The 57671-nt window shown below is 25.1% G+C and carries 56 protein-coding genes, 1 riboswitch and 1 other annotated feature (2 of these 58 running past the window's edge); of the genes, 8 read left to right on the top strand and 48 right to left on the bottom strand.

Annotated elements, in window-relative coordinates; all coding sequences use genetic code 11:
* The 3 genes from lexA to yidA all read right to left on the bottom strand — a co-directional run.
* On the bottom strand, positions 1-87 hold the start of the coding sequence (gene lexA / locus BUA19_RS01505; RefSeq protein ID WP_242939219.1) for a transcriptional repressor LexA. 537 nt of this gene lie to the left of the window's left edge; 87 of the gene's 624 nt are visible here — the first part of the coding sequence; the start codon lies at positions 85-87; its stop codon lies beyond the left edge, outside the window.
* 103 nt (positions 88-190) lie between these two features.
* Positions 191-1324, bottom strand: a complete 1134-nt coding sequence (locus tag BUA19_RS01500; RefSeq protein WP_072723106.1) for a tyrosine-type recombinase/integrase — start codon at positions 1322-1324, stop codon at positions 191-193.
* Between the two features lie 444 nt (positions 1325-1768).
* Positions 1769-2578: a sugar-phosphatase gene (gene yidA, locus BUA19_RS01495; protein ID WP_072723105.1), complete on the bottom strand. Its 810-nt coding sequence runs from the start codon at positions 2576-2578 to the stop codon at positions 1769-1771.
* Positions 2579-3184: 606 nt separating this feature from the next.
* Here yidA and BUA19_RS01485 point away from each other — a divergent pair.
* A complete protein-coding gene (locus BUA19_RS01485) occupies positions 3185-3457 on the top strand; it encodes a hypothetical protein (RefSeq protein WP_072723103.1) in 273 nt (90 codons plus the stop codon).
* Positions 3458-3727: 270 nt separating this feature from the next.
* Complete coding sequence (brnQ, locus tag BUA19_RS01480; protein WP_072723102.1) at positions 3728-5014, top strand: branched-chain amino acid transport system II carrier protein; 1287 nt, start codon at positions 3728-3730, stop codon at positions 5012-5014.
* A gap of 438 nt (positions 5015-5452) precedes the next feature.
* Here the strand turns inward: brnQ and asnA are convergent, their stop codons facing one another.
* The 4 genes from asnA to BUA19_RS01455 all read right to left on the bottom strand — a co-directional run bounded on the left by asnA (position 5453) and on the right by BUA19_RS01455 (position 8894).
* Positions 5453-6463, bottom strand: coding sequence for an aspartate--ammonia ligase (gene asnA / locus BUA19_RS01470; RefSeq protein WP_072723100.1), 1011 nt, complete (start codon positions 6461-6463; stop codon positions 5453-5455).
* Positions 6464-6563: 100 nt separating this feature from the next.
* Positions 6564-6815: a binding site (T-box leader), on the bottom strand.
* A 109-nt stretch (positions 6816-6924) separates the two neighbouring features.
* A complete protein-coding gene (locus BUA19_RS01465) occupies positions 6925-7392 on the bottom strand; it encodes a hypothetical protein (RefSeq protein ID WP_072723099.1) in 468 nt (155 codons plus the stop codon).
* Positions 7380-7718: a YtrH family sporulation protein gene (locus BUA19_RS01460; protein ID WP_072723098.1), complete on the bottom strand. Its 339-nt coding sequence runs from the start codon at positions 7716-7718 to the stop codon at positions 7380-7382. Before BUA19_RS01460 ends, BUA19_RS01465 begins: the two co-directional genes overlap by 13 nt.
* Before the next feature lie 99 nt (positions 7719-7817).
* Entirely contained in the window at positions 7818-8894 is a 1077-nt protein-coding gene (locus tag BUA19_RS01455; RefSeq protein WP_072723097.1) for a LysM peptidoglycan-binding domain-containing protein, read from the bottom strand.
* A gap of 158 nt (positions 8895-9052) precedes the next feature.
* Between BUA19_RS01455 and BUA19_RS01450 the strand changes: the two genes are divergently transcribed.
* Complete coding sequence (locus BUA19_RS01450) at positions 9053-10477, top strand: spore germination protein (protein ID WP_072723096.1); 1425 nt, start codon at positions 9053-9055, stop codon at positions 10475-10477.
* Between the two features lie 19 nt (positions 10478-10496).
* Here the strand turns inward: BUA19_RS01450 and purB are convergent, their stop codons facing one another.
* From purB to BUA19_RS01435, 3 genes are all read right to left on the bottom strand, one after another.
* The gene (gene purB / locus BUA19_RS01445) at positions 10497-11933 is read right to left on the bottom strand and encodes an adenylosuccinate lyase (RefSeq protein ID WP_072723095.1); all 1437 of its coding nucleotides are present in this window, start codon (positions 11931-11933) and stop codon (positions 10497-10499) included.
* 81 nt (positions 11934-12014) lie between these two features.
* Entirely contained in the window at positions 12015-12950 is a 936-nt protein-coding gene (locus BUA19_RS01440) for a dipeptidase (protein WP_072723094.1), read from the bottom strand.
* A gap of 12 nt (positions 12951-12962) precedes the next feature.
* Positions 12963-13883 (bottom strand): tyrosine-type recombinase/integrase, encoded by a 921-nt coding sequence (locus BUA19_RS01435; protein WP_072723093.1) that lies wholly within the window; start codon positions 13881-13883, stop codon positions 12963-12965.
* Positions 13884-14057: 174 nt separating this feature from the next.
* Here BUA19_RS01435 and BUA19_RS01430 point away from each other — a divergent pair, with 174 nt between their 5' ends.
* Entirely contained in the window at positions 14058-14870 is an 813-nt protein-coding gene (locus BUA19_RS01430; protein WP_072723092.1) for an undecaprenyl-diphosphate phosphatase, read from the top strand.
* 47 nt (positions 14871-14917) lie between these two features.
* Here the strand turns inward: BUA19_RS01430 and BUA19_RS01425 are convergent, their stop codons facing one another.
* The 6 genes from BUA19_RS01425 to BUA19_RS11615 all read right to left on the bottom strand — a co-directional run bounded on the left by BUA19_RS01425 (position 14918) and on the right by BUA19_RS11615 (position 21375).
* The gene (locus tag BUA19_RS01425) at positions 14918-16717 is read right to left on the bottom strand and encodes a UvrD-helicase domain-containing protein (protein ID WP_072723091.1); all 1800 of its coding nucleotides are present in this window, start codon (positions 16715-16717) and stop codon (positions 14918-14920) included.
* 87 nt (positions 16718-16804) lie between these two features.
* Positions 16805-17095, bottom strand: coding sequence for a hypothetical protein (locus BUA19_RS01420; protein WP_072723090.1), 291 nt, complete (start codon positions 17093-17095; stop codon positions 16805-16807).
* 114 nt (positions 17096-17209) lie between these two features.
* Positions 17210-18025 (bottom strand): pyrroline-5-carboxylate reductase, encoded by an 816-nt coding sequence (gene proC, locus BUA19_RS01415; RefSeq protein WP_072723089.1) that lies wholly within the window; start codon positions 18023-18025, stop codon positions 17210-17212.
* A gap of 20 nt (positions 18026-18045) precedes the next feature.
* Positions 18046-19518 (bottom strand): sodium/proline symporter PutP, encoded by a 1473-nt coding sequence (gene putP / locus BUA19_RS01410; protein ID WP_072723088.1) that lies wholly within the window; start codon positions 19516-19518, stop codon positions 18046-18048.
* Between the two features lie 156 nt (positions 19519-19674).
* On the bottom strand, positions 19675-21003 hold the full coding sequence (locus BUA19_RS01405; protein WP_072723087.1) for an NCS2 family permease: 1329 nt from the start codon (positions 21001-21003) through the stop codon (positions 19675-19677).
* Between the two features lie 198 nt (positions 21004-21201).
* Positions 21202-21375, bottom strand: a complete 174-nt coding sequence (locus BUA19_RS11615) for a hypothetical protein (RefSeq protein WP_178137412.1) — start codon at positions 21373-21375, stop codon at positions 21202-21204.
* Between the two features lie 195 nt (positions 21376-21570).
* On the opposite strand from BUA19_RS11615, the gene BUA19_RS01400 reads away from it, so the two are divergent.
* Both BUA19_RS01400 and BUA19_RS11610 read left to right on the top strand, forming a co-directional pair.
* Positions 21571-21783, top strand: coding sequence for a KTSC domain-containing protein (locus BUA19_RS01400; protein ID WP_072723086.1), 213 nt, complete (start codon positions 21571-21573; stop codon positions 21781-21783).
* An 81-nt stretch (positions 21784-21864) separates the two neighbouring features.
* Positions 21865-22029, top strand: coding sequence for a hypothetical protein (locus BUA19_RS11610; protein WP_178137411.1), 165 nt, complete (start codon positions 21865-21867; stop codon positions 22027-22029).
* A gap of 11 nt (positions 22030-22040) precedes the next feature.
* Here BUA19_RS11610 and BUA19_RS01395 read toward each other — a convergent pair whose 3' ends face one another.
* The 9 genes from BUA19_RS01395 to BUA19_RS01355 form a co-directional block, all read right to left on the bottom strand.
* Positions 22041-22283, bottom strand: a complete 243-nt coding sequence (locus BUA19_RS01395; RefSeq protein ID WP_072723085.1) for a hypothetical protein — start codon at positions 22281-22283, stop codon at positions 22041-22043.
* A 66-nt stretch (positions 22284-22349) separates the two neighbouring features.
* Complete coding sequence (locus tag BUA19_RS01390; RefSeq protein WP_072723084.1) at positions 22350-23618, bottom strand: CCA tRNA nucleotidyltransferase; 1269 nt, start codon at positions 23616-23618, stop codon at positions 22350-22352.
* Positions 23619-23623: 5 nt separating this feature from the next.
* A complete protein-coding gene (locus BUA19_RS01385) occupies positions 23624-25930 on the bottom strand; it encodes a DNA topoisomerase (RefSeq protein WP_072723083.1) in 2307 nt (768 codons plus the stop codon).
* A 109-nt stretch (positions 25931-26039) separates the two neighbouring features.
* On the bottom strand, positions 26040-26888 hold the full coding sequence (locus BUA19_RS01380) for a putative glycoside hydrolase (protein WP_072723082.1): 849 nt from the start codon (positions 26886-26888) through the stop codon (positions 26040-26042).
* A gap of 1 nt (position 26889) precedes the next feature.
* Positions 26890-28350 (bottom strand): exopolysaccharide Pel transporter PelG, encoded by a 1461-nt coding sequence (gene pelG, locus BUA19_RS01375; protein WP_072723081.1) that lies wholly within the window; start codon positions 28348-28350, stop codon positions 26890-26892.
* A gap of 4 nt (positions 28351-28354) precedes the next feature.
* Positions 28355-29767, bottom strand: coding sequence for a GT4 family glycosyltransferase PelF (pelF, locus tag BUA19_RS01370; protein ID WP_072723080.1), 1413 nt, complete (start codon positions 29765-29767; stop codon positions 28355-28357).
* Positions 29768-29781: 14 nt separating this feature from the next.
* Positions 29782-30729 carry a tetratricopeptide repeat protein gene (locus BUA19_RS01365; RefSeq protein ID WP_072723079.1) on the bottom strand — a complete coding sequence of 316 codons (948 nt, stop codon included), beginning with the start codon at positions 30727-30729 and terminating at the stop codon, positions 29782-29784.
* Between the two features lie 9 nt (positions 30730-30738).
* Entirely contained in the window at positions 30739-32568 is a 1830-nt protein-coding gene (locus BUA19_RS01360; protein ID WP_072723078.1) for a DUF2194 domain-containing protein, read from the bottom strand.
* Positions 32558-33778 carry a GAF domain-containing protein gene (locus BUA19_RS01355; RefSeq protein ID WP_072723077.1) on the bottom strand — a complete coding sequence of 407 codons (1221 nt, stop codon included), beginning with the start codon at positions 33776-33778 and terminating at the stop codon, positions 32558-32560. The genes BUA19_RS01360 and BUA19_RS01355 overlap by 11 nt, the downstream gene beginning before the upstream one ends.
* A 233-nt stretch (positions 33779-34011) precedes the next feature.
* Here BUA19_RS01355 and BUA19_RS01350 point away from each other — a divergent pair, with 233 nt between their 5' ends.
* Positions 34012-34176: an aspartyl-phosphate phosphatase Spo0E family protein gene (locus BUA19_RS01350; RefSeq protein WP_084601877.1), complete on the top strand. Its 165-nt coding sequence runs from the start codon at positions 34012-34014 to the stop codon at positions 34174-34176.
* Positions 34177-34205: 29 nt separating this feature from the next.
* Here BUA19_RS01350 and BUA19_RS01345 read toward each other — a convergent pair whose 3' ends face one another.
* The 10 genes from BUA19_RS01345 to BUA19_RS01300 all read right to left on the bottom strand — a co-directional run bounded on the left by BUA19_RS01345 (position 34206) and on the right by BUA19_RS01300 (position 41748).
* On the bottom strand, positions 34206-34499 hold the full coding sequence (locus BUA19_RS01345; RefSeq protein ID WP_072723076.1) for a hypothetical protein: 294 nt from the start codon (positions 34497-34499) through the stop codon (positions 34206-34208).
* Between the two features lie 44 nt (positions 34500-34543).
* Positions 34544-35002: a hypothetical protein gene (locus tag BUA19_RS01340; RefSeq protein WP_072723075.1), complete on the bottom strand. Its 459-nt coding sequence runs from the start codon at positions 35000-35002 to the stop codon at positions 34544-34546.
* A gap of 20 nt (positions 35003-35022) precedes the next feature.
* The gene (gene recJ, locus BUA19_RS01335; protein WP_072723074.1) at positions 35023-36705 is read right to left on the bottom strand and encodes a single-stranded-DNA-specific exonuclease RecJ; all 1683 of its coding nucleotides are present in this window, start codon (positions 36703-36705) and stop codon (positions 35023-35025) included.
* A gap of 123 nt (positions 36706-36828) precedes the next feature.
* The gene (locus BUA19_RS01330; protein ID WP_072723073.1) at positions 36829-37680 is read right to left on the bottom strand and encodes an NAD(P)/FAD-dependent oxidoreductase; all 852 of its coding nucleotides are present in this window, start codon (positions 37678-37680) and stop codon (positions 36829-36831) included.
* A gap of 14 nt (positions 37681-37694) precedes the next feature.
* Positions 37695-38012, bottom strand: a complete 318-nt coding sequence (gene trxA / locus BUA19_RS01325; protein WP_072723072.1) for a thioredoxin — start codon at positions 38010-38012, stop codon at positions 37695-37697.
* Between the two features lie 116 nt (positions 38013-38128).
* Positions 38129-38743 carry a thiamine phosphate synthase gene (gene thiE / locus BUA19_RS01320; RefSeq protein ID WP_072723071.1) on the bottom strand — a complete coding sequence of 205 codons (615 nt, stop codon included), beginning with the start codon at positions 38741-38743 and terminating at the stop codon, positions 38129-38131.
* A 38-nt stretch (positions 38744-38781) separates the two neighbouring features.
* Positions 38782-39579, bottom strand: a complete 798-nt coding sequence (gene thiD / locus BUA19_RS01315) for a bifunctional hydroxymethylpyrimidine kinase/phosphomethylpyrimidine kinase (RefSeq protein ID WP_072723070.1) — start codon at positions 39577-39579, stop codon at positions 38782-38784.
* 81 nt (positions 39580-39660) lie between these two features.
* Positions 39661-39764, bottom strand: a riboswitch (TPP riboswitch).
* 41 nt (positions 39765-39805) lie between these two features.
* Positions 39806-40510 (bottom strand): permease, encoded by a 705-nt coding sequence (locus BUA19_RS01310; protein WP_072723069.1) that lies wholly within the window; start codon positions 40508-40510, stop codon positions 39806-39808.
* Positions 40510-40986 (bottom strand): permease, encoded by a 477-nt coding sequence (locus tag BUA19_RS01305; RefSeq protein ID WP_072723068.1) that lies wholly within the window; start codon positions 40984-40986, stop codon positions 40510-40512. Before BUA19_RS01305 ends, BUA19_RS01310 begins: the two co-directional genes overlap by 1 nt.
* 90 nt (positions 40987-41076) lie before the next feature.
* Positions 41077-41748 (bottom strand): Crp/Fnr family transcriptional regulator, encoded by a 672-nt coding sequence (locus BUA19_RS01300; protein ID WP_072723067.1) that lies wholly within the window; start codon positions 41746-41748, stop codon positions 41077-41079.
* A gap of 135 nt (positions 41749-41883) precedes the next feature.
* Here BUA19_RS01300 and BUA19_RS01295 point away from each other — a divergent pair, with 135 nt between their 5' ends.
* A complete protein-coding gene (locus BUA19_RS01295; protein ID WP_072723066.1) occupies positions 41884-42153 on the top strand; it encodes a hypothetical protein in 270 nt (89 codons plus the stop codon).
* A gap of 51 nt (positions 42154-42204) precedes the next feature.
* Here BUA19_RS01295 and BUA19_RS01290 read toward each other — a convergent pair whose 3' ends face one another.
* The 13 genes from BUA19_RS01290 to pnp form a co-directional block, all read right to left on the bottom strand.
* Positions 42205-43869, bottom strand: a complete 1665-nt coding sequence (locus tag BUA19_RS01290) for a DUF2207 domain-containing protein (RefSeq protein ID WP_072723065.1) — start codon at positions 43867-43869, stop codon at positions 42205-42207.
* A gap of 66 nt (positions 43870-43935) precedes the next feature.
* Positions 43936-45477, bottom strand: coding sequence for a ribonuclease Y (gene rny / locus BUA19_RS01285; protein WP_408645595.1), 1542 nt, complete (start codon positions 45475-45477; stop codon positions 43936-43938).
* Between the two features lie 186 nt (positions 45478-45663).
* On the bottom strand, positions 45664-46677 hold the full coding sequence (recA, locus tag BUA19_RS01280) for a recombinase RecA (RefSeq protein ID WP_072723063.1): 1014 nt from the start codon (positions 46675-46677) through the stop codon (positions 45664-45666).
* 101 nt (positions 46678-46778) lie between these two features.
* Positions 46779-47297 (bottom strand): CDP-diacylglycerol--glycerol-3-phosphate 3-phosphatidyltransferase, encoded by a 519-nt coding sequence (gene pgsA / locus BUA19_RS01275; RefSeq protein ID WP_072723062.1) that lies wholly within the window; start codon positions 47295-47297, stop codon positions 46779-46781.
* Positions 47281-48621, bottom strand: a complete 1341-nt coding sequence (rimO, locus tag BUA19_RS01270) for a 30S ribosomal protein S12 methylthiotransferase RimO (RefSeq protein ID WP_072723061.1) — start codon at positions 48619-48621, stop codon at positions 47281-47283. Before rimO ends, pgsA begins: the two co-directional genes overlap by 17 nt.
* A gap of 4 nt (positions 48622-48625) precedes the next feature.
* Positions 48626-49675, bottom strand: a complete 1050-nt coding sequence (gene mnmH, locus BUA19_RS01265) for a tRNA 2-selenouridine(34) synthase MnmH (RefSeq protein WP_072723060.1) — start codon at positions 49673-49675, stop codon at positions 48626-48628.
* A gap of 1 nt (position 49676) precedes the next feature.
* The gene (locus BUA19_RS01260) at positions 49677-51920 is read right to left on the bottom strand and encodes a DNA translocase FtsK (RefSeq protein WP_330388975.1); all 2244 of its coding nucleotides are present in this window, start codon (positions 51918-51920) and stop codon (positions 49677-49679) included.
* Between the two features lie 122 nt (positions 51921-52042).
* A complete protein-coding gene (locus tag BUA19_RS01255; protein ID WP_072723059.1) occupies positions 52043-52756 on the bottom strand; it encodes a ClpP family protease in 714 nt (237 codons plus the stop codon).
* 97 nt (positions 52757-52853) lie between these two features.
* Complete coding sequence (gene dapG / locus BUA19_RS01250) at positions 52854-54071, bottom strand: aspartate kinase (RefSeq protein WP_072723058.1); 1218 nt, start codon at positions 54069-54071, stop codon at positions 52854-52856.
* A gap of 17 nt (positions 54072-54088) precedes the next feature.
* Positions 54089-54334 carry a YlmC/YmxH family sporulation protein gene (locus BUA19_RS01245; RefSeq protein WP_072723057.1) on the bottom strand — a complete coding sequence of 82 codons (246 nt, stop codon included), beginning with the start codon at positions 54332-54334 and terminating at the stop codon, positions 54089-54091.
* Positions 54335-54344: 10 nt separating this feature from the next.
* A complete protein-coding gene (locus BUA19_RS01240; protein ID WP_072723056.1) occupies positions 54345-55586 on the bottom strand; it encodes a M16 family metallopeptidase in 1242 nt (413 codons plus the stop codon).
* 59 nt (positions 55587-55645) lie between these two features.
* Entirely contained in the window at positions 55646-56359 is a 714-nt protein-coding gene (locus tag BUA19_RS01235; RefSeq protein WP_072723055.1) for a polysaccharide deacetylase family protein, read from the bottom strand.
* A gap of 87 nt (positions 56360-56446) precedes the next feature.
* Positions 56447-57671, bottom strand: the 3' portion of a protein-coding gene (gene pnp / locus BUA19_RS01230) for a polyribonucleotide nucleotidyltransferase (protein ID WP_072723054.1). The gene runs 884 nt beyond the window's last position; 1225 of the gene's 2109 nt are visible here — the last part of the coding sequence; its start codon lies beyond the right edge, outside the window — the gene reads right to left on this strand; the stop codon is at positions 56447-56449.

The raw sequence follows: 57671 nt of genomic DNA, 5'->3' as shown, positions 1-57671 counted from the left end.
AACAGAAGGTGGATATCCTTTTTTATTTATTTGTAATTTAATAAAATTTAGTATTTCTATTTGCTTTTCAGTTAAATTTGAATACACTTTTGAAATTCCTCCCATTTCTTAAATATAACTTCATTATATCATTAGCACAATAAAAACGCAAACATTCGTTCTTTAAAGTGTTTACATAATTGCATTAATGTTAATCTTCGTTTTTAATTTCGTCATCTAACCATTCGAAGTTTTTGACAATTTCTCTTTTTACATTTTTTTTATGAGCAGCGTAGAGTTGAGTGGTAGTCACATTATCATGATCTAATAAATTTTGAACATCATATATAGAAAATCCATATTGAATTAACGAAGTTGCAGACGTTGCCCTTAATTTATGAGGACTATAGCCGTTTTTTCTTGATATTTGCATAGCTATAGAAGTGTATTTTTTAACCAATTCTCTTATAGCTCTTATGGTTATTCTTTTATTTTGAAGAGATAAAAATAAAGCATCTTTATGTTCATCATCTATCAATTCTGAATTTGGTCTTTCGTTGTTTATATAGTTTTTTATAACTAATTCACAAGTTTTATTAAGTGGCATTAAAACTTCTTTTCCTCTTTTTCTAAATATTTTAAATTCTCCTCTTGAAAAATTAAAAGAAGATATATTAAGTTCCCTAAGCTCGCTAAGTCGCAATCCATATGTTACAAATAAAATTAATATTGCTTTATCTCTAAGTTTTGTTTTTTTCCAATAAATTTTTTCTTTTTCAGTTAAACCTTCACCAGTTTCAACTGCATCTAACATTTTTGCAACTTCATCAACTTCTAATCTCTTTATTGCATCAGGCTGAGGTTTTGGAAGTTTTATAGGGTTAAATCCATCTGTTATATTTTGTTTTATTTGTTCATTTCTATATAAAAACTTAAAAAGAGAAGATAACGATGATTTTTTTCTGGCTAAAGCTCTATTATGATTTTCGAATATTAAAACATCTTTTTCTGTTTTTTTATAATAACGAGAGCAATAATCTCCTAAAAACAAGTTTATATCTCTTGCTTTTATGTTATCAAATTCATCTATAGTTATATCTTTAAGTGTTTTTGCTTTTGTTAGATTAGTTTCTGAAATTAAATATTTACAAAAAAACGATATATCTTCTATATAAGCTAAGCGAGTAGAGGTTACTACAGCACTTTTTAAATAAATAAAAAAATCTTTCATAAAATCAGGAAGCTCATTTTCAAGTTTAATACATTTTTCTATTAAATTGTTTTCTTTTAAAACTATATTATATGGTTTATCAGATTTATTATGTATTTTTAACGTTTTATTCATTTAAAACACTCCTTTTTATTACATTCATATAATAGCAATTTTTATTATGGAAAACAACTAATATTTAAATTTCGAACATTATATTATTCGTTCAAATTATAACCTCGGTAATTTTCGATAAAATACCGAATTTTATCATTTTATAATTAAATAATATTCGTGTTTACGGTAAAGTTTATATTTGTAATAAAAAATATATTAAACAAAAGAGATTATAATGTAAAATAAACAAAAAAATTGTCAACATTATTATAATTACAAAACATATTAATTTTTTATTATAATCAATTATTAAATTAAACGAAAAATTAATATTTATAATTCAAAGTGGAGGATAGGATGTGAGATTTTTAAACAATCCACAACTATTCTTTAAATGTATATTTAGGGAATAGTTTTAACTTTCAATAAAGCAAGTTAAATTTAACTTGCTTTATTGCTTACCTATCTAAAATCTAACATGAATTTTTGAATCACATGTGCCACGCCATCTTTTTCATTTGAAAGTGTAATATAATTTGCTATTTTTTTCACTTCATTAAAAGCATTATCCATGGCAACTCCTAATCCTGCATATTTAATCATATCAATATCATTTTCAGCATCTCCAACACAAATAACCTCTTTAGGATCAACGCCTAATTCTTTTGCAATTGCATTAACTCCTACACCTTTGTTTACCGATTTGTCTAAAAATTCCAAAAAGAAAGGTGCGCTTCTTACAACAGTGTATTTTTTCCTAATTTTTTGAGGAATTTTTTTAATTACTTCATCTATTATTTCAGATTCATCAACAAACATAACCTTTACAATTGTCTCATTTTCATCAATATCTTCTAAAGGAATTTCTCTAATAGGAATATTATTTAAAACAGCTTCCATTTCTGTATATTTACTATTTTTAGGAGTAATTACACTTGATTCTGTCAATGCATGAATATTTACATTTAATTTTTTACTCAATTCATAAAGTTCTCTATAATCATTTAATTGTAATGTTGTTTTAGCAACTATCTTTCCGCTTTTTATACTTTGAACTAATGCTCCATTAAAAGCTACAACATAATCTTCATCAGAAATCAAATTAAGTTCTTCTAAAAACTTCTTAATCCCCAAAAGAGGTCTACCAGTTGCAATCACTACTTTTTTCCCTCTTCTTTTAGCTTCTTGAATAGCTTCGTAATTTGCTTTAGAAATTTCCTTATTTTCGTTTAATAAAGTTCCATCCATATCTAATGCGATTAATTTATACATTGTACTGTATACCTCCTATTACCTTGATTACTCTATAATTTAACACATACTTATAATACATTCAATAAAAAAATAACTTATTGTAGCTTAATATCATAAATTATTAATTATAAGATGTAAATTTAAATATAAACATTCATTTTTTTAAGTTGAATTTATAATTTTCTGAAAAATACATTTGTAATGTAATTTATTTGATATAATATATATATCATCTTACAATAAAAGGGGTTGTTATTATATGGGAAAAGTAATTGATTTTAAAATAGCCAAGAAAAAGTTAAAGAAAAAAAGAAAAGAATTTAGAAATACAAAACTATATAATTATAAACTCTTGATAATTGTATTTTTTATAATTTTAGGTATAACAATTTTATTTTTTCATTTGTTCTTACAAATACCCCAAAATAAAACTACTATACTTTGAAAAACAAAAAATAATTATTAAACAAACTTAAACATAAAATTTATCAAACTTCATTTTTTCTATTTTTAAAAATTTTCTAAACTCCTCCTACTATTTTAAAAAGCATTAAAAAAATATAAATGGTTATAATTTAATATACAAACAATATTTTAATTTATAAATATTAGGAGGTACACTATATGTTTACTAATATTAAAGAAATGAGAAAAAAAAGAGAAAATGGAATATATGACTTAACAATTGAAATTCCAGAAAGAGAATTTTTTAAAGTATACGATAGTGTAAATAATAACGCAGCAGATGATTTGCTAAGACAATATTTAGTCGATGTTCAAGATGATGCTAGATTTGATAATGTAAAAATAAAACACAATAAAAATAGACATACAATAAGACTTACAAGTGAACTTAGTTACTATAAAAATGAACATACAGATTATAATAAAAAATAAATACAATAAATAAAAGGCAGTAAGTAAATTTTGCTTTACTGCCTTTTATTATGAAAAAAAACAACAATAAAATATTATTTTTTTGAATTTACAAAATTATAATAATTTTGTTACTTTATACAAAATATTGATATGTTTAGCAATTGTTGCTATAATTACTTTAACCTTTTGATGGAACAAGCTTCAATTTGTTCTTAATTGTCATAAAATTCACTCTTGACATTCAATTTATTATTTTTACATTATATGATAATAAGGAGGAAAAATATAATGAATAAAACATCTAAAGATGTACTTGTAGTTGGTTTTGCGTTATTTGCTATGTTTTTTGGTGCCGGTAATTTAATATTTCCACCTTCTTTAGGACTTATATCAGGAGATAAGTGGAGTTTTAGTTTAATTGGTTTTTTACTTACTGGTATTGGTATGCCACTTTTAGGTATTATAGCAGCATCTAAAGCTGGTGGTAGTTTAAGCGATCTTGCTGATAAAGTCAGTCCAACTTTTAGCAAAATACTAGGTACTGTTATAATGTTAGCAATAGGACCACTTTTAGCTATTCCTAGAACAGGAGCTACAACTTTCGAAATGGGAATTAAACCTTTATTTCCTGGAGCAAACCAAATAATAGCTTCTATGATTTTTTTCGGAATAACTTTATTTTTAGTTATCAACCCCTCGGGTGTTATTGATAAGATAGGTAAAATTCTTACACCAGTTTTATTAATCGCTTTAATTACAATAATATTTAAAGGAATAACTAATCCAATAGGTTCTCCTGTTAATACAGGACTTGAAAATCCTTTTTCTAAAGGATTTACTGAAGGTTATCAAACTATGGATGCTCTAGCTTCAATGGTTTTTGCAGGAATTGTAATAAGTTCTTTAATTCAAAAAGGGTATAAAGATACAAAAGAACAAGTTAAATTAACTATAATGTCAGGTTTAGTAGCAGCTATAGGACTAGCTATAGTATACGGAGGATTAATGTATTTAGGAGCTACTAGTAGCGGAATATTTCCTGCTGATATACCAAAAACTAATTTAACTTTAGCTATTACAGAAAAAATATTAGGAAATGCAGGAAAAGCATTAATAGGAATATCTGTATCATTAGCATGTCTTACTACATCTGTAGGTCTTACTGCTACTTGCGGAGAATACTTTAATAAACTTTCAAAAGGAAAATTAAGCTATAAATTTATAGTTGTTATGGTATCTATATTCAGTACGATAGTTTCAAATTTTGGCGTTGAAACTATTGTTAAAATTGCTGTTCCTCTACTTGTAACTGTTTATCCAATAGGAATTATATTAATAATTATGAATATATTTGATGATTTTATACCGAATAAAGCAGCTTATACTGGTGCCGTATTTGGAGCTTTATGTATCAGTTTATTTGATGCATTAGCTGCCATAGGAATTAAAATTTCAATAATTACAAATATAATTTTAAAATTCCCTCTTGCAAATGAAGGATTTGCTTGGCTTATTCCCGCTATTATAGGCTCTATTATTAGCATGTCTTATTACTATTTAAAAAGAATATTTTAACAAAATAAAAACAAAACCTCAATCTGAAATAAATGATTAAGGTTTTGTTTTTATTTTTTCCAATATTATTGTATAATAATAATGTTAACAATTTTCAGAAAATACATTTTGTATACGAAAGAAGGTTTTATAGTGAATATTTTTGATTATCCATTACCCTCTCCCAAATTTATAATCTTTCATTCTTTTATAAAATGGTTTATAAATAATTTCGGTATAATTCCTTATTTTTTAATAATCATTAGCTCTATATCGATATTTTGTTTATATGCATTAATAAATAGTATCAAAAAAAAACAATGGGATAAAACTATTATGATAATAATTTTTACCATGATAATTATAGGAGGATTAATCGGATTAGGTTTTGATATTTACAATGGATACCCAATTAATTTAACATAAAAAAGACTAAGGATTTAACCTTAGTCTTTAAAATTACAATAAAAATATATTCGACTTTTCACACTTATCAATCATATCTTGAGGCCAAATAGAAGCTTGTACTTCTCCTATATGAGCTTTTCTTAAAAAGAACATACAAATTCTTGATTGACCTATTCCTCCTCCTACTGTAAATGGAAGCTTTTCTTCTAATAACAACTTATGAAACTCTAATTTTTTTCTATCTTCACAATTTGCTAATTTTAATTGTCTTTCCAAAGCTTTTTTATCAACTCTTATCCCCATAGAAGAAAGTTCAAATGCTCTTTTTAAGATTGGATTCCAAAATATAATATCTCCATTCAATTTCCAATCATCATAATCTGGCGACCTTCCATCGTGTTTTTTTCCAGATTTTAAATAATCTCCTATTTGCATTATAAATACTGCCTTTTTCTCTTCGGCAATTGCATTTTCTCTTTCTTTTGGTGTTAAATCAGGATATTTATCTTCTAATTCTTGAGAAGTTATAAAGAAAATTTCCTCTGGAAGAAACTTCTCTATTCCATATAGTTCATTTATATATTCTTCTGTATCTTTAAATACGCTATATATAGTTTTAACTATTTCTTTTAAGGTTTCTTCTGTTCTATCTTCTTTTTTGATTATTTTTTCCCAATCCCATTGATCTACATATACAGAATGTAAATTATCCAAATCTTCATCTCTTCTTATAGCGTTCATATCTGTATATAGACCTTCTCCTACATTAAATTTATATCTAGCTAATGCCATGCGTTTCCATTTTGCTAGTGAATGTATAATTTCTACTTTCGAACTACTATCACCTTTTATATCAAAAGATACTGGTCTTTCTATTCCATTCAAATTATCGTTAATTCCCGTTTCAGCCTTTACAAATAAAGGAGCAGATACCCTTGTTAGATTAAGTTTTTTTGAAAGATTTATTTGAAAAAAATCTTTTATTTTTTTTATAGCAATTTCAGTTTCTTTAAGTCCTAATTTAGATTTATATCCTTGTGGTATTATTAATTTTTCTGACATATTTAAATTCCTCCTCTTTTAATTATTAATCAATATTTTTTATATTTAAACATGGCCATGTTTATCTTCTATATAAATAAAAAAACTTTCATCTCTATAAAATAGAGACGAAAGTTTTACTTCCGCGGTACCACTCTAATTAGCTTAAAGCTCTCTCACATCAGTACGGAATAAAAATTATTCGATACTGTCCAATCTATAACGGTTTGGTTCCGTCTAAGCCTACTTTCTTCAAAGATTTCGGTTAGAAACTCAGAGATGTTCTTCACTATAGCTCTTGTATCGGACTCTCACCATCACCGACTCGCTGAAACTAGATTTCTATAGCTACTCTTCTCTTCATAGTTTTTCTTTATTAATTTATCGATTTATGTAGTAAATTATATAATTTATAATGATTTATGTCAATAAAATTATTTAAATTTTTTAAATAAATATTTTTTTATATATTTTTAAAATTATCAATTTAACACTTCTATATTTATCCACAACTTTAAAATTTCACTTAATAATAGCTTATTTACGGTTAATTTATATTCTCTATTTTCTATCTTCATTATTCTTTTATCTATAATTTCTGATACTAAATCTATATCAATACTTTTTATTTCTTTCCCTAATAATATATTGTATTTTTCTTTGATATATTTTTTTAGCTTTAATTTTTCTATTTCATCTCCTTTATATAATAAAATTATTTCTATATCTTTAAGTACAACCTTCTTATTATTAATAGCTTCTTCTAATTTTTGAAGTTTTATATTTTTATCTTCAATAATGGTATTTAAATAAGTAATTTCTTCATAATACTTATCTATTCTATAACTTATAAGCATATTTATACTTGTTATTCCCAATATATATCCAATTATAATGCCTGTTAACAAAAATAAAATGTATTTAAATTTAGGTTCTTTTAAGATATCCATATTTTTGAACACCATTTAATTAATTTAATAAAACTATATCCCAAATTAGCTCCAATAAGAGCCACTATAATATATCCTATTTGTTTTATAACAGATTTAATTTCTCCTTTAAATATTCCTTGTTCTATTATTTCAAACGAAGAAAATGTACCTCCTAATGCTACAATTACAGCCCAAATTTTAATAGAAGCAGCTACATCAGACATGATTTTAAACGGTGGTTGATTGTTAATTAAAGCTCCAATTCCAGCAAAAGAAGAAGCTCCTAATATCACTCCAAAAGATATCAAAAAATTATACACAAGGTTATTAAAAAAAGAAATCATATACATCACCTTATAAATATTATTCGTTTTTTCATTAAATAATTACTTTTATATTAAACAAAAAAGTATCTTTAATAAATAAAGATACTTTTAAAATAATTATTCAACTAATATTCCAGCTGATATTTTAATATTTTTTTGATGAGATTCAGATATTTTTCCTGTTTTATGAGTTGTACTATTTAAGAAATGAACATCAAAATGTCCATTCATTTCATTTCCTTTTATAGCATCAAAATTAATACCTGGTCCATAATTTCCACTTCTCCAATCAGTATTTATATTTGCAGGGTCTAAATCATTTCCAGCATGAGGCATTCCTGAAGCACTTGCAGCTATTTTTCTTCCTTTGTATTTTACAATAACAGGTCTTGTAGCCCAACTCCAATTACCACCCCATATTTCTTTCATTATTTCAGTATCTTTTGAAGTTAAAGTTTCTACATCAGCATGATTTGCTCCATAAGTTCTTTTTGCCATAAAACTTTTTCCAGTATAAAAATCAACAATTTCAAATATAGCTCCTATAGGAATAACGTATTGCGCAGCATTCCACCAATCAAGATATTCTCCATATTTATCTCCTAATGTATCTGTTACAGGTATATTATGTTGAGGTATTTTAATTATATCTCCAATATTTAAAATAGTATTTGAAGTTGCATTATTAACATTTAATAATTCTTGATATGGGACTCCATATTTTAAGCTTAAATTCCAAAAATCATCTCCAGATTTAACTGTATAATCTATATAATCAATAGTAGTATTTGGTTGTTCTGGTATAGTATTTATATTTTTTGTACTCGGTATTTCGATTTTTTGACCTATATATAATATTGAATTTTCATCTAAATTATTCACTTTTAACAGTTCGTTTAATGATACATTAAATTTTTGACTTATAATCCACGCTGTATCTCCTTTTTGCACTTCATAGTAGTTAATACTCTTTATATCTGGTATTAATATTTTTTGACCTACATTTAAAACAAAATTTTCAGTTGCATTATTAATTTTTAATAATTCATTAAAATCTATGTTATATTTCTGACTTATTTTCCAATAAGTATCATTTGGTTGTACTGTATAATCCATTGCAAATGTAGATGGCATGCACCCTATCATGTGAAAAAATATACTTCCCAATACAATTTTTTTAATTAATTTTTTCATAAAATTCCTCCTTATATGTAGGATTAAGTTCATTTCAATATATTCTTCGACATATTTCGTCAAGTGTTAAGATGTAAATTTTGGGATAAACTTTACATAAAGCAAAATAATACTTAATTATGTATTTGGATATAATAGGATTGAATGGAGGTAATATAATGAAATTGAATTCTAAATTAAGTGAAAATATAAAAATATTAAACAAAAAACTTCCAATCAAAAAAAGTTTTGATATAGTAGGTAGAGAATGGACAATAGCGGGGATTAATGCATATCTTGTTTTTATTGATGGATTTACAAAAGATCAAATTATGCTTTACATAATGGAAAAATTACAGTCAATAAAAAAAGAAGATATTTCTATTAACACAATAAATAAATTGCTTAAAAATTATATTGCATATATTGAAATTGATACTTTTGATGATTTTGATACTATGGAAACGGCAGTTCTTTCAGGAAATACTGCACTATTTATAGATGGTCAAAATACTGGAATATTAATTGATGTAAGAGAATATCCTATTAGAGGTCCAGAAGAACCTGATTTAGAAAAAGTAACAAGAGGATCTAGAGACGGTTTAGTTGAAACTATAGTATTTAATACATCTTTAATTAGAAGAAGAATTAAAGATCCAAATTTGATTTTTGAACTTACAACCATAGGAAATCAATCAAAAACTGATGTTGCAATTGCTTATATTGATAGTGTAGTTGATCATAATTTATTAAAAGAATTAAAAAACAAATTAAACAACATAAAAGTAAATTCTCTTGTTATGGCAGAAAAAACACTAGAAGAATTGTTAATAAAAAAGAGATGGTATAATCCTCTTCCTCAAGTAAGATTTACTGAAAGACCAGATGTAGTAGCTGCTCATCTTATCGAGGGACATATTGCAATTATTGTAGATACATCACCTAGTGTTATACTTCTTCCTGTTACAATATTTCATTTTACTCAACATGCAGAAGATTATTATCAAAATCCAATGGTAGGAACATATTTAAGATGGATTAGATTTATTGCTATGTTTTCTTCATTAATAATTACTCCCTTATGGCTTTTATTAATATATAATAAAGAATTTTTACCTCAATACTTGAAATTTATTGGTCCAAAAGAAGTTGGAAAAATACCTTTATTTTTACAATTTGTTATTTTAGAATTTGGTTTAGATTTTTTGCGTGTTGCATCAATTCATACTCCTAATACTTTATCTACTTCACTTGGTATTATTGGAGGTTTGATGTTAAGTGAATTCGCTGTAAAAGTAGGATGGTTTACTCCTGAAACTATTTTATATATGGCTGTTGCAGGTATTGGAACATTTGCAACTCCTAGTATGGAATTTTCCATGGCAATTAGAATATTTAGATTATTTTTGTTATTTATGACAGGAATTTTCAAAAATATAGGATTTTTTATAGGGCTAATCACTATAATCATTATTACATCCACCACTAAAAGTTTTTCAAACCAATCTTATTTATGGCCTTTGTTTCCGTTTAATAAGAAAGCATTTTCTAATGTATTTTTCAGAAAACCAATAATCGAAATTAAAAACAACAAAAAATCTTAGGAAGTATTTCCTAAGATTTTTATACATTTAAATCTATTTTTATACCTAAATCATTTTTAAATTTATCTATAACTGGTTCTATATATTCATCAATAAATTCTATCACTTGTTCTGGAGCTCTTCCAATAAAATTAATAGGATTCATTATAGAGTTTATTTCTTCTTCGCTCATTTTAAAATCATCATCTTTAATTATTCTCTCTATTAAATCATTTTCTTTTCCTTCTTCTTTTACTTTTTTTGCTGATTCCATTGAATATATTCTTATTTTTTCATGAAGTTCTTGTCTATCTCCACCTCTTTTTACTGCTTCCATAAGAATTGTTTCTGTAGCCATAAATGGAAGTTCTTCATTTATATGCCTTTTTATCATATTTTCATAAACAACAAGTCCATCAGTTACATTTATACCTATTTCAAGTATAGCATCTACTGCAAGAAAAGTTTGAGCTATACTTAATCTTCTGTTTGCAGAGTCATCTAATGTTCTCTCTAACCATTGCGTAGAATGTATTAAAGCAGGATTTAAAGTTTCTGAAATCACGTACTTACATAAAGATGAAATTCTTTCACTTCTCATAGGATTTCTTTTATATGCCATGGCAGAAGACCCTATTTGATTTTTTGCAAATGGTTCTTCTATTTCTTTTAAACTCTGTAATAATCTTATATCATTAGTCATTTTATGCATACTTTGAGCTATAGAAGAAAGTACAGATAAAACTTGATGATCTAATTTTCTTGTATATGTTTGTCCTGTTACAGCATAACTTTTTTCAAATCCCATTTTAGAACACACTAACTTGTCAAGTTTTTTTACCTTTTCATGATCTCCTTCAAATAAGCTTAAAAAACTCGCTTGTGTTCCAGTAGTTCCTTTTACTCCTCTTAACTTTAAAGTATCTATTCTATATGTTAAATCTTCAAAATCAAGTAATAGATCTTGCATCCAAAGACAAGCTCTTTTTCCTACAGTAGTAAGTTGAGCTGCTTGAAAATGTGTAAATCCTAGAGTAGGAAGATCTTTATATTTTATAGCAAATTTTTTTAAATTGTTTATTAAATTAATTAATTTAACTCTTATAAGCTCCATTGCTTCTTTCATAAGTATTATATCTGTATTATCCCCTACATATGCACTAGTAGCTCCAAGATGTATAATACCTTTAGCTTTTGGACATAAAAGACCGTAAGCTTTAACATGAGACATTACATCATGTCTTGTTTCTTTTTCAATTTTTTTAGCGTCTTCAAAATTTATATTATCCAAATTAGCCTTCATTTCATCTATTTGTTCTTTAGTTATATTAAGACCTAATTCCATTTGTGATTGAGCAAGAGCAATCCATAATTTTCTCCAAGTTTTAAATTTGCTTTCAGGAGAAAAAATATAGCTCATTTCTTTACTACAATATCTCTCTATTAATGGATTTTGATAAGTTGTATAATTTTGCATAAGATCACTCCTTGTTAAATATGTAAATTTCAATCGTACATTTTAATATTATACACTATATACCGAACAATAACAATTTGTTCATTCAAAAAATTTATATAATAAATTTAAATAATTTTGATTATATATTTTTTTTATAGTATTTTCGCTATAATTTCTTTTTAAAAGTTCATTTTTTATTAAATATGTATATGTACAATCTTGTATATCACCTATAATTTCACAACCATCAAAATCTGATCCTAATCCTATACAGTTATCTCCTCCAATATAAATTATTCTATCTATATGATCAACTAAAGAAGATATATCTTTATTTTTTCCAACAAATTCTTTACAAAAATTTATTCCAATAACTCCATTTAATTCAGAAATTTTTTTAATTTGATCATCTGTTAAATTTCTTTTATTATTATTTATATAACTACTCAAAGAATGCGAAGCTATAATTGGATTGTTTGAAATACTTATAACATCATAAAATGTTTTATTAGAAACATGAGAAACATCTATTATCATATTCAAATCATTCATAATATTTATTACTTTTTTTCCAAAATTACTAAGTCCTAAATCAATTTTTTCCATAACTCCACAAGCTAATTTATTTTTATAATTCCATGTTAAAGTTAACGATTTTACTCCTAAAATATTTAATGATTTTAAAATATCTATATTATCATGTATAATGTGACCACCCTCTATAGTGATTATTATTCCAATTAAATTATCTTTATTTATAACATAATCTAAATCATTTTTATTTTTTATTACTTTTAAATTATCATATATTTTTTCATATTCATAAATTTTATTTATATATTTAATAGCTTTAAAATAACAATCTGGAAAAGGAATATTATAGTCAATATATATTGCCATAAATTGTATTTTAATATTTGCTTTCAACATCTTTTTTATATTTATATGAGATATGTAATTATTATAAAAATTTAAATTTTCTTCTTCAATTTTCGTTATAGTATCACAGTGGCTATCTATTATACTATATTTCATCAAATCACTTCCTCATTTATTATTTTTAATATTTTCATTCATTTTAAGTTTATCTGTATTAATTATATAATCAACAACTTGACTATCTACAAAATTAAGAACATATTTATATCTTATAGCATAGTATTTATCACTCCATCCTAAATGATTTTTAACATCTTCTTCTATAGCTCCTAATCGCAAACAAAATGTAGCAAAAGAATGTCTAAAATCTTTAGCTGAATAATTATCAAGTCCTGCAAGTTTTAAAGCTTTTTTTACTATTACTCTTACATTTCTATCTGTAATACTTTCGTTTGTACGACTTTTAAACACAAATTCATTTGTAGGTTTGATTATTTCAGATAATCCTAAATAATCTCTATATTTCATTATTAATTCCCAACAATAAGGATGAAGTTTTATTACTCTATTTCTTTTGCCATTTCCTATTTTACAAAAATAATTATTTTTTTCATCTACAATAAGATCTTTCCATTTTAAATCAACTAATTCACTTAATAAACACCCTGTGGTTACTAAAAAAACAATAATAGCTCTATCTCTTATATTTAATTTAGGAAGTATTGAAATTAATCTATTTACTTCTTCAAAGCTTAATACATCATCTTTTGTTTTTATTCTAGATACAGATGGTTTTTTTACATAATTAAAAGGATTAGTATCTATATAACCTTCTTTCTTTAAAAAATTATAAAAACTATGAAGATAACTATATATTTTTTCACATGTTGATTTAGCATATTTAGTTGCTATAAAATCTATAAATTTTTTACATTCTTCTTTAGTTGCTATAAATAAATCTTTATTTTCATTTTCTAAAATAGATTTAAATAAAATTATTTTACTTAAATAATCATTTTTAGTATATGGTTTAAGATTTTTGGAAAATTCTTTGAAAATTTCATTTTCATAATTTGATAAAGAAGCCATAATATCACTCCTTATAATTTTTATTATTATAATTTTACTATATTTTTAATGTTTTTTCCAAAAATTATAAAACAAATGCATATAAATTAATATATTGATATTATCTATTAATATTGATATACTTTATATGTTGTTTTCCAAAATTATGTACATATTTACAAGGGGGTTTTTTTTATGAATGATATTTTAAAAGCTATAATACTTTCTATTGTAGAAGGAATAACAGAATTTTTACCAATAAGCAGTACAGGTCATTTAATTTTAGTTAATAATTGGATTGATTTTCAAGGTTCTTTTGCTAATTCATTTAATGTAATAATTCAATTTGGAGCTATTTTATCTGTTATAGTTCTTTATTTCAACAAACTTTATCCTTTTAGTAAAAGTAAAACTTTAAAACAAAAACAAGAAACTATTAATCTTTGGTTTAAAGTTATTGTTGGATTTATTCCAGCTGCTATTTTAGGACTTTTATTTGGAGATATTATAGAAGAAAAGTTTTTTAACCCCACAACCGTTGCAATAATGCTTTTATTAGGAGGTATTGCAATATTAATTCTAGAAAGAAAAAATAAAAGACCTAAAATAAATAATTTTTATGATTTAAGTTATAAAACTGCTTTTATAATAGGAATTATTCAATGTCTTGCTATGATCCCTGGAACATCCAGATCTGCATCTACCATAATTGGCGCAATGCTTCTTGGTGCTTCTAGACAAATAGCTGCAGAATTTTCTTTTTTTCTTGCAATACCTACTATGGCTGGTGCAACTACTTATTCTTTGTTAAAAATGATTAAAAAAGGATTATTTATTACCCCTTATCAATGGATTGTTTTAACTGTAGGTGTTATAGGTTCATTTTTAGTAGCTCTTGCAGTAATATCATTTTTTATGAACTATATAAAGAAAAAAGATTTTAAATTATTCGGTTATTATAGAATTATACTTAGTTTATTGATATTAATATATTTTTATATAAAATAAAAAAATGTAGGAAAATCACTTCTCCTACATTTTTATTTTATCAACAATCATTCTAATGAATTGTTTAGTATTTTTATTATATCGCTATTTTCTTCTTTAAATGTGGTTATAATTATTAAATAATCTATAGCTCGAGTTAAAGCTATATATATAATGTTTAAATTTTTTATAAAGTTACCGATTTCATAATTAGTATTTTTCTCATTGAGATTGTGGCTATAAAGCATTTCAATTTGACAAAATATTACCGCTCTATATTCAAGATTATTAATGGAATATATATTTGATATTGTAACTCCCATTTTGTTACTCAAATTGATTAATTCATCATTAGAATATATATAAGGAATATTTCTATCTTCTAAGGCTTTTCTAAGTATATATTGAAAATAAATCATATTTCCGTTTTTTAATTTTCTTTTATTGTAAGGATAAATAATAACTATATCAGAATACTTTAACCCTTTTTGTTTTACAAGATATTCTATTTCCCAAATTATAGATTTTATTTTTTCTTCAATATCAGATACTGTTATTATTTCTACTTTTTCTCCTTCTTTTCTAAAAGATTTTGTTTTTAAATAATAATCCTTTGGAAAATTTACATCAAAATTTTTAATATATTCTAATGTATTTTGAGTAAAATTGTTTATAAATAAAGTCATTTTTTGAGTTTGTCTATAATTATGATTAAATTTAATAATATCATTAAAATCTAGTATTTCCCATGGTCCTATAAATGATTTTAAATTATTTTTTATATCTTTTCTTTTATCTGCTGATATATTAAAAATATTTTTAGATTTATAAAGTATACTTTCTAAAAATTTTATTTCTTCTTTATTAAAATTTTCACATTCATCTATAAATATTCCTTTATATATATTTGTGTTTTTTAAAACATTTTTAACTTGCAAAAATACATTTTCGAAGTACTTAGAAAAATTTTCTTTTAATTTTGTGTAATCTATCACTAAATCAAATTGTTTTGCAAGTTTAAATATAAATCCATGAAAATTGTATATTTCTAAATTTTTAAGATTTTTTCCTAATATATCAATTTGATTTTTTATATCATTCATAAGTTGTTTATTAAATGTTATAAATAAAAATTTGTCCTTTGGATAAAGTCTAGAAAGTTTAATAGCTCTTGAAGTTAAAAGTGTAGTTTTTCCACTTCCAGCAGGACCCAAAAATAAAGTATTACCATATTTTATTGAATTTATTTTTTTAAGTTGAAATGAACTCAAAAATAATGCAGTATATTTATAATCTTCTTTAAAAAAAGATATTCTTTTGAAATCTTTATTTATAAGTCTATTATTTTCTTCTTTTTTTATTACATGATATTCTGGACATATGTAAAATCTAAATAAATTTAATAGCACATCTTCATTTTCACCTTTTAGATATTTATTTATAGTATCTGGATTTTGTATTAGTTGTTTATAACCATTTCTATCTATAATATGATTTTTTATAAAATTATCAAATTCTTCATTGTTATTTACATCAACATAAGGCATTATATATATCAAATTGTATTTAATATCTAAATTAAATAATTTAATTTCACTTACTAAACTATTATATTCTTCTTCCATTACTTCTAATAATTCTTCTTCTAATATTGAATATATATCTTCATTTGTATCCATAAATTTTATAAATAATATATTATTTCTTTCAATGTACATCAAATCAATATTTATACCTTTTACAGGAACTATTTTAGTTATTCCTATTCCTTTTAATTTTTTTTTAAAATGTTTATAGAAAGCTTTTTCGCTATCTTTTATTCTTAGAGAATCTAATTCTGAAATTATATTAGTAGAGTATATTCTCAATTTTATCCCCCTCACTCTTTTTTTTTATTATATCATTTTTGATTTAAAAATAAACCATAGCTTAAATAGCCATGGTTTATTTTTAAATCAATTTTTAAATTTATTTTTATTTACTTCTAACCATTTGTTCATTTTTCTTTTTATTTTTTTTTCTTTTACTTCTTCAAAAATTCTGTCGTCAATTTTAAGTTTTTCTTTTATGTTTTCCACTTCTGTTGGATAACATAAAAATTCACCATTTTTATTTGTGAAACCAATTGATAAAATTTCATATTCTTTTTTTTCTTCATTTTCATTTAATACTAATCCATATTCTACTGATCCATCTTTTGGTTTTGTCATTTTTATAAATTGATTTTTTGATAATTTTTCTAACATATTATCTTTCCTTTCTTTTTTTGGTTTTGTATATATTATTTCTGTATTTGTTTTTTTTATGTTTTTTTAGTGTTTTATTTCTACTAGGAAATTATTAACAACAAAAACCACGATTTAAATCGTGGTTTTTGCCATTTCTTTAGATTTTTGTGTGCATTTTCTCATAGCCTTAATAACTGATGCCCTAAAAGCATCTTCTTCCAAAGATATAACTGCCTCTATTGTAGTTCCGCCAGGAGAACATACCATATCTTTAAGTTCTCCTGGATGTTTTCCTGTTTCTAATACCATTTTTGCAGCTCCAAGTACTGATTGAGCAGCCATTTTGTAAGCTTTATCTCTAGACATACCATCAAGTACCGCAGCGTCTGCCATAGCTTCAATAAACATAAATACATACGCAGGTGAAGAACCGCTAGTTGAAACAACTACGTCCATTAGTTTTTCATCAATTATCTCTGTTTTTCCAAAACACTTAAATATTCCAACTACTTCTTCTAATTCTTCTTTTGATATTTTATCATTATAACATATACCTGTCATTCCTTCTCCTACAAAAACTGGTGTATTAGGCATTGTTCTGACAATTTTAATATCTTTTCCAAATTCAATTTCAACATTATTTATAGATTTACCTGCCGCAATAGTAACTATTATAACATCTTTTTTTACAAAATCTTTTATTTCATCAATTACCAAATTATATATATTAGGCTTTATCGCCAATACTATAATATCTGATTTTTTTGCCAGCTCTTTGTTATCATTTACTGTTTTTACATTGTATTTATTTGATACAAAATCTAAATTTTTTTTATGAATATCAGATATAATCAAATTTTTAGGATTTACTAAATTTGACTTAATTATCCCCCCAATCATAGCTTTTGTCATATTTCCACAACCTATAAAACCTATTATTTTATCCATTTCTCCCCCTCACATTTCCATTAATAATTTTTTACTCTATTAAACTCATCTATAATTTCTTTAGAAGGTTCTTTGTCCATTAAACTAAAAATAATTATTGCTATAATACTTAATACAAATCCTGGTACAATTTCATAAAGATCAAAAATACCTCCATGAAGGTGTTTCCAAATCAACACAGTAACACCTCCTGCTATCATTCCAGCAGCAGCCCCTTTAACAGTCATCCTATTCCAAAATAAAGAAAATATAACAACTGGTCCAAATGCAGCTCCAAATCCAGCCCAAGCATACGCTACTAAATCTAAAACAGAACTATCTGGATTCAAAGCTAATATATATGCAACTACAGCAATAATTATAACTGTAATTCTACTTACCCATACTAATTCCCTTTCACTTGCATTCTTTTTAATTAAAACTTTATATATATCTTCTGTAAATGCTGAAGCAGCAACCAAAAGTTGTGAATCTGCCGTACTCATTATAGCAGCTAAAATCGCAGCTAAAAATATGCCTGCAAATGCACTTGGAAATATCGAATTAACCATAATCATAAATACAGTTTCAGAATCAGTTTGTTGAAGTGTTGGTGTAAGATATACCCTACCAACTATACCAACTAACACTGCAGCACCAAGACTAATAATCACCCATATCATAGCAATTCTTCTCGCCTCTTTTATTTTTTCTGGAGAAGAAATAGCCATAAATCTTGCTAATATATGCGGTTGTCCAAAATACCCAAATCCCCATGCTAATAAAGAAAGTACCGGAATAATTTTGATTAGATTTCCATCTGCGGTTGTAAAAGGATTTAAAAATTCAGGATTTATATTATTTATAATATTAAAAATCCCTCCTACTTTAAACATGCCAACTATCGGAACAGCTAGAATTGCAAAAAACATAAGCATTCCTTGAAAAAAATCAGTCCAACTGACAGCCATAAATCCACCGAGAAACGTATAGGAAATTACAACAATTGATCCAACAGTAAGTGCCGTTATGTATGACATATTAAATACTGTGCTAAATAATTTACCACCTGCTACAAGTCCTGAAGACGTATATAATATGAAAAAAATTAATATAAATACAGCAGATACAGTTCTAAGTACTTTAGACTTATCTCTAAATCTATTTTCAAAATAAACTGATAAAGTAATAGAATCTCCTGCTACTTCAGTATATTGACGAAGTCTTTTTGCTATAAATTTCCAATTTATATATGTTCCTATAGCCAAACCAATCGCTATCCAAATTGATTCAAACCCTGATAAATATGCATATCCTGGCAAACCCATCAATAACCATCCGCTCATATCAGATGCTTGAGAGCTTAATGCAGTTACCCAACTATTAAGGCCTCTCCCTCCTAATACATAATCAGATAAATTCTTTGTTTTCTTATAAAATATAAAACCTATAATTAACATACCCAATAAATAAATTCCAAAAGATATAAGTATGCTTACGTTATTATGTGTCATTTAATAAACCTCCTGTCAAAATATATAATAATTTTTGTATAGGCAGTTATATTTTTGATACGTTTAACGATATTCTAACATATTATACTAAATTTCGCCATGTTTAATATGTATAATTTTAAAAATAAAACGCAGTTATACAACTGCGTTTTATTTTTAACCAAGTATTATTTTTACAATAAACAATACTGAAACAACATACATTAAAGGCGATATTTCTTTTTTATTTCCTGACAATAATTTCAATATTACATAGCTTAACATTCCAAACACTATACCTTCTGCAATACTATATGTAAGAGGCATCATTATTATTGTTAAAAATGCAGGAATTGCTTCAGTAAAATCATCAAAATTTATATCCTTTATCGGTGACATCATAAAAAGCCCAACTAAAATTAATGCTGGAGCTGTAGCTGCAGATGGTATCATTATAAATAAAGGTGACAAAAATAATGATATAATAAACATTACTGCAGTAGATAAAGCAGTAAGCCCTGTTTTCCCACCATCAGCAACACCTGATGCACTTTCAACAAATGTTGAAACTGTACTTGTCCCAAATATAGCACCAATAGTAGTTCCTATTGCATCTGAAAACAAAGCTTGTTTAGCATTAGGTACATTTCCATTTTCATCTAACATATCTGCTTTTGTAGCAACTCCTACTAATGTTCCAATAGTATCAAACATATCGACAAATAAAAAAGTAAATAAAACAACAAGCATATCTACAGAAAATATATTGACCCATTCAAATTTAAATAATATTGGAGTTAAAGATGGTGGAACACTAACAAATTTTAAATTTTCAGGAAACTGTGTTACTCCCATAGGAATTCCAATAATAGTTGTAGTCAATATACCTATAAGCAGTGCTCCTTTAACTTTTCTTGATAATAAAAATCCCGTTATTATAATTCCAATCAAAGCAAGCAATCCAGATCCAGAAGTAATATGACCTATCGCAACTGGAACTCCATCTAACTTACCATCTGACGTTGGAAACATACCACTTACTACTATTCCCGAATTAAAAAGCCCTAAAAACGCTATAAATAACCCTATGCCAACTGAAACAGCTTTTTTTAATTGCATAGGAATAGCATTTAATATAGCTTCTCTAACATTAAAAAAAGAAAGAATAATAAATATAATTCCTTCTAAAAACACAGCAGTTAAAGCAAATTCCCAAGAATAACCCATTCCCAAAACAACAGTAAAAGCAAAAAATGCATTAGGTCCCATAGCTGGAGCTAATGCAAATGGAAGATTTGCATAAACAGCCATTATTAATGTTGCAATAACTGATGATAAAGCTGTCGCAGTAAATAAAGCTCCAAAATCCATACCTGTAGCAGATAATATAGTTGGATTAACAACAAGTATGTATGCCATAGTCATAAAAGTTGTAATACCTGCTACTATTTCAGTTTTAATATTTGTATTATGTTCATTTAATTTAAAAATCCTTTCTAAATTCATATATATCCTCCCTTGACTTAATTCATTTATTCACACATTAAATAATGATAATAAAATCTTAATTCTCAGTCAATAGTTTTTATGAATTTTTGATTGTGTTTATTGTTTATAGTTCTTTATTTATCGAATTATATAAAATTTTTTACACAATAAATTCGAATAGGCTATTAACTTAAAAAGTTAATAGCCTATTCGAATTTATTCATCATGTATTTCTCTTTGTATTTTATTTTGTATTTTATTTATTTGCTCTTTGCTTAATCCAGTTTCATCCATAATTTGTCCTATACCAATTCTTTTATCCAATAAACTTTCTTTTGCGTGTTCTACTGCTTCTTCGTACTCTCCTTTTTTAAATTTATGTTCTTTCATATCATTCACTTCCTCTCTATATATTATTTTTTCAAAAAATATATATTTTACTCTATTTATTTAAATATTCATTTGTTTAAAAAATATACAACGACAACAGTTTTTTACATTTTTTTAATGAATAATTTAGTATAATATTTTTAAGCTATATTAAAAAATTTACATATATTTTTTATATTAAGGGGGCGAATTTTTATGATTAAAAAAAATATTAATTTAAATAATATATCATCTATAGAATATGATTCTAATGAAAAAATACTAAAAATAAACTTTACAACAGGTGAAAAATATCATCACATAGGTGTTCCAAAAAATATATATGAAGATTTAATAAATTCAAATTATATTGGTTATTACATTCACTATAATATAAGAAATAAATATCCATATAAAAAAATTGACTAGTTTCTTTCCTCTTTATTCCTAATTTATATTTAATTATAATTGGTTAAATTAATATTAGAAAAATATAAAGGAGGAAAATATATGAATAGAAAAATAGATTTTATCACTAAAGAACATCTAAAAAAACTAAATATGGAAATAACACACGAACTAATTTTTTTTGATTATGAAGATGAATTCACATCATTACAAGATAAATTCATAGACGAAAATATAAACAATAAAACAAAGCAGTTCAAAATTTGAACTGCTTTGTTTTATATTTCCATATGATTTACTCTTACTCCGTTCAATTCACTTAATTGACTCATCATGTTATTTATCCTATTTTTTTCAGATCTTAAATTTAACGTTATTAAACCGGTATTTATTTCTGTTGGATCATGCATACCAAATCTATTTAAAATAATATCTGCATTTTGTGTTAATATTTCTTGTACCTTAGTAGCAGAATCTGTTCTTTTATCTATTCTTATTCCTACAATACTTAAATTATCCATAATATACCTCCCAAATTTAATTTTATCAATTTTAGTTTAAACTTTTTTTAATTTTCTTATACTTAATTATCTCATCTTATTTTTTGCTAAATTTATTAATATATCTTTTTCATTGATTTCAGGGTTTTCTAAAACTAAATCCAACAAATAATTTAACATTTTTCCAATTTGCTTCCCTTTTTTATATCCTACTCGAATTAAATCATTCCCGTTTATATCCAATTCTTTTACTGTTAAAGGATGTTTCTCATTTAATATTTTATAAACCTTTTCTTTCAATTTTAATATATCTCCAATATCATCATATAAACTTGCTTTTCTATTTGCAATTTGCAAGTAAAATAAATTATCAATATTTTCTTTGCCTACTCTATTTATTAACTTTTTAATAATTTTATCTTTTGCAATAATACTTTCATTTATATCTTCTTTAACTAAAACAGAAACTAATTTAATAATTTTATTATTAAATTTCAATCTTTTTAATATATTTTTTCCTACATTCTCATTTTTTAACTCATATTTACAAATAAATTTTTCTATACCATATAATAAAGCTGCCAATCTTACTATCAAATTATTTGGAGTGTTATCTATAATTGATAATATATAATTAAATTCTTCTTCACAACAATATTTATATTCCAAAATTATAAAATCTAATAATTTAAAATCCTTCAATATCTTAAGTCCAATAGATGGTTTTTTTGAAAGCAATATTTTGCATAATTCATCTCTAATTCTTTCTTTACTAATATTGCTTAATAAATTTCTTTTCAATTTCATTGCACTTGCTGTTTCATTATCTATATCAAAATTTAATTGAGTTGCAAATCTAACTCCTCTTAATATTCTCAAAGCATCTTCTTCAAATCTTTCCCCCGAATTTCCCACACACTTTATTTTTTTACTTTTTAAATCTTTTATCCCATAAAAAGGATCGTATAAACCTACATGATCATTATACGCCATGGCATTTATAGTAAAATCTCTTCTTTTTAAATCTTCTTTTATATTATCTATAAACTCAACGCTATTAGGTTTTCTATTATTAAAATATTCTCCATCAATTCTATACGTCGTAATTTCATAGTTTTTATTATTTATTATTACTGTAACCGTTCCATGTTTTAATCCTGTAGGTAGTACTTTATAATTTTTTTTAAATAAATTTATAATTTCTTCAGGTTTTGCATTTGTAGCTATATCCCAATCTTTTGGCTCTCTTTTAAGCAATGAATCCCTAACACAACCTCCAACTATATATCCCTCATAATTATTGCTGTTTAATATAGATAATATAAATTTAACTTCATTAGGCATTTGTATTTTCATATTAATTAGCTCCTTTTACATTTTCTTTCTATAACCTGCAACGTACCACTTTTATCCTTAGTAAACTCAAGTGACACTTTACATTCTTCATTTGTTTTTGGAAAAACAATATTAACATTTTTTACTATGCCATTTTGAAGTAAATCCTTAATTATTTTATCGTTAATCTCTACTCCATATTTTGCTAAATTATTCTTCCATACAGTAAATTTACACCCCTTTTTCCAATTGCTACAATAAAATGCTTTTCTATTTTCTAAAATTTCTCCATCTTTACAAGCGATACACTTACCTAACGAATTACTATTTTTTGTATTACTTATTTTACATTTACAATTTGGAATAGAAGAAAACAAATTCAACAGATTATAATTATTATTTAACCCCAATACCTTTTGAGTATTTTTCCTTATATATGTTTCAAGCTTTATCATATATTCATCAGAATTTATTTCTCCATTAGCAACCATAGTTAAACCTTTTTCCCAACTTGCAGTTAATTCAGGCTTTAATAGCGAAGGAATTGAATTATTAATTACATCATAAATCATTTCTCCTATTACAGTAGGTGTTAATATTTGCGTTTTTTTATTTAATTTTATATATTTAATTTTTTGCAATTTATTTAATATTTCAGCCCTTGTAGCACTAGTACCAATCCCACTTCCTTTAATCTGCTCTCTTAATTCTTCGTCTTCAATTAATTTACCTGCATTTTCCATAGCTAAAATTATAGAACCTGAATTATATCTTTTAGGTGGTGTGGTTTCTGATTCCTTAATTTTAAAACTATTAATCTTTACTTTTTGACCTTTTTTAAGCTTTTTTAAATTATCAATATTCAAATTCTTACTTTCTCCACCGTAATTAAGTATTTTTAAATATCCTTCTTCTTCACATACTTTTGAAGAAGTAAAAAAACTTTCCGATTTTATTTTTGTAATAATTGATAATTTATTAAAAACTGCAGGTGGATAAAAAATTGCTAAAAAACGCCTTACAACTAATAAAAATACCTTTTTATCATTTTCAAACAATTTGTTAAAATTCTCCAATCCTTCTCCTGTAGGTATAATAGCATAGTGATCTGTTATAGCTTTATCATTTACATATTTTGTTTTTTCTAATCCTCTAAACAACTCTTCATTTAATATTTTTTGAACAAAACAATTTAAACTCTGATCCTTTTTATTTAGTTTGCAAACTTCTCCAATATTTAAAAGCCCTTTTATGTTTTTAATTATTTCTTTTGCTACAGCTTTTGATAAAACTCTAGCATCTGTTCTTGGATATGTAAGCATTTTCTTTTCATATAATCCTTGTACAATTTTTAAAGTCTCATCTGGACTTAATTTAAACTTTTTTGAACATTCATTTTGAAGTTCTGCTAAATTATAAAGTAAAGGTGGTTTTTTCTTTTCTTTTTTTCTTTCAATTTTTTCAACTATTCCAATTAATTCACTATTATCCTTTTTCAACTCATCAATAAACTTTTGAGCATTTTCTTTTTCTTTAAAACCAATATCTTTAAATAGTAAATTAGACATATAATAATTTGAACCTTCCACTGCTTTCCAATCACCATTATACTCTAAGGAATTTTGAAACTTAAAAGAACAAAAAATTCTATAATATGGAGTTTTTATAAATTTTCTAATTTCTCTTTCTCTTTGAACAATCATTCCAAGTACACAACTCATTACTCTCCCCACTGCAATAACAGTATATTTTTCACCTAAATAATCACTTATAATTCGTCCATAACTTAAAGTTAATAACCTTGAAAAATTTATACCTATTAAATAATCTTCTTTTGCCCTTAAATAAGCTGCATCTGACAATTTGTCATATTCAGATAATGACTTTGCTTCTTTTACACCTCTTCTAATTTCTTCTTCAGTTTGAGAATCAATCCATACTCTTTTTTTAATTTTATTTTTAATTCCTACCATATCATCTACCAATCTATATATATACTCCCCTTCACGTCCAGAATCAGTACATACATATATAGTAGATATATCTTCTCGTTTCATTTGCTCTTTTACAATATTAAATTGTTTTTTAACATTTTTTATTATTTCATATTTATATTCCTTCGGTAAAAAAGGAAGATCTTTCAATGTCCATTTTTTATACTTAGAATCATACTTTTCTGGATAACTCATATTAACTAAATGACCAACACACCATGTTAAAACAGCTCTATCTGATTCAATATATCCATCTTTTTTTATTCCTCTAATATTTAATGCTTTTGCAAATTCCATTGCAACACTTGGTTTTTCAGTTATAAATAACGATTTACTCATATTAATCTTTCCCTTACATTATATTTTTTACAAATAAAAATATCGAGCACATAATATGCTCGATGTGTATTATAAACTATAATTATTTTTTTTGCAAAACACAATAAAATCATTTTAAAGTATCATAAATATCATTTTTTCTAACATAAATATATAAATTTGATTTTATAGGATTTTTATTTATATCCTCTTTTACAGGTGATACTACATAAAAATCCAGATTCGTTTTCTTTATTTCTTCAAATCTATTTTTAGTCCATTGATCCTTTTTTAAAAGTTCAAAAGAAAACCCCTCCCACATTATTCCATCTAAATTGTCTAAACATTTTTTTGCTGTTTCAAATCCCCAATTTTGTATTATCTTTAAATTTTTATAATTATTTTTTATTCTAAACAAAAATGTTTGATAAGCTTCTCTCATTTCATTTTTGTCCTTTTGAATCCAATTAGAGTCATCAATATCTCCTACAGTATCAAAAAATATTCCATCTAATTTTTTATCAATTACATGTAAATATATTTGCTCTAAAAGAAAATTTTGATAATCTTTTTTTCTTATATCCATATACCAAGATTGCCATTTATCAATTCTAATTTTTTTTCCATTGGGTTTATAAAACCAAGAATCTTTAAGACTAGAAAATTCAATGTTATTTTCATTTTGTTCAACAACAGATATATAACCTAAAACTTCAACTCCCATTTTTTTTAAACTTATAACTTGATTTTTAGTTATATTTCTAGGCTCTATTATAGCAAGTGAATATTTTGATAAATCTTTTATTTTTTTATTATCAATTTTTCCATAATATATTATAAAATTTTTTATACCATCTTGATAGTATTTAATATTTTTATATTGTTTTATATCACAACCTTTACTTACTACTTCTTGAACCGGTATAATAAACATTCCAATTAACAATATTATAATTATGTATACATATATATAGTTCAAATTATTCCCCCTTTTCCATATTGTTAATAGCATTTGCAATATTAACAAATATTCCTTTTTCTTTTTGAATAAATAATGGTTGCTTTGCAAATGTATAATAATTTATATATTTTAAAAATCTAACCACAGTAATAATAGAAATAATTAAAGTTACAAATGAACTAATAAAATATCCTAATCCATAAAATTCAATTCCTTTTGGAATAAAATACAATGTAAATAATGCATTCAATATTAAAAATAACAAAGATATAATCAAAGCTTTATCTTTTTCATCAAAATAAAGAAATATTAAAATTATTATTAATATAAATATACTACATAAAGCACCAAGAGAAGTTATTCTAAAAATATCTCTTATTATCATAAAAATACCTAAATGCGAAAAAACTTTTCCTGAAATAACTATTATTGTCAATGTGACTATTGTTTGCATCTCCATAATATATACCATTTGTTTATATAAAATATTTTTCATTTCTTCTTTTGATAATTCTATATCTTCATATCTACCGCTACTCATAGCGAGAAAATAATATTTTTTATATGCATCATAAAACTCTGTTTCAACAAATACCATAAAAAAAATCATTGTAGGTATAACAGTTAAATATGCTAAAAATACAGCGCTATCATAAATTGGAGAATATCTGTATATTTTAAATACATCTACTCCTAATTGTGAATACCATACTAAAATATTATCTATCCATAATCCTACATTATAGAATAAACCTACATAAAACAATTTCCAAAACTTAGATAAATATCTTAAGAAATCATATTCTTTATTATTTGTAAAATAAAATGTTGAAAAAAAACTATAACTCAAAAATGTATAAGTAACTATAATTCCAATCAAATACGATAAAAGCAAATTACTAGATACAATATTATCTTTAAATTGTATCGGATAATTCAAAAATACTATATGCACTAATACTGAAACAATTCCTCCACATATATAAGCATAAGAAATTATCAAGTAATTCTTTATAGCACTTAAATAAACCATAACTATCCATGTTAATGATATAAACACAAATAAAGAAATTGCCATAAACTTATAATATAAATTTATATTAATTTTATAATAATATATAAACCCTACGATATAAGTTTTAAAAAACAATAATCTACTAATTCCATTAAATGATGCTCTTACATATTCATACTCTTTTTTATATAACTTATCTGATATATATCTAGTTATTAATATCTGCCATGGCGCAGTTATTATTTGAGAAAATACAAAACTATAAACTATAGTTCCCATAAACAAATTCTTCTGCGAAACATCTTTTAAATAATTCTCAGTTATAATTAAAAGTACATTCACAGTTAAAACAGATGCTATCCAAGGACCAGCTACAACTAATCCTGAATATATATATGCTTTTATCTTAGTAGTAATATATTCTTCTTTAAATAATTTTTTTAAAGTAAATCCTATTCCAGCCATTAAATCACCTTAAGCTTTCATATATTTTATTGTAGTTTTTGATAAAACTTTCTTTCGTATAATATTTTTCAACTCTTTCCCTTCCATTTTCACCCATATTTTTTCTTAAACCTTCATTATTCAACAGTTTAATAATAGCACTTGCCGTATCATTTGGCGAAACAGGACTAGTTATAATTCCAGCAACACCTATATCATCATTTTCTTTTCCTTCTAAAAGTTCTCTACATGCTCCTACATCAGTTGCAACGAATGGAATTTTCGCAGCCATACCTTCAAGCATGACAAAAGGCTGTCCTTCTGATATAGAAGTTAAAACTAATACATCAATTTTTTCTAAATATTTTATAATGTCCACTTTACCTGTAAACTCTACATCATATTCAAGTCCAAGATTTTTAACTAATTTTAAACATTCTTTATAATACTCTCTATCCTCATCATGTGGTCCTATTAAATATAACTTAACATTAAACATTTTATTTTTAACCAACTTAAACGCTCTTATTAATGTTTTTACATCTTTTATAGGAACTATTCTTAAAATAGAACCTATATTAAATACATTTTCTTTTTTATGTTCAATATTAAATTTGCTTAAATCTATACCATTGGGTATTACAACACTTTTTTCTTTAATTGCTCCTAATTCTAATTGTATCTTTCTATTCCTATCAAACAAAGATATTACTATATCAGCACTTTTATAAGCTCCTATTGATATAAAATAAAAAAATTCTATCCAAATTTTTTTGTATATTCCACTAACCCATTTAGCTCTTATTATCTCTTCCTCTCTTTCTCTTGCATAAATTCCATGCTCTGTTAAAACAAAAGGTTTATTGTATTTTACTTTAGCTAATACCCCTAAAAAGCCTGCATATCCAGTAGAAACACTATGATATACATCTGCTTTAGGAATATTATTTTGAATTATATTTATAAATCCAACAAACATAGACCTTATAGTCCAAAAAAAACGATTAAATTCTTCTTTACTGTATTTATCTTTATAAATTTCTAATATCATATTCCAGAAAAATTCACTTTGTAAAAATTCAATACAATCCCCAAACTTATTTTTATTATGTATAATACTTCCTATCAAATTCCAATTAATATCTTTACAAAATCTAAAAAACTTTTTTACTTCTAATGCTTCTTTTTTTGTCAGTTTTGGCTCTTTATTTTTTTTATTTGGATTCAAATCAATATAATCATTTAAATATATTGTTTTTACTTCAATAACATTAGATGGAATAGTATATTTATAATGTAGATTTTCTTCTCTTGACGGCATTATTGAAACAATTTTAAATTTTTTATCATTCATTTCATTTATCAAAATATCAATCCATGATGATACTCCTCCTGATATATAAGGATATGATCCTTCACAAAATATACAAATTTCCATATATGATCCCCTTTTCATTTCCAAAAATCAACTACTTCATTGTATTTATCAGATATGTTCAAATTTAAACTATCAATTTCCCTGGCAATACTTGTAACTTCTTTAAAATTTCCCATCATATAAAATAATTTCATAGAATAAATATAAATTTCATATTTTTCAGGATAATTTTTATAAAGTATTTTTAATACTTCATCAGCTTCCTCAATTTTATCCAAGTTCATATAAGTATCTGCTAACTTTAATAATACTTCATAATCTAAATCAAATTTATTTATAAATTCCTCTAATACATCTACATATTCTTCTAATATGTTATTTCTTAACTTATCACTAAATATCTCTGAACTTAAATATTTATCATATATATTTATAAGTTTTTTTAATATACTCTTCTCTTTTTTATCAGAATAACTGTCTTTTAAATTATTTATTTCATGTTCATATTCATTTTCTATTAAATTAAGTGTTGAAGAAGCATAATGAACAACTTCTGGATCATCATCTTTTAAAGCATTTTTAAGTATTTTAACCTTTATATCAATATCATCCGAAATAAGATTTATAATTAAATCTTTTTTTATCTCATTAGAAGAATATTTTAAAGCATCTAATGCTGATATAATATTAATTTCCCTTTGAAAATCAATATTTTTTTTTATTATCATTTTATTTATATACTCTATATATTTTTCATATTCAATAATCATATCATCTTTAAATTTAGTCAAACTTAAAAACAAATCTAAAAACATCAAAACAATTATTCCAATCCCAGGAAAAAAAAATGCCAAATAAAAAGGTAACTTTTTATTTTTATTAATACTATATATAATTAACATAATAATTAAATGAATAAATAAAAAACTATTAAAACCTACCACTTCATTTATATATCCTAAAAAAACTATTATTTCAAAAATAAAACCTAAAAAAAAATTCAAAACACTTACAAATTTCATTTTTATCACCTATTTTAATTTTATTTCAATTTTAGCTTCACTTCCTTTTATTAAATAGAGATTAGTATTTTTATCTATCAATGTAAATTCTCCTCCTTTAATTTTTGATATTTTGTTGTTTTTAAGTCTTAAGTAATGATATGCAGGAGGTATTAATTTATCGTAATAAATGCTTATAGTATTATTTTTTTTTGTTACATAAACTTTAAGCTCTTCTTTTTTTATATATTCATCATAAGCTTGTATGTTAGTCATAGGTCTTAAAAAACCAAAATTTTTATATACATTTGCAAATATTTTTTCTAAACTCATCTCCATTTCTTTCCATGTATTTCCTTTAGATCTTTTTTTATCTAATATATCATCTGGATGAATAAAATGATTAAATATTCCATAATGTGCTATTCCATTATAAATATCCCACATAACATCTACATTATAATGATAACCCGAACTTAATCTCGGAAAATCATAAACTCCAGAAACATCTGGATCTTTACCAAATTCCTGATATAAAACTCCTTTTTCAGGTTCACCTGTATAAAGTCCGGCATAAATTTTTATATCTTTAAAAACATTTTTAACAGCAACTTTTCCTTCTTTTGATATAATATTTGAAGCAGGAACATAAGTATATATTTTTATACGTCCATATATGTTATTTAAATTATTTTTTAAAATAGTCAAACCTTTTTCCATAACTTTTTGAGATTCCCATTTATTATAATTGTATTTTTTAAAGTTTATTTGATTATCTAATGCCAGTGAATTATGATTATATCCATGTATCCCTATTTCCCCATAATTTTCTAATAATTTTCTTCCAAAATATTTTATATCTTCAAGTTCTAACTTGTTTAATTTATTCAAAGGAGTTTTTGTAGTGTTCGTATAAGTTCCAATAACCAGCCCTGTATATTTAATATTGTATTTTTTTGCTATATTGTAAATGGATGACCACCATATATTTTTATAAAAAGATTTATTATCCATATTATACTGAGAATATATCACTTCATCTTTTCCTGGCTTTATGGGTGCTGGAAAATCATCTATATTCACTATTTTTCCATTAAATATGGTTGATAAAAAGCAATCATCTATATATGAAATATATTGAAGCAAAAGGCCTCTATTTGCTTTATCCATCATAAGTGTAGAATTTATATAAAGTATCTGACCTTTTTTATATTTATTTGTCCAAATAATAGGTCTATTTTCAGAAGTTGCAAGTATATCTACGCTATCATTTAATTCAACATCTAAAGATGAATTTATAATTTTTTCATTTGTAATTTCAAGTTTATCAAGTCCTGGAAATAATTTTTTTTCAAATTTAAATCCATTTAATGTATTTTTTAAAAAACCTCTATTCTTTTTTATTCCAACTATATTATTAAATTGATTAAAATTCGATCTAACCAGAAATACAACCTTCCCCCCTTTTTCAATATACTGTCTTATCTTTTGAGGTTTTTTTATTTCATACAACCTTTCACTTCCTATTACTAATAAATCATCTTTTTTTAATTTATTTATTTCTTTTTCAACATCTTTAGATTCAATATTTATTAACTTATAATTTAGTTTTGCCATATTAAATGTATAATATATATTATTATATAAACTATTAGACCCTTCATCTTTTCTTGAATATAATACTAATATTTTTTTATAATCTTTAGGAACAGAACATGAAATATAGTGTAATTTACTTTGTTTATACTCTTGATTAACAGTAAATATCTTTTCAAAAGTACTAAACCTCGATATTTGTACAAAAATAGCAAATGCTAATATTATAGCCAATATATAAATAACACTTATTTTAACATTCATCTTTTAACCTCTCCAATTTAAAATTAAATCCCTCTAATATCCTTTTTTCAATAATATAAGACATATTAGAAGGAGTTGCAGGAAGTAAAATATAAAGTATATCATTTTTTTCATCATAAGCTACAACATCAACATTTCTAATTAATTTGCTTAATTGACTATCTAAATATTTTATACTCACATCATTATTTTTAAATTTTAAAAAACCATAATCCAAATTATATCTTCTTTTTCTTTCTTTTTCTTCATCAAGTCGTTCTTTAAAGAATTCATATTTCATAATATTAGTATCTTTATAATACTTTTTCTTATTAAGTTTTGATTCTACCTCTATCGCTTGAGCTAAAGCTCTATTTATCCAATCTACAATCACTTTAAATAGATTAAAAGAGTATTCTGTTACCATTTCAAAATCCATACTTTCTATATTTATAACAGCTATAACTTTATTATCTTTTACAATAGGTCCGGAAAGAAGTGGAAATTCATTTTCACACTCTCCATTTCTTTTTATAGTAATTTTTCCATTTATAAGTTTTTTATAACAAAATTTATCAGATATTTTTATAGAATTTGGTATTATTTTATCTTCCCCTTTTTTTAGTTTTAATCTTAAATATTTGTTATCATCACTTACAGTATATATAGACATTGTTCTAGCCTTTAAAAATTTAGATAAAATATACATTATTTCTGTATATATTTCTTCCGAATCTAACGTTTCAAGTTTCGATGCTATTTCATATAAAGAAACTATACTATATTCAGCTCCAACTATTTGCTTTCTCAATTCTTCTTTTATAAATCTCAATTTTTCATATCCTTCTTTTAAATCTTCATAATTTTTTCTTAAAATTTCATTTTTTAATTTTAAATTGTCAACTTTGAAATCACAATTATCCTTAAATTTACCAAAAACAAAAGCACAAATAAAAAACATAAGTAAAAATTTATAATAAGAATAATCTATAAAAAATAAATATAAATCTCTTCCTAAAAGGTAATATGCATAAATAAATGTTACAGACGCTATTAAAGCACTCATAATTCCCAAATAATTACCATATATTAAAGCCATGGCAGTTACAACTATAACAAGAGGATGAATATTCATGTTTATAAAATTTTCTTTAACAGGATTTATCTTAAAAAATATAAAAAACACAATAGCATTTAACAGTATATTTTCAAACAAACAATATTTAAACAATACAATTCCTCCTATTAAGACTATTAATTAAAAATTTAAGCAACAAAAAACTAGGGAATTTACATTTATATTTCCCTAGTTTTTCAATAAAAATTTCATATTTTTATAATTTTTTTAATAAATTTAGGTATAATTTCCTATAGAAAAAGTATATTAATTTTTTATAATATGTTTTTATGCGATTTATATATTTTTCCAATAAAAATTAACAATATAGAAAGAGTTGATGTATAATGGAAATTACAAATTTAAAACAAAAAATAAACGAATTAAGAAATAAACTAAACGACAGTCTAATAAATTTAAATTACGAAACCTATGTAGATGAAAAAATATTAAAATTAAGTCAAGAATTAGACCTTTTAATTAATGAATATATAAAAAATTCTTCGTTGTAAATTATATCCCACTTATAAAAATACTGAATTTATATTAACAATACAATTATAAAAACTATAAAGTTAATCATATAAGTTAATTTTATAGTTTTATGATTTTTTAAATTTTTAGTAACTATATAACTACTTAATATATAAGCTATCAAAACAGATAAAACTCTTAACATTTCATCACTTAATGGCAAATAACTTTTTAATATGTTTACATCAAAATAATAAATTGAATATATACTAAGATATAAAGTTATTGAAAGTTTAGGTATTACTTTGCTAAAATAAATTCCTTTTTTATTGTAAAATCTCTTACTGCTTTTTCTAGTCATTATATCTACCTCATCTTGTATTTTATATATAAATACTATATTTATTATAAACAGACTTCTTTTGAATGTAAAAGCTTATCAAATACATTTATAATAAATTCCAAAAATAAATTTGTATTTTCATCACAAAATTTTTTAATATTTTGCTTTTGCGAAATTATTCTCAACAAACTCAATATATGTTGTTTATCAGCCACTTCTATAAGATTTTCTAATATCAATAATAATCCCTTAAAAACTTGTGGATCTTGAGAAATCCTCTCATCTAATACAACAATTTTAAGGAAATTCCAAAAATGTTTATTATCTTTTTTTAAATAAAATTTAACTATAACATCTAAATCATCTAAACAATATTGAACTTCTCTACAAACTCTTACAAAAAACAATAAATTTTTTTCAAACATTGTTGAAGCATTTAACATATTAAATTCACTCTTAACAATATTTTTTCCATAAGTTATATTTTCAAAAAACTCTTGATATTCTTCTAAAGAAATCAATTTTACCCCTCCTTTAAATCTTAAGAAGTTTCTCTTATATCTTCTATAATCATTTGTGGACTAACTTTGCCATTATATTCATTAATTTCAGGAGTAAAAACCACATCTACAAAATTTTTATTTTTTAAATCCTCATACTTTTTTGATAATGAAAAACCTATTCCGCTTAAAAAAATATTATCTTTTTTACCACTAAATTTAAGATGAACATTATTATTTCCGCATCCTCTAGTCCAACTCGTATTAACTTCTATATTCTTTATCATAAAAAAAGGTTTAGGATTTGCCATACCATAAGGCTCTAATTTGGATATTTCATTTATCAAATCAATATTTAGTTCTTGTGCATCAAGTTCTGTCATAATACTTAATTTAGGAATAAATATATCAGGGTTTTGCAATTTAATTTCTTTAGCTCTTTTATCCAATTTTTCTCTTAATTCCTCTAACTTACTTTCTTCTAAAGAAAATCCACATGCCATTTCATGTCCTCCAAAACTCAAAAATAAGTCTGATACACTAGCAAGTTCTTCATATATATTTATTCCTTTTATACTTCTACCACTTCCTTTTAAAAATCCTTCTTCTGTTTTAGTTACAACAAGTGTAGGTTTATAAAATAAATCTTTTATTCTACCTGCTATAATTCCTATAACTCCTTCTGAAACTTCATCTACTTTAAGCACAAGAAAATCATAATTCATATAATTTGTTTCAACTAATATTTTACAATATTTTTCTCCTTTTTCTTGTATTTTTTGTCTTTCAATATTAAGTTTATATAAATCTTCAGCTAACTCTTTAGCTTTTTCTTCATTATTTTCTAAAAGAAGCTTTACCCCTAACTTTGCATTTTCAATTCTACCCGCTGCATTAAAACACGGTGCAATAACAAATCCTATTCTTCCTGCATTAATATATTTATCATAAAGCCCAACTACTTCTCTTAAAATAGATAATCCCAACCGTTTATTTGAATTTATTGATTTCAATCCATACTTTACAAGAGTTCTATTTTCATCTATTAGAGGTACAATATCTGCTATCGTTCCAAGTGCTACTAAATCTAAAGCGTTGGATAATGTAGTCTTTGGTAAACTTAATTCTCTTTGCAATGCTTGGGCCAACTTAAAAGCTATACCACAACCACAAAGCTCTTTAAAAGGATATTTATCATCTTTCTGTTTTACATTTATTAAAATACATTCTGGAAGTTTTTCTGGTGGATTATGATGATCCGTAACTATAATATCTAACCCTATTTTTTTTGCATATTCCACTTCATCAAAAGAACTTACCCCATTATCAACTGTAATAATAAGATTTGCTCCCATTTTCTCCTTAATATATTTTATAGCTTCTTTATTTAATCCATATCCTTCAGAAAATCTATTAGGTATATAATAATCTATATTAGCAGTTAAATTATTAAAAAATTCTACTAATAAAGCTGTGGCAGTTACCCCATCCACATCATAGTCTCCAAATATTACTATTTTATTTTTATTTTCTAAATGATACTTAATATTTTTTACAGCTTCATCCATATTTTTAATAAGAAATGGATTATATGTTTTTTTAGGCTTATCACTCAAAAATTCTTCTATTTCATTTTTATCAGTCATTCCTCTTGAATAAAGAATACTTTCAACAATAGATAAACCTTTTATTTTTTCCCCTTTTACATCCCAAATTTTATACATACATATCCTCCTAAAAAAAATATATTTCTATTTTACCACTTTAATTATTAGTAATTAACTATATTTTTAAATTTATTATAAAAAAATATAGGTATCATTAAATTAATGACACCTATATTTAAATTACTTTTTATCTAAATATGAAACTGCATTTAAAGCTGCAACTTGACCTTCACCAGCAGCTTTTATATATTGATATGGTTTGCCTATGCAATCTCCAGCTGCAAAACAACCTGCTATATTAGTTTTCATATTTCTATCAACTTTTATATGTCCATTTTCAATTTCAAGTCCTGGAACTAAATACTTAGGTGATATACTATTTTTTATAAAAAATATTCCATCAACATCTAAAACTGTATTTTTTAAAATCAATTTACTTGCCACAGTATCTCCTTTTACTTCTAATGGTACATCTTTTATTATATCTACATCTTTATTTACATTATAATCTTTATTATACATAGGTATATAATATACTTTTGATGCTATTTCCATTAAAAAATTAGCTTCTTCTTCAGCTTCACTGTTATACCCTATTATTGCAACTCTTTTTCCTTTATATAAAGCTGCATCACAAGTAGCACAATAACCTACACCTTTACCTACAAATTCTTCTTCACCTTTTATAGGCTTTGTATATTCTATTCCTGTAGCTAATATAACAGAATTTGCCTCATACATTTTTTCATTTGCTGTTATAACAAAATACTCTCCCATTGCGTAAACATTATTAATTCTTTCTTCTGTAATTTGTATATCCATTTTTTCTATATGAGCTTTAAATGAATTTTTTAAATCTTCACCATTTATACCATATAATCCTAAATAATTATCAACTTTCGGCGCTTTTATTACTTTTTCACTCAAATTAGAACTACCAAACACTATTATATTTTTATTTCTTATTTTTGCATTTATAGCTGCAGATAAACCGGCTGGTCCACTTCCTATTATTGCTATATCATATCTCATTATTGATCACCATCTTATAAATGATTTTCTATTTGAGCTTTTATCATATCTTTAGGTCTAAATCCCATTATTGCATCTACTGGTTTTCCATTTTTAAATACAACCATAGTCGGAACGCTAGTTATTCCAAATTTTTCAGCTAAATTTATATCCTTGTCTATATCTACTTTTAAAAATTTAACTTGATTTTTCATTTCTTCATTTAAATTTTCAAGTACTGGAGCTAACATTTTACAAGGTCCACACCACTGTGCAAAAAAATCAACTACAACTACTCCATTATTATCTTCTACCTCATTTTTAAAATCATTACTTGTTATAACTTTTATCATATTTATAACCTCCTAATATCATTTAATAATAATTATCACACCTATACTATACTATACTACGTTATTACAAATATGTCAATATCGTAATATATAAATATAATGATACTTTTTCTGTTTCAACAAATACACTTTATCCATTTTTTACTTTCATTGTATATGTCATCAGAAGTTAATATAGCTGATACTACTGCATATCCATCTACATTATTTTTAAGTATATTTATATTATTTAACTTTAAACCACCTATTGCAACTATAGGTATATTTACATTTTTTCGTATAGTATTTAACGTATTTATACTAATACGTTTTGCATCTAACTTTGTATTTGTATTAAAAATAGCTCCTACACCTAAGTAATTAGCTCCGTATTTCTCAGCATCAACAGCTTCTTGTAAAGTTTTTGCAGTTACTCCTAAAATTTTGTTTTTTCCAATCAATCTTCTAACTTCATGCACCGGTATATCTTTTTGTCCAACATGAACACCATCAGCATCCACAAGAAGTGCTATATCAACCCTATCATTTATTATAAATAATGCATTGTATTTTTTAGTTAGTTCTCTAAGTTTATAAGCTTTTTCTAAAAATTCTTTTCCTAAACAATTTTTTTCTCTTAACTGAACTGTTCTTACCCCACCTTTTAATGCATCTTCTATACATTTATAAAAATCTCTTCCTCGCAAAATATTTGAATCTGTTATTAAATAAAGTTTTAATTTATCTTTCATACTTACTCCCCTTTAATAATTTTTATATTTTATTCTTATTATTTAACTTTTTCATAATCTATATTCCAAAAATGATTTACAGGTCCTACTCCATTCCCTATATCAAAACTATTTTTTATAGCTTGTGTTATATATATTTTACCTAATTCCACAGCTCTTTCTATATCATAACCTAAAGCTAAATAAGCAGTTATAGCTGACGATAAAGTGCACCCCGTTCCATGAGTATTCTTTTTAATTAATCTCCTTTCTTTATAAATTTTAAAAATATCTCTACCTATAAGTACATCTACCGCATCTCCTTCTAAATGACCTCCTTTCATAAGCACATATTTCGGACCAATACTTAATATTTTTTCACCTGCTATTTTCATATCTTCTATATTTTTTATGCTTACTTTAGTTATTTCTTCTGCTTCCAATGTATTAGGTGTTACTATATACGCCATGGGTATAAGATATTTTATTAAATTCATTTTAGCCTCCGGTTGCAAAAGATGATATCCACTCTTAGATATCATAACCGGATCTAATACTAAATATTTATAATCATATTTTTTTAGTGTATTTACTATTTCTTTTATTATTTGAGAGCTAGACACCATACCTATTTTTATCGCCTTTGGTGGTATATCATTAAATATTACTTCAATTTGTTTTTTTACAATTTCACTACTCAATTCTTCTACTAAAAATACTCCTTGTGTATTTTGTGCAGTTACAGCAGTTATAACACTCATTCCATATGTTCCTATAGCACTAAAAGTCTTTAAATCAGCTTGTATCCCTGCACCACCAGATGAATCCGATCCTGCTATTGTCAATGTTGGTTCCATATTACCATCTCCTCATTTATAATAAAAAAGAGCCTTATTCCAGTATAGGAATAAGACTCTTTTTTTAAAATATACTTTTAAATTATATTAAATAAGCTTTCCTACGCTGGTATTATCCAGTTCAGGTACAAAGGGTTGATAGTCACTATCTCTCAGCCTATAACAAGGCACCCCTAGCTAAATATTTTCTTTTATTCCATAATTATAAAACATTTACAGATAAAATTCAACTAATCGCATGTACCGGACAGCTCTTTTTCGATTTTTCAATTTCTTCTTTACTTACTTTTTCAGTAATGTTATCAATTACTATGGCTTTTCCATTTTTCATTTTATAAATCTCAGGAAATTTTCTAGCACAACTTCCACACCCAATACAAATATCTTCATTTACTACTACCATATCAAAATTCAATACTTCTTTTTCCTTTATTTCACTTTCTTTTATCCATAATTTCATAATTTGAGCCATTAAAAATATTGCAATTATAGTAAAAATCCATCGAATACACATGTACTTTACTCCCATAAATTTGGCTTCATTAATAAGCATTGGCACTTTAACTACTGCCCATGAACTGAGAATTATAATAATATTTTCAACACTAGCTCCTTTATCTATAAGAGTTCTACACACTGGAAAAGCTGCATATATTGGACCTGCAGATAAAGAACCTATAGCAAACGAAAGTGCTTTTCCTTTTATCCCTGATTTGTTTCCAAAATTTTTCATAATAACTTCAGTAGGTACCCACGTTTGAATTAATGATGTTAATACAAATACAGCCGGTAATATTTTTATCATTTCTACAAAGTAATATTTACTTTCATTTAATGCTTTTAACCCTAATTCTGTATTATACAAAAAAAGTGCTATATATCCAATTATTGCAATAATCAACGTTTTATTTTTTCTAATTATCTGTTTCATTACATCACCACTCCTACAATTAAAGCTATAATTAATGCAAATATAAAACTTAAAACATTTCTCTTAATTGCAAAGTTTTTTCCAAAAGTTCTACTTTCAATGGGAAATGTAACAAAACCAACCATTGTCAAAGTAGTTAAAAACGCAGTCAAAGTCATAATACCAGCTCCATTTTCTCTTAATGATCCTATTAATGGAAATGCTACAAATGCTGGTATTAAAGTAATCGTACCTACAAATGCTGCACCTATTGTAGCTATAAAACCGCTTCCACTTCCTATCAAACTTTCAATTTTTTCAGGTGGTATTATAGAAAGTATTAACCCTATAATCAATAATACTCCTACTATATCTGAAATCATACTTCCCATCATACCTCTTGCTTTTTTTATTGTATCTAAAGTTTTTTCTTTATTTTTATATAAAGATATACCAAGAGCAATAATTGTTCCTAAAAACAATAATATCGTAGTCATTGTTTATTTTTACCTCCTTATTCATTTTATATTTAACAAAAGTATATCAACTAAAATAAAAAAAATCCGTAATAAATATTACGGCAAAGTTTATTTTTCTAATTCTTCTTCAAGTTTATAAATATCTATTATCTCAATAATATCTTCTTTATATTTTATTAATCCCTCTTTTTTCATGCGTATCATTTCATTTGATAATGCTGGTCTAGTAACCCCAAATATTTCAGCCATTTTTTTACGAGTCACAAAAATTTTTATTTTTAATGTTTTCTGTTTCTTATATTCTGTCAATAAATAATTAATTATTTTTTGTCTTATCGTTCCACAAGAAATAAATTTTAATCTTTCACTTAAATATATAACTTGATTTGAAAGTAATCTTACAAAATTACTTAAAAATTTTCTATTTCCCATACACAAATCAATAATATTTTCATTAGAAATAAATAAAATCTTCGAATAATCATTTGATATTAACGTACTTGAATAATAATTAATATCCGAAAAAACAAATCCATGTCCTATTAAATCACCACATACTATTTTTTTTACTTGAAATTGCTTTCCATTTTCATACATCTTATTCACATTTATTTCTCCTGATAATACTATACCTAAAGACTCAACATTTTCTCCTTCCATGGCGATAACTTCACCCTTAGAAAATTCCTCTATTTTATAATTAATCTTTTTTAACATATTATGTATTTGTTCGCTATCAAACCCTTTAAATAATTCACTATTTTCTAATTCCTTAAACATAAATTTCTCTCCTTAAACATTTTAATAATTTCTATATTTCTAATACTAACATTTCTTATTATTATTTTAAAAATTCAAATTATGTGACATTTTTAATGTTTAATCATAAATTAATAAAAGAAAGGAGGAATAACTATGTTTTTTTACAATAATCAACTTCCTCCAGGACCTCCCCCATCATATATACCTAAAAAATCAAAAGGACCTGAACTTAAAGCCATTGATCCAGGAGCTATAAGATTTTGTCGTTATAAATTTACTTATATATGGCTTGAAAACGGTAGAAGCTTTTGGGTATGGTTAATTTTTGTAGGACGAAACTCTATAGCTGGTTATAAATGGATAAGAGGTCGTTGGAGATTTTGGGGAACAGACATTAGAAATATAGATAGTTTTTATTGTTAATTCAACAAAGAAAGCACTATGACTTTAATTATGCTCATAGCGCTTTCTTTGTTACTTATTTTTGAATATTTTACCGTTCAAATCGTTTAATTTAAAAGCTTCTATTATTGAATTTACAAATTCTTTATTATCAATAAGTTTTAAATAATTACATTCTTTTAACTCAATAATTGATTTAAATCTATATAATATATCTTTATATATATTTAAACAAAAACTATATACAATATATTTTTCCCATATATGTTTATTATTTAAATTAATCACTTTCTTATTTCTAAAATTCAACAAAAATTTCTTAAAATTTTTCCACTTTTTATATTCAATATGTCCTATAATACTTCTTTTAATAGTTATAATATATAAAAACAATATTGCGCTTGACAGTATATAAGCGATTGATCCCATTTTCAAATATTGTGAACATAAATACAACCCTAAACTTCCTAAAATCAATTTAATCAATCCTAAGATAATAACTATATAATTTAAAAAAATTTTATTTTTTATAAAATATCCATAAAGTTCACACTCTTCAATTACTTTATTTTTCCAGATGCTGTAATATTTTTTAAATTTATTAAAGTTTTGTCTGCTTTGATTATATCTTTTTATCTCACTTAAATATATAATCTTCCCATGTCCTATTGAGTAAAATATCCAATTTATCAGATGTTTTTCATGATTTTTTAATTCATCTATGTTTTCTTTTATAATTTCAAATTTATAATCTTTTTTATTGTTTATTATTTCTATACTTATATATTTTTTCCTAACTAAATCAACTAAAGTAATTATCATGTCCTTTAAATTTATTTTTTTATACTTTACAAGACAACTAACTACTGCTGGAGTACAATCATTCGGTAATTTTGAATAATAATTTCTAGGCAAATTATATTTCCTATTAAAATATAACTTTGAATATAATATTAATATAAGTAAAATTTCAATCCCTAAACTATATATACCTATGTTATTAAATAATTTAATATTACTCTTTTTTTTATTAATTTCAATATCTAAGTTTTTTTCTTCTTTTAAAAACTTATCATAAACATATAATTTCTTTTTTAAATTATCGTTTACATAAAAAAAATTATTTGGCAGTAAAATTCTCAATTCTAAACCAGTATTAAAAGGAAATTTTCCAATATTATAAATTATTCGATTGTCTTTTATTTTTATATTCTTATATAAATACCCATGTTGATAAGCCTTTATATTTTTAAAATTACTTTCCTCAGGCAAAAAAATATATATAGTTAGATTCTCAATCACATTTTTATTGTTTTTATCAAAAATTTTTAATAAAAATTCACTAGTATCTTCGTAAAATTTTATAAAATTCTTTAAATCATACTCAACCCTTAATACCTTTGTTTCATATTTAAATTTATCATAAATTCTAAAATCAAAACTGCTTGTTTTGTTAAACACTTCCACTTGCAATTCTTTTTTTTGTGGATAAATTTCATAAACCTTTAAATTGTCAATATTAGAAGGATCTTTAATATATATACTTCTAGTTACACCATTTGATTCAACATTAAATTTATATGTCAAATTTTCTATTACATGAATATTTCCTCTACTGTCTATATTTATGTATATTTTAAAATTTTTTAATATATAATCTTCTTGAGAAAATACTAATTTACTAGTTAGAAAAACAACTAATATTATTGCTAAAATTTTAGCTTTTATTTCAATCACCTCAATAATTATATTAAAATAAAAAGACTTTCAATCTATTTTAGATTGCAAGTCTTATTTTTTACTTTATTTTGCATATTCTATAGCTCTAGTTTCCCTTATTATATTTACTTTTATTTGTCCTGGATATTCTAATTCATCTTCTATTCTCTTAGTTATCTCTCTAGCAAGAAGATGCATTCCTTCATCAGTTACATTTTCAGGTTTTACTATAATTCTAATCTCTCTACCTGCTTGAATAGCATATGACTTATCTACTCCATCATATGAATTTGCTATTTCTTCTAATTTTTCTAATCTCTTTATATACACCTCTAATGTTTCTCTTCTCGCTCCTGGTCTTGCAGCAGATATAGCATCTGCAGCAGTAACTAATACCGCTTCAACAGTTTGAGGCTCATAATCTCCATGATGAGTTGACATAGCATGAATCACTTCTTTTGATTCTTTATATCTTCTTAACAAATCCATTCCTATTTCAATGTGAGTTCCTTCCATTTCATGATCAACAGCTTTTCCTATATCATGAAGAAGCCCTGCTCTCTTAGCAAGTTTCACATCTGCACCGATTTCAGCTGCCATTATTCCCGCCAAATAAGATACTTCTATAGAATGTTTAAGAACATTTTGACCGTAACTTGTCCTATATTTAAGTCTCCCTAGTAATCTTATTAATTCAGGATGAAGACCATGAACTCCAGTTTCAAATGTAGCTTGTTCCCCTTGTTCCTTAATAGCAGCTTCAACTTCTCTTTTTCCTTTTTCTACCATTTCTTCGATTCTTGCAGGATGTATCCTTCCATCTGATATTAACTTTTCTAAAGCAATTCTTGCAATTTCTCTTCTTATAGGATCAAATCCAGATAATATTACTGCTTCCGGAGTATCATCTATTATCAAATCTATACCAGTTAAAGTTTCTAACGTTCTTATATTTCTACCTTCTCTCCCTATTATTCTACCTTTCATTTCATCATTAGGGAGATTTACTACTGTAACAGTAGTTTCAGCAACATGATCTGCAGAACACTTTTGTATTGCATAAGCTATTATTTCTCTTGCTTTCTTTTCAGCTTCTTCTTTTGCAGCAGTTTCTATTTCTTTTATCATCATAGACATTTCATGTCGTATTTCTTTTTCTGTATTTGAAAGAATGATTTCTTTCGCTTGTTCAGAAGTTATTCCAGAAATGCTTTCTAACTTTTCAATTTGTTTAGTCTTTATCTCTTCTATTTCTAATTCCTTTTTTACTATTGATTTTAATTTTTCATTTAAATTAGATTCTTTTAATTCTAATGAATTAAGCTTTTTATCAATATTTTCTTCTTTTTGTAATAACCTTTTTTCATATCTTTGAAGCTCATTTCTTCTTTCCTTATTTTCTTTTTCTGCTTCACTTCTTAATTTATGGACTTCTTCTTTTGCCTCTATTAATTTTTCTTTTTTTATAGTTTCAGCGTCTTGTTTGGCTTTGTCCAATATTTTTTTAGCCATTTCTTCCGCAGAACCAATTTTACTTTCTGCTATATTCTTTCTTATTGTATATCCTACTAAAATGCCTATACCAGTTCCTGCAACAATTAATAGTATTTCAAAATAGTTAATAATCTCCACCTCCCATTTATAAAATTTACCCTTAATTAATCCTATTTATAATCCATTGCAAATTAATTTTTTATTTTTTATGCATCAATGGTTAAATGCATAGGAATTTATATAAATTCCTATGCATTGTGAAAAAGCCTCTTCTTTAATTGTATAATTTTTTCATTAAGGTGTCAAGTTTTGCAAATTCTATTCAGGTTCTACAGTTTCTGATTTTATCAAACCATAATGTTCTCTAACTCTAGATTCTATTTCATTCACTAATTCATCATTTTCAGATAAAAACTTTTTAGCATTTTCTCTTCCTTGACCAAGTCTTGTATCGTTATAACTATACCAAGCCCCTGATTTTTTTACTATATCAATTTCTACAGCCATATCTAAAAGATCTCCTATTTTTGATATTCCTTCTCCATACATTATATCAAATTCACATTGTTTAAATGGAGGCGCAACTTTATTTTTAACTACTTTTACTCTAGTTCTACTTCCAAGTATCTTATCTCCTTGTTTTATTATATCTATTTTTCTAACATCAAGTCTTACAGATGCATAAAATTTAAGTGCTCTACCTCCAGTTGTAGTTTCAGGATTTCCAAACATAATTCCCACTTTTTCACGAAGTTGATTTATAAATATAGCAACAGTATTCGATTTTTTTATAGCTCCTGTTAATTTTCTTAAAGCTTGAGACATAAGCCTAGCTTGAAGCCCAACATGGGCATCTCCCATTTCACCTTCTATTTCTGCTTTAGGAACAAGTGCAGCAACTGAATCTATAACTATTATATCTACTGCTCCACTCCTAATTAAAGCTTCTGCTATCTCTAGAGCCTGTTCTCCTGTATCAGGTTGAGATACTATTAAATTATCTACATCTACTCCTAAAGCTTTTGCATAAACCGGATCAAGTGCATGTTCTGCATCAATAAATGCAGCTATTCCCCCTTGTTTTTGAGCTTCTGCTACAGTATGAAGTGCAACTGTAGTTTTACCAGAAGATTCTGGTCCATATATTTCTATTATTCTTCCTTTTGGAAGTCCTCCTACCCCTATAGCTATATCAAGTCCTATAGATCCTGTTGATATTGCCTCTATATTTAATTTAGAAGCTTCTCCCAATCTCATTATAGACCCTTTTCCAAACTCTTTTTCTATTTGAGATAATGCCATATCTAATGCTTTTCTTTTGTTTTCATCCATTTTTTATAACCACCTTTCTTTTGAGAACAAACGTTCTAAGAAGATTATATATTATATTTACTTTATAGTCAATTATGTAGTAAATTATTCAATATGTTGTATTAATCCATATTTTTAAATAAATTTCTATTTAAATATATATAATCATACCCAGAAAAAATAGTAAGAAATACTGCAATCCACAAAACTATATTTGAATATGGTATTTTTAAAAGAATCATCATTATAGCAAATATTTGAGATATAGTTTTTGCTTTACCCCATTTACTTGCAGCTATTACTATTCCATTTGATGATGCTATAGCTCTTAATATACTTACAGCAAACTCTCTAGATATTATTATTATTACCATCCAAGAAGGTATTAAATTAAGTTCTACCATTGTTATTAAAGCAGAAGCAACTAAAATCTTATCTGCTAAAGGATCCATAAACTTTCCAAAGTCACTTATTAAATTGTATTTTCTAGCAATATATCCATCTAAAAAATCTGTAATTGATGCTAATGCAAATATACCAGCTGAGATAAATAATGAATTTTTTAAATTAGACAACATTACTACTACAAACACAGGAACTAATATAATTCTGAATATTGTCAATTTATTTGGTAGGTTCATCCAATAACACCCCCATTAAATCGTATTCTAATGCACCATTTATCTTTACATTAACAAAACTTCCAATTTTTATGTTTTTATTTGTATTTATATATACAGCTCCATCTATTTCATATGCATCTTGATATGTTCTTCCTATGTAAATATTTTCTTCTAATTTTTCTTCTACTAAAACTTCATATATATTACCTATTTTAGATTTGTTTTTTTCAAGAGATATTTTTTGTTGTATTAATAACAACTCTTCTCTTCTTTTTTCTTTTATATCATCATGTATTTGGTTCTCTAATTTTGCTGCTGCAGTACCTTCTTCTTTTGAGTATGCAAATACTCCTAATCTATCAAATTTTACTTCTTGTATAAAGTCCTTTAATTCATTAAATTCATCTTCAGTTTCACTTGGAAATCCTACTATTATAGACGTTCTAAGTACAGCATTAGGTATATTTTTTCTTATTAAATTTATTTTTTGTATTATGTCTTTTTTTGTTGTTCTTCTATTCATTAATTTTAATATTCTATCACTACAATGTTGTATTGGTATATCAAAATAACTACATATTTTTTTATTTTCTTTTATTGTATTTATTATTTCTTCATTTAATGCTTCTGGATAAGAATACATTACTCTAATCCAATTTAATTCTTCAATTTTGCAAAGTTCCTTTAATAAATAGGATAATTTTTTTTCTTTATATAAATCTATTCCATACCTTGTTGTATCTTGAGCTATTATAACTAATTCTTTTACCCCTTGTTTTGCTATATTTTTTGCTTCTTTTATTAAATCTTCTACTTTCCTACTTCGATATTTTCCTCTTAATTTAGGTATTATACAATATGTACAGTGATTATCACATCCTTCAGCAATTTTTAAATACGCCATATAATTCGGTGTGCTTAAATATCTTGGAAGTGTTTCATCATATACAAAATTTATTTCATCAATTTCAATTATATTCTTTTCTTTTGATAATCTTTGTATTACTTGTGCTATTTTAGAATAACTTCCTGTTCCAATAATTGCATCAATTTCTGGAATCTCCTTTTTAAGTTCATTACTATACCTTTGAGCTAAGCATCCAGTCATTATAAGAATTTTTAAATTCCCTTTATCTTTGTATTGTGCAAACTCTAATACCGCATTTATAGATTCTTCTTTTGCGGGTTCTATAAATCCGCATGTATTTACTATTATTACATCAGCTTGACTAAAGTCACTTGTAAGACTATATCCTTCATTTTTCAATATTCCAAGCATTATCTCAGCATCAACTAAATTTTTAGAACATCCAAGTGATTCTAAAGCTACTTTTAAACTCATATATTTAACTCCCTTCTTTTAATCTTTGGTAAATTTTAATTAATTTTGCCATGGCTTTTTCAAAATCATCACAACTTATAATATCATTATAATTAAACTTATTAATAGAATACTTATATAAAGGATCATAATAATTAATAATAAGTTCTTTTGCTATTATAGCATACTCTTTTAAATTTAACTGTTCAATCAAATAATCTATTTTCTCATTTCCTAATCTCTTTCTTAATTTTTCTAAACATTCTAAAATTACAATATCATTTTTACAATTTAAATTTATGTACTGATCAACTAACCTTTTAACTCTAAACTCAATATCACTTTCAAACAAAACATGATATCCATCTTTTATCATAGTATCATATACACTATTTGGAATAAGAACTGATCCTATCCTTTTACTTTCACTCTCTATAAATATATATTTAGAATTTGAATTTCTTATGTAATCAAATATTAACGATTCAAATAACTTTTGACTAGGGGGATTATCATTAAAACAAACATGCCCAAATACAGATCCGCAATTTCTAGCCAAACTCTCCAAATCCAAACCTCTAAGCCCTTTCTCATTTAAATACCTAATAGCATCTGTTTTTCCAACTCCAGTTAATCCATGAAGAACAATAAATCTATAATTTTTATCTATATTTTCTAAGAAATTTATAACATAATTTCTATAACTTTTATATCCTCCTTTAAGCTGATATACACTTATTCCTAAATTTAACAAAAAATTTACAACTGACCCACTTCTCATTCCACCTCTTGAACAATACACAACTATATTTTTATAACTTTTAGATAAATCATTAAATTGTATATATAAATTTTTAATTTTTTTTGAAACAAACTCTAATCCCTTTTCTATTGCAAATTCTTTTCCTTGCTTTTTATATATTGTTCCAACTATTTTTCTTTCTTTATCATCTAAAATAGGAATATTAATAGAATTAATAATTCTATCTTCTTCATATTCTAAAGGAGATCTCACATCAACAAATATTACATCTTCAAATTTAAAAGCATTTTCTATATCTATACCCCTATTCAAATCACTCACCTACCGTACTTTCATATTCTTCTTTAGTTATCAAAACTTTTCTAGGCTTACTTCCTTCACTAGGTCCTATTAACCCTCTTTCTTCCATTTGATCGATAAGTCTTGCTGCTCTATTATAACCTATTCTAAACTTTCTTTGAAGCATAGAAGCAGAAGCTTGACCTGCATTCACAACTAATTCTATAGCTTCACTTAACAGATCATCTTCATCTGATGAATCCAAATTAATCCCTTTATTTATATTTTCTAATATATCTTCAGTATAATTTACTTCTTCTACTTGACTTTTAACAAAATTAACAACACCTTCTACCTCCTTATCAGAAATAAAAGCACCTTGAAGTCTTACAGGTTTAGGAGCCCCAACAGGATAAAACAACATATCTCCTTTACCAAGTAACTTCTCTGCTCCCCCCATATCAAGTATAGTTCTAGAATCTGCTTGAGATGATACCGCAAAAGCAATTCTGGAAGGAATATTAGCTTTAATAACTCCTGTTATAACATCAACAGAAGGTCTTTGTGTTGCAACTATAAGATGCATTCCAGCAGCCCTTGCCATTTGAGCTAATCTACATATAGCATCTTCCACTTCATTAGGACTTACCATCATCAAATCAGCAAGCTCATCTATTATAATTACAATTTTAGAAAGCTTTTCTTCTGCTTTTGCATTATAACTATTTATATCTCTTACTGAGTTTTCCGCAAACAACTTATATCTCCTATTCATTTCAGTAACAGCCCAATTTAAAGCATAAGCAGCTTTTTTAGGATCAGTAACTACCGGTATTAAAAGATGTGGAATTCCATTATAATTAGTAAGTTCAACAACCTTTGGATCTATCATCAAAAATTTAACTTCATCAGGATTTGCTTTATACAATATACTGTTTATCAAAGTATTTACACAAACACTTTTACCAGAACCTGTAGCACCCGCTATAAGCAAATGTGGCATTTTAGCTATATCCGTAACTACAGACATACCTGATATATCCTTGCCAAGTGCAAACGAAAGTTTTGAATCATTATTTAAAAACTCATCTGATTCTATAACTTCCCTCAATGTAACAAGTTGAACTTCATCATTCGGAACTTCAATTCCAATTGCAGATTTTCCTGGTATAGGAGCTTCAATTCTTATACTTTTTGCCGCTAAACTTAAAGCTATATCATCTACAAGCCCTACTATTTTACTAACTTTAACACCTGCTTTAGGTTGAATTTCATATCTTGTTATAGTAGGCCCTTTAGTAACTTGATTTATTTGAGCTTCAACTCCAAAATCCTTTAATGTTCTTTCTAAAAGCTTTGCATTTTTCAATATTTGTTTTTTATCTTTCAAGTCAACTGTATTATTTGACTCAAACAACAAATCTGTACTAGGTTTTTTATAATCTAAAAACTTTTCACTTTCAAAATTTGCAACTATTTTTACATCTTCTTCACTTTTTACATTTGCATTATTTTTAACTTCAATACTATGTTGCTTTGTATTTTCATCCTTATTATTAAACTCTACTATTTTTATAGGCTTATCTTCCTCAACTTCATCCTGTAGCATATGTTCTTCTTTTTTTATATTTTTCTTTTTTATTTTTTTAGTTGTTTTTTCTTCAACAACTACAAAATTTATAACAAAATTCTTAAAAACAACAAAATTATCTACTAATAAATTTTTTATATTATTTATAATTTCTTTTATGGATATATTAAAATTAAATAAAATAATAGTTGTTAAACAAAAAATGCCAACTATGTAAGATCCTTTTACTCCAAATAATTTTATAAAATAATAAGCTATTATAGTACTAAATATTCCACTTCCATTTCCCTCAATTGATATAGAAAAAATAACCTTTAAATTTTCTGGTAAAAAAGGACTGTCTATAGGTATAAAATCCTTTTTCATTAATCCATAAATTAACATTACAATAAATATAATAAGATAATATAACTTATAATTTTTAAATTTTTTAAGTTTTTCATTATCAATTAAATATATAATTCCTAAACACATTATTACATATGGAATAACTATAGATAATTTTGAAAAAAAACCCAAAAACATAACTTTAATAAAATGACCTATTTTCCCCATAGAATCAGTTTTTAAACTATAAGAAAGAAACAATCCTAAAAATATTAAACTTAAAGAATTTAATTCCTGCTTAAATTTGTTATCTAACTTAATTTGATACTTCTTTCCCTTTTTATTTTTTCTTTTTTTCAAAAAAATCACCTCTTTAAATAATAAACTATCTTCCATTATTTACATGAATACAATATATTATTACATTAATAAAAGTGCTAATGTCTAAGACATTAACACTTTTATTGTTTAATTATAACATATTATTTATTTTTCTGGGAATTTTCCTGCAACTTTTCATTAGAAATTAATTTTTTAATATGTCCTAAAGCTTCTTTTAATCCTCCCACTTCATTTATTAAACCATATTTCACAGCTTCTTCTCCTATAAGTACACTTCCAACATCATTTACAAGCTCGTCTTTAGAATTCATAAGTTTATATAAAGTATTTCTATCAATTTTAGATGTTCTAGTTATAAAGCTTATTATTCTTTCTTGCATTTTTCTAAAATACTCAAAAGTTTCACTTACACCTATTACAAGTCCACTCATTCTTATTGGATGAATTGTCATAGTGGCAGTTGGTGCTATAAATGAATAATCTCCTGAAGTAGCTAAAGGCACACCTATGCTATGACTTCCTCCTAAAACTAATGTAACAGTATGTTTTGATAAGCTATTTATAAGTTCAGATATTGCAAGTCCAGCTTCTACATCCCCTCCTACTGTATTTAGTATTATTAATACACCTTTTATATTAGGATTTTCTTCTATTGCATATAATTGGGGTATTATATGTTCATACTTAGTAGCTTTTTTTTGTGGAGCAGATACCATATGTCCTTCTATTTCTCCTATAATAGTTATACATTGAATTTCTTTATTCTCTAAAGACAAATTAGGAACACCTAACTGTTTAATATCTTCTACCATATCTTTATCTTTTTTCTTACCTTCACTTTTCTTTTTATCCATAACAACACTCCTACTTATAAAATTTTAATTCATAAATTTATTTTACCCAATAGTATAAAATTTAAGACAAAAAAATAAGCTACTATTTCTAAGTAGCTTATTTTTCAAACAAACCAAACTCTTCATGAAGAGCATTAACAGCATCTTTTAAATCTTTTTCATTTATTAAACAAGATATAGTCATATGAGAATCTGATGTTTGAAGTATTTTTATACCTTTTTTAGATAAAGCTTTCACTATTTTTGCCATAACCCCAGGTATTCCATTTATTCTCGAACCTATTAAAGTAACTTTTGAACAGTTTGCTACTACATCATAATCTACATTATAAGATTCAAGTATACTCTTAAGCACTTTAAGTTTATTAGCATCTATTGTAAATACCTTTTCTCCTACAAAAAAATTAATCATATCTATACTTATATCATTCTTCTCTATTTCATTTAATATATCAGTAAACATATCATCTTTACAATTCTTTATCATAACTTGAACTATATCATTTTTATGCGCTATAGCTGTTATTAAGTTTTTATCATTAATTTTATAAGAATCTATATTAGTAACATTATATGAACATATATTTGTTCCTTCTTTTGAACCTAATGTATTTTTTATCCTCAACACAATATTTCCATTTTTTGCTATTTCCACTGCTCTAGGATGAATTACTTTTGCTCCCTTTTCTGCCATTTGAAATACTTCATCATAATCTATATTTTTAATAATTTTAGCATTAGGCTCTATTTTAGGATCGGCTGTCATTATTCCATCTACATCAGTATATATTTCAACAAATTTTGCTCCCAATCCTTTTCCTATTATAACAGCTGATGTATCACTTCCCCCTCTTCCTAAAGTTGTAATCTCTCCATCTTTTGTTATTCCTTGAAAACCAGTTACAACAACTACTCTACCCCTAGATAGCTCATCATATATTCTAGTAACATCTACATCTATAACTGTAGAATCTCCATACTTTCCATTAGTTATTATTCCAGCTTGAGCTCCTGTAAGTAACACAGAATCTATTCCAATATTTTTCAAAACATTAACCAGTATACTTCCTGATATTATTTCTCCACAAGACATTATAAGATCGAGTTCTCTTAAAGATACATCTTCATTCACTTGTCTACATAATTGTATTAATGTATCCGTTGCATATGGTGCTCCCTTTCTTCCCATGGCTGAAACTACAACAACTAAATCATATCCATTATCTTTATATTCCTTTATTATTCTAGATACTTTAATCATTTTTTCATAAGATTCTACTGATGTTCCTCCAAATTTTTGAACTAATATATTCATATTTATGCCCTCCACAGTTAGATATTTCCTTCATATTCAATTATTATCATATCATTACCTATTTTTTTCACATTTTTCCAAGGTACCTCCAAAACAGACTTATCTCGCCTAAAAGAAAAAAAACTCCTGTCTCTAGGAATAACAAGAGAAATTATTTTACCTGTAGTTTCGTCTACAACTAAATCAGATTCTGCTATAATTCCTAATCTTTCTCCAGTAGTCAAATTGACAATTTCTTTTCCAGCAATAGAAGATAATTTCATATTAATCCCCCTATATATTTATATTTTGAATATCCTTACCAACTATACAAACAGCAATACTATCTATATCAAAAGTTTTATCTATAACATTTACAATATCATCAACAGTAATACTATTTATATTACTTATTATATCTTTTGAAGTATGTATTTTATTAAGCAAAAGTTGCGACTTTCCTATTGACATCATTTTACTTCCAATACTTTCAAGTCCCAATATATAATTTCCCTTTAATTGTTCTTTAGCTTTTTGTATTTCATCTATTGTTAAATAATTTCTTTTTAAAAGATTAATCTCATCAATAATCAAATTATATACTTGCTTTAAATTCTTTTTGCTCATACTTGCAAATACATTTAAAACTCCTGATTTTTTATGTAAAGTAGGATAAGAATATATAGAATAAACTTTACCCTTTTGCTCTCTAATATTTTGAAAAAGTCTTGAACTCATACTTCCTCCAAATATATTATTAACAACAGATAGTGCATATACATCGTCACTTTCAACTTCTATGCTTTTTAATCCAATACACATATTTACTTGCTCTATCTCTTTATTTTTCCTGACAATCCCACTATTAAATTCACATTTATCAATAGTTATTTTATTAAAATTATTATTATTCCATTTCTTAAATTTTTCGCTTAAAAAACTAACCATATTTTCAAAATTAAAATTACCACAAATAGATATTACACAATTTCTAGGTACATAATATTTATTAAAAAAATTTAAAATAGACTCTCTATTTATATTACTTAAAGAATCTTCTGTTCCTAATATATTCATCCCCAATCCTTTACCTTTATAAATCAATTCAAACAATAAATCATGAGCTAAATCTTCAGGAGAATCATCATACATTTTAATTTCTTCAAGTACTACTGATTTTTCTTTAATTATATCTTCCTCCAAAAAAAGTGGATTTAAAACCATGTCACATATTACATCAATTCCCGTATAAATATGCTCATCTAACATTTTAACATAAAAACAAGTAACTTCTTTGCTGGTAAATGCATTTATTTGTCCTCCTAAATTATCTATATCTTGAGCTATTTTTTTTGATGATCTATTTTTAGTTCCTTTAAAAACCATATGTTCTATAAAATGAGACATTCCATTTATATTTTTTTCTTCATATCTTGTTCCTACATTTACCCATAATCCAAAACTCACTGAATTTGCATAAGGTATTTCTTCCCCTACTATAACCAATCCATTATCTAGAATGTACTTCTTATACACATTTGTTCCTCCCTATTGACCTAAACTTTACATATTTAATTATAGTTTACATTGTATTTTTATTCAACTTCAAAAATATCACTGAGTTTTCCTACTTCATATCCATTTTCTCTAACTATATTTATTATTGATTCTAAAGATTGAATAGTTCCATTTGTTGGATGTATTAAAATTATACTTCCATCTTCTATTTTACTTGATTTAATTTTTTTTATTATTTCACTATAATTATTTTTATATTTCCAATCTATAGTATCTATACTCCATTTTATAGGTATATATCCAAAATCTTTAGCTGCTTTCACAGTATCTTTATTATAATACCCTGATGGCGGTTCAAAAAATACTGTTTTTTCTTTAATGATAGTTTCTATTATCTCTTTTGACTTTTTTATTTCTCTATAATTCAAATTATAATTTAACTTACTATAGTCAATATGTTTATATCCATGATTTCCTATTTCATGTCCTTCTTTTTTTATTTTCAAGAGAATATCAGGATATTTTTCAGCCCACCTACCAGTTACCATAAAAGTTATCTTTACATTCTTTTCATCTAATATTTTAAGCATTTGATCTATATATTCATTTCCCCAATCTACATTACACGTTATAGCTACATAATTTGAATTTTCCTTATTACCTCTATAAAAAGGTTCTTCAATATTATTAAAAGATTTTACCGAAAAATATTTTAAATTAAATCCAATTCCCACTAACAACAATAAAACAACTAATGTTAATAGTTTTTTTTTATTAAAAATTAATACCATAACTTCATCTCCCTTATGTGTTTTTCCAATATATATTTATTAAAAAAATTATAAATTTATGCAAAAAAAATAAGCACTCCTTTGTGCTTATTCTTTTTTATCAGTTTTATCAGTTTCTTTTTTTTCAATTAAAGCTTTTCTTGAAAGATTTATTCTCCCTTGTTTATCTATTTCTGTTACTTTTACTTCAACTTCATCTCCTACTTTTAATACATCTTCAACTTTTTCTACTCTTTCATGAGCTATATTTGAAATATGAATTAACCCTTCTTTACCTGGAAGTATTTCAACAAAAGCACCAAAATTCATTATTCTAGTAACTTTTCCTTTATATATTTCTCCTTCTTCAGGTTCTTTAACTATAGCAATTATCATGTCTTTCGCTTTAATTCGCATATCATTATCAGAAGATACTATAAATATTTCTCCATTCTTTTCTATATCTATTTTTACACCAGTTTCTTCTATTATTTTTGTTATTGTCTTTCCGCCTGGCCCTATTATATCCCTAACCTTATCTGGATCTACATTTAATTTTATAATTCTTGGAGCATAAGGTGAAATTTCTTCCCTAGGTTTATCTATCGTCTTTTTCATTTCATTTAATATATGAATTCTACCTTCTCTCGCTTGAGCCAATGCTCTTTTAAGTATATCCTTATCTATACCTGCTATTTTTATATCCATTTGAATAGCTGTTATTCCTTTTTCAGTACCTGCTACTTTAAAATCCATATCTCCTAAAAAATCTTCCATACCCTGGATATCCGAAAGAATAGCAACTTTATCATTTTCTTTTATAAGTCCCATGGCAATTCCTGCTACCATATCTTTTATAGGTACTCCCGCATCAAGAAGCGATAAAGTACTTCCACAAACACTAGCTTGAGATGTTGAACCATTAGAACTTAAAACTTCTGATACAAGTCTAATTGTATATGGAAATTCTTCTTTACTTGGAATCATAGGTTCAAGTGCCCTTTCCGCAAGTGCTCCATGTCCTATTTCTCTTCTACCAGGTCCTCTTAAAGGTCTAACTTCACCAACACTATATGGTGGAAAATTATAATGATGCATATATCTTTTATATTCTTCATCCTCAAGACCATCTAAAACTTGTACATCACCTAAAGCTCCAAGAGTTGTTACAGTTAAAACTTGAGTTTGTCCTCTTGTAAAAAGCCCTGAACCATGAGCTCTTGGAAGAATTCCAACTTCAGACCAAATAGGTCTTATTTCATCTAATTTTCTATTATCTGGTCTTACTTCTTCATTTATAATCATACTTCTTACTTCTTCTTTAACTATACTA

This window comes from Tepidibacter thalassicus DSM 15285 (genome assembly GCF_900129915.1).
GTDB classification, from domain to species: Bacteria; Bacillota; Clostridia; order Peptostreptococcales; family Peptostreptococcaceae; genus Tepidibacter; species Tepidibacter thalassicus.
This window is presented reverse-complemented; position numbering and strand designations above follow the sequence as displayed.

Coding starts and splice junctions, on each gene's coding strand:
- BUA19_RS01500 (WP_072723106.1), bottom strand. CDS start 1,324: ATGAATAAAACGTTAAAAATACATAATAAATCTGATAAACCATATAAT.
- yidA (WP_072723105.1), bottom strand. CDS start 2,578: ATGTATAAATTAATCGCATTAGATATGGATGGAACTTTATTAAACGAA.
- BUA19_RS01485 (WP_072723103.1), top strand. CDS start 3,185: ATGTTTACTAATATTAAAGAAATGAGAAAAAAAAGAGAAAATGGAATA.
- brnQ (WP_072723102.1), top strand. CDS start 3,728: ATGAATAAAACATCTAAAGATGTACTTGTAGTTGGTTTTGCGTTATTT.
- asnA (WP_072723100.1), bottom strand. CDS start 6,463: ATGTCAGAAAAATTAATAATACCACAAGGATATAAATCTAAATTAGGA.
- BUA19_RS01465 (WP_072723099.1), bottom strand. CDS start 7,392: ATGGATATCTTAAAAGAACCTAAATTTAAATACATTTTATTTTTGTTA.
- BUA19_RS01460 (WP_072723098.1), bottom strand. CDS start 7,718: ATGATTTCTTTTTTTAATAACCTTGTGTATAATTTTTTGATATCTTTT.
- BUA19_RS01455 (WP_072723097.1), bottom strand. CDS start 8,894: ATGAAAAAATTAATTAAAAAAATTGTATTGGGAAGTATATTTTTTCAC.
- BUA19_RS01450 (WP_072723096.1), top strand. CDS start 9,053: ATGAAATTGAATTCTAAATTAAGTGAAAATATAAAAATATTAAACAAA.
- purB (WP_072723095.1), bottom strand. CDS start 11,933: ATGCAAAATTATACAACTTATCAAAATCCATTAATAGAGAGATATTGT.
- BUA19_RS01440 (WP_072723094.1), bottom strand. CDS start 12,950: ATGAAATATAGTATAATAGATAGCCACTGTGATACTATAACGAAAATT.
- BUA19_RS01435 (WP_072723093.1), bottom strand. CDS start 13,883: ATGGCTTCTTTATCAAATTATGAAAATGAAATTTTCAAAGAATTTTCC.
- BUA19_RS01430 (WP_072723092.1), top strand. CDS start 14,058: ATGAATGATATTTTAAAAGCTATAATACTTTCTATTGTAGAAGGAATA.
- BUA19_RS01420 (WP_072723090.1), bottom strand. CDS start 17,095: ATGTTAGAAAAATTATCAAAAAATCAATTTATAAAAATGACAAAACCA.
- proC (WP_072723089.1), bottom strand. CDS start 18,025: ATGGATAAAATAATAGGTTTTATAGGTTGTGGAAATATGACAAAAGCT.
- putP (WP_072723088.1), bottom strand. CDS start 19,518: ATGACACATAATAACGTAAGCATACTTATATCTTTTGGAATTTATTTA.
- BUA19_RS01405 (WP_072723087.1), bottom strand. CDS start 21,003: ATGAATTTAGAAAGGATTTTTAAATTAAATGAACATAATACAAATATT.
- BUA19_RS11615 (WP_178137412.1), bottom strand. CDS start 21,375: ATGAAAGAACATAAATTTAAAAAAGGAGAGTACGAAGAAGCAGTAGAA.
- BUA19_RS01400 (WP_072723086.1), top strand. CDS start 21,571: ATGATTAAAAAAAATATTAATTTAAATAATATATCATCTATAGAATAT.
- BUA19_RS11610 (WP_178137411.1), top strand. CDS start 21,865: ATGAATAGAAAAATAGATTTTATCACTAAAGAACATCTAAAAAAACTA.
- BUA19_RS01395 (WP_072723085.1), bottom strand. CDS start 22,283: ATGGATAATTTAAGTATTGTAGGAATAAGAATAGATAAAAGAACAGAT.
- BUA19_RS01390 (WP_072723084.1), bottom strand. CDS start 23,618: ATGAAAATACAAATGCCTAATGAAGTTAAATTTATATTATCTATATTA.
- BUA19_RS01385 (WP_072723083.1), bottom strand. CDS start 25,930: ATGAGTAAATCGTTATTTATAACTGAAAAACCAAGTGTTGCAATGGAA.
- pelG (WP_072723081.1), bottom strand. CDS start 28,350: ATGGCTGGAATAGGATTTACTTTAAAAAAATTATTTAAAGAAGAATAT.
- pelF (WP_072723080.1), bottom strand. CDS start 29,767: ATGGAAATTTGTATATTTTGTGAAGGATCATATCCTTATATATCAGGA.
- BUA19_RS01365 (WP_072723079.1), bottom strand. CDS start 30,729: ATGAAATTTGTAAGTGTTTTGAATTTTTTTTTAGGTTTTATTTTTGAA.
- BUA19_RS01360 (WP_072723078.1), bottom strand. CDS start 32,568: ATGAATGTTAAAATAAGTGTTATTTATATATTGGCTATAATATTAGCA.
- BUA19_RS01350 (WP_084601877.1), top strand. CDS start 34,012: ATGGAAATTACAAATTTAAAACAAAAAATAAACGAATTAAGAAATAAA.
- BUA19_RS01345 (WP_072723076.1), bottom strand. CDS start 34,499: ATGACTAGAAAAAGCAGTAAGAGATTTTACAATAAAAAAGGAATTTAT.
- recJ (WP_072723074.1), bottom strand. CDS start 36,705: ATGTATAAAATTTGGGATGTAAAAGGGGAAAAAATAAAAGGTTTATCT.
- BUA19_RS01330 (WP_072723073.1), bottom strand. CDS start 37,680: ATGAGATATGATATAGCAATAATAGGAAGTGGACCAGCCGGTTTATCT.
- trxA (WP_072723072.1), bottom strand. CDS start 38,012: ATGATAAAAGTTATAACAAGTAATGATTTTAAAAATGAGGTAGAAGAT.
- thiE (WP_072723071.1), bottom strand. CDS start 38,743: ATGAAAGATAAATTAAAACTTTATTTAATAACAGATTCAAATATTTTG.
- thiD (WP_072723070.1), bottom strand. CDS start 39,579: ATGGAACCAACATTGACAATAGCAGGATCGGATTCATCTGGTGGTGCA.
- BUA19_RS01310 (WP_072723069.1), bottom strand. CDS start 40,510: ATGAAACAGATAATTAGAAAAAATAAAACGTTGATTATTGCAATAATT.
- BUA19_RS01305 (WP_072723068.1), bottom strand. CDS start 40,986: ATGACTACGATATTATTGTTTTTAGGAACAATTATTGCTCTTGGTATA.
- BUA19_RS01300 (WP_072723067.1), bottom strand. CDS start 41,748: ATGTTTAAGGAATTAGAAAATAGTGAATTATTTAAAGGGTTTGATAGC.
- BUA19_RS01295 (WP_072723066.1), top strand. CDS start 41,884: ATGTTTTTTTACAATAATCAACTTCCTCCAGGACCTCCCCCATCATAT.
- recA (WP_072723063.1), bottom strand. CDS start 46,677: ATGGATGAAAACAAAAGAAAAGCATTAGATATGGCATTATCTCAAATA.
- pgsA (WP_072723062.1), bottom strand. CDS start 47,297: ATGAACCTACCAAATAAATTGACAATATTCAGAATTATATTAGTTCCT.
- rimO (WP_072723061.1), bottom strand. CDS start 48,621: ATGAGTTTAAAAGTAGCTTTAGAATCACTTGGATGTTCTAAAAATTTA.
- BUA19_RS01255 (WP_072723059.1), bottom strand. CDS start 52,756: ATGGATAAAAAGAAAAGTGAAGGTAAGAAAAAAGATAAAGATATGGTA.
- dapG (WP_072723058.1), bottom strand. CDS start 54,071: ATGAATATATTAGTTCAAAAATTTGGAGGAACATCAGTAGAATCTTAT.
- BUA19_RS01245 (WP_072723057.1), bottom strand. CDS start 54,334: ATGAAATTATCTTCTATTGCTGGAAAAGAAATTGTCAATTTGACTACT.
- BUA19_RS01235 (WP_072723055.1), bottom strand. CDS start 56,359: ATGGTATTAATTTTTAATAAAAAAAAACTATTAACATTAGTTGTTTTA.